Origin of the sequence: Pseudomonas sp. 21615526 (genome assembly GCF_013386245.1) — a bacterium.
Taxonomy (GTDB): Bacteria; Pseudomonadota; Gammaproteobacteria; order Pseudomonadales; family Pseudomonadaceae; genus Aquipseudomonas.
On the sequence record NZ_JACAOM010000005.1, the window covers coordinates 1 to 57,671 of the forward strand.

Genomic DNA, 57,671 nt, shown 5'->3' on the forward strand with positions numbered 1-57,671 from the left:
TGTGGGAGCGGGCTTGCTCGCGAAAGCGGTGTGTCAGCCAGTGCATCTGGCACTGAACCACCGCTTTCGCGAGCAAGCCCGCTCCCACACTCACCGAGTCCTATCCCGGAACGTGCTGTCAGTGCAGTTTCAGGCGCGGCTCGGTCCCTCGCCCGATCTTGCTCCCCAGCATCAGCATCGCCGTGCGGAAGAAGCCATACAGCGCCATCTGGTGCATGCGATACAGCGACACATAGAACATCCGCGCCAGCCAGCCTTCCAGCATCACGCTGCCCGTCAGGTTGCCCATCAAGTTACCCACCGCCGAGAAGCGCGACAGCGAGATCAGCGAGCCGTAGTCGGTGTACTTGTACGACGGCAGGTCCTTGCCCTCGATTCGCAGTTTCAGCGACTTGGCCAGCAACGATGCCTGCTGGTGAGCTGCCTGGGCCCGTGGCGGCACATTGCGATCGGTGCCGGGTTGCGGGCAGGCCGCGCAGTCACCAAAGGCGAAGATGTTCTCGTCGCGGGTGGTTTGCAGGGTCGGCAGCACTTGCAGTTGGTTGATACGGTTGGTTTCCAGGCCGTCGATGTCCTTGAGGAAGCCTGGCGCACGAATCCCGGCAGCCCATACCTTGAGACTGGCCGGGATTACCTGGCCGCTGCTGGTGATCAGGGCGTCGGCCGTCACTTCACTCACGGCGGAGTTGGTCAGGACGGTCACCCCGAGTTTCTCCAGGGTTTTATGCACAGGCCCGCCGATCCGCTCCGGCAGGGCAGGCAGCACCCTTGGGCCGGCTTCGATCAGGGTGATGTGCATGTTTTCCGGCTTGATCTTGTCCAGGCCATAGGCGGCCAGTTCATGTGCGGCGTTATGCAGCTCGGCGGCCAGCTCGACGCCGGTGGCACCGGCGCCGACGATGGCGACGCTGATCTGCTCTACCACGTCCGTCTGCCCGGCATGGGCGCGCAGATAGTGATTGAGCAATTGCTGGTGGAAACGCTCAGCCTGCTTGCGGGTGTCGAGGAACAGGCAGTGTTGCGCCGCGCCTTCGGTGCCGAAGTCATTGGTGGTGCTGCCGACGGCGATCACCAGGCTGTCGTAGCCCAGCACGCGCGCGGGCACCAGTTCCCGGCCTTCCTCGTCGAGGGTGGCGGCCAGCTGGATTTTTTTCTGCTCGCGATCAAGCCCGCTCATGCGCCCCAGCTGGAACTCGAAGTGGTTCCATTTTGCTTGGGCAACATAATTGAGTTCGTCTTCCGAAGAGTTCAGCGAGCCGGCCGCCACCTCGTGGAGCAAGGGTTTCCAGATGTGGGTGAGGTTGGCATCCACCAGGGTGACGCTGGCGATGCCGCGCTTGCCCAGAGTCTTACCCAGGCGGGTAGCCAACTCCAGGCCGCCGGCGCCGCCGCCGACGATAATAATACGATGGGTCATGGGGATATCTCGCAAGGCTAAAGGAAATCGGTGCAGTTACCCGAGCGAGCGCCAGGCAGCTCATAGCGTCAGGTAACTCAAAAGGCGGCTCAGCAAACCCAGGCCGATCACTGCAACCAGCACCACGGCAAGGAGCAGCCAGGGCCGGAAAGGCTTGCGCTCGACTTGGTTCTGGGACAGTTGCAGGTACTCTTCGACATGCTGTTGGTCGTCGGGGTTCAGGCGGCTGGTCATAAAGGCCTCGTCAGGTAGACGTTGCTGAAGGGCGCCACGTTACAGTCGGGTGATTGGCGGCATTGCCTGAAGCATAGTCGCCAACCCGATCACAGGCTGATGCCCACATCAAACACTATGCTGCGCCCCAGATTGTTGCGCAAGAAGTCCGGTGCGTCCGGGTGCGCGAACAGTACGCGGGCGAAGGTCGGCCCCACGAGGGACAGCGAGCGCCAGCCCTGGCGCAGATACTCGGTGGGAGGAGGGAAGTGACTGTTGAGGTCCAGTACTTCGCGCTTGAGGCTGGCGAAGGCGATGAGGTCCAGCTCCCCCAGGTCCATCCCGCGCTCTTTATAGTTGTGGGCTTTCTTGCGCAGGGTGGGCGCCAGGCGCAACAGGAATTCGTGGGCGGGAATGCGCCGGGGCTTGGCTTCTCGCCGAACCAGTTGGCTCAGGGAAAACGCGCTGCGCCGCCGCAGCAGTTCGTCACGCCATTCATCGTTCAGGCGCCGGCCTTCATCGAGTACGAAAAACACTTCGAAACTGGCGTCGCGAAACAGCACGTCCGGCGGCTCTTGCCCGGCGGCGTGGAATTCTTCGGCGCGGTAGGGCACGTTCAAGCCTTGCAACAGGCGCTGGCAGACCCAACGCTCACGCTCCCATTTGCGGGCATTGGACAGGAAAGCATTGGCTTGTTCGGCCGCTACGGTAAGCAGGCGCAAGTAATCTGAGTCATCCATGTCACCAGCTTAGCGTCCAAATGATGACCGCAGGAAGTCCCGCGTCAAAAGGTCGGTGTAGACTGGCCACTCGACAGTGTCCCGTGGCATGAGGAGTATGCAGTGAAGTGTTTTGTGGTGCTGTTCTTGAGTCTTTTGCCCGTGTGGGCCCAAGCCGTCGAAGTGGGTGAGCGTGTTGCACCCTGGACGTTGCTTGATCAGTTCGACCAGGCCTACACCCTGGATGACCAGGCGCAAACCTTGCTCGTAGCGCGCAGCATGGACGCCGCCAAAATCGTCGACGCAGCGTTGCAAGGCCAGCCCAAGGGTTACCTGGAGACTCGGCATGCGGTGTTTCTCGCCGATATCCAGCGCATGCCCCGGCTGATCGCGAAGATGTTCGCGGTGCCGGCGATGCAGGCCTACAACTATCGCGTCATGCTCGACCGCGATGCCCGCGTAAGCCCGCGCTATCCCGCACCTGTGGATAAAGTGCTGTGGCTGCAACTGGATCACGGGACGCTGGTGGCGCAGCACGAATACGACTCCGCCGCTGAACTGCGCCAGGCCCTGGAGCAGGTGCAGCCGTGATCAGTGCAGCGGTGCTGGCGCCGGAAACCCTCAGCATCGGCTGGCTGCTGTATGCGCCGGTGGTGATGTGGGCGCTCCTGCGTTCGCCGTGGGTCGAGCTGTTTGCCGACCGCCGACGCCAGCACTTGCTGTTCGGCACCGTATTCGCACTGTTCATGTTGTGGTTGGTGCGCCGGGATTTCGACACTGGGGTGTCCTACCACTTCATCGGCATGACCGCCGTGACCTTGTTGCTCGATTGGCCCCTGGCGATCGTCGGAGGCTTTGCCGCGCAAATCGGCCTGGTGTTGCTCGGCCGCCAGGACCTGGCCGCCGTGGGGATCAACGGCATGCTGCTGATCCTGTTGCCGGTGCTGGTCACCGAGGGTTGTGCGCTGCTGGTGGAGCGGGCGAAGCCACGCAATCCCTTTGTGTATATCTTCTGTTCGGGCTTTTTCGCCGCCGCACTGTCGGCCTTGTTGTGCCTGCTGGCAGGCCTGGGCTTGCTGTGGTTCGATGGCCGTTTTGCGATGCCGGAATGGATCGAGGATTTTGTCGGCTACTTGTGGCTGATCATTTTCCCCGAGGCCTTTATCAACGGCATGGTGATCAGCGCCCTGGTGGTGTTCTGCCCCGAGTGGCTGGAGACATTCAACCGCACTCGCTACCTCTCGGCGCCCTGGAAGGATGACGATCCGCGGCCTTGATCCAGGTCAAATGCCGCACACGCAAGTGGTCGCATGCTCTGCAAAATTTCCAGGAGCACGGAATCATGAGTGTGTACGAGTGGGCACGGCAGGAGTTACGCAGAAGCCAGGACGCGGCGCAGGAAATCGGCTTTGACCCGGGCTTGACCCTGCGCGCCATGCTCAGTGCGGTGGTGCAGCAGAGCAAGGGCGTGCGCAGTTTTGAAGACCTGGCCGACGAGTTGCAATACCTTGCAGAGAATCTCGACGACCAGCAGGACTATGGCTTTATGCGGCCTTAGTGTTTGGGCTGAAAGTCTTCGGAGAACAGGTCGTCCTCGGCGTCCGGGCTGACCGGGATCTTGTGTTCCTCGGACGCCCAGGCGCCCAGGTCGATCAGTTTGCAACGGTCCGAACAGAAGGGACGGTTGACGTTTTCTGCTTTCCATTCCACAGGTGCGCCGCAGGTTGGGCATTCGACGTTCAAGGGTTGGCTCATGATCGGCCTCCACGCAAAGTAAGGTAAAAGTGGTGCAGTCGCTCGACCTCGGCGTGCAGCCGGGCCAGGTCCTGGTCATTGACCAGCACGTCATCGGCATGGCGCAGGCGGTCTTCACGGGTGGCCTGGGCCTTGAGAATCGCCTGCACCTGCGCTTCGCTGATGCCATCGCGTTGCAGGGTACGCTGTATCTGCAACGATTGCGGCACGTCGATCACCAGCACCCGCTGGGTCATGGTGTACTGGCCGGACTCGATCAGCAGTGGTGACACCAAGATCGCGTAAGGCGATTGTGCACGCGCCAGGTGGCTGCGAATCTCCTCGGCGATCAGCGGGTGCAGCAACGCCTCCAGCCAGCGGCGCTCGTCGGGCACTTCGAAGATCAGCTTGCGCAACGCGCCGCGGTCCAGTTGCCCGTCAGGCTGCAGCACATCCGCACCGAAATGCCCGGCAATCTGCGCCAGGGCAGGGCGCCCGGGTTCGACTACCCAGCGCGCGGCGTGGTCGGCGTCAATCAAGTCCACGCCAAGCCGGACGAAGTGTTCGGCGGCCGCGCTTTTGCCACTGCCGATGCCGCCAGTGAGGCCAAGAATCCAGGGTGTTGCGACAGAAGTGGTCATCTGAAACCGACAGACTGCAAATAGAAGTCGGTTATTTGACCACCCCAGAGCAATGCAATCCAGCCGGCAATTGCCAGATACGGACCAAAAGGCATTGGAGTGGATGCCTGGGCTTTGCGCAGGCGCAATAGAATCAGGCCTCCCATCACACCCACCAGGGAAGACAGCAACAGCGTCATCGGCAGGATCTGCCAGCCGCCCCAGGCACCGAGCATGGCCAGCAGCTTGAAATCCCCGTGCCCCATCCCGTCCTTGCCGGTAATCAGCTTGAACACCCAGAACACCGACCACAGGCTCATGTAACCGGCTACCGCGCCCCACAGCGCATCGTGCAAGGACACAAAAACGCCAAAGCTGTTGAGGATCAGGCCCAGCCACAGCAACGGCAGCACCAGCACATCCGGCAGCAGTTGGTGGTCTGCATCGATCAGGCTCATCGCCAGCAAGCCCCAACTCAACAACAACACCGCTCCGGCTGCCCAGCCAAAACCGAAATGCCAGGCGACAACCGCCGAGATCAGCCCGCATGCCAGTTCTGTGATGGGATAACGCGCGCCAATAGGTTGATGGCAACTTGAGCAACGTCCCTTGAGCAGTACATAACTGAGCAGCGGAATATTCTCCCAGGGGCGAATCGGGTGGTTGCAACGCGGGCAGCAGGAGTTTGGGTGCATCAGGTTATAGGGCGCGGCGACAGGCTCGGCGGGAAGGCCCAGTACTTCATGGGCCTGGGCTCGCCATTCACGTTCCAGCATCTTCGGCAGGCGCCATACCAGCACGTTGATAAAACTGCCGACAATCAAGCCCAGCAGCAACGCGCCTGACACAAACACCCACGGCTGATAAACGAGGATCTCAGTCAGTGGCGTGCTCAAAAGGCTGTACCGAGTTGAAAGATCGGCAGGTACATGGCCAGCACCAATGCCCCGACGATGCCACCGAGTACCACCATGATCAGCGGCTCCATGAGGCTGGTAAGGTTGTCCACCAGGTTGTCGACGTCAGCCTCGTAGTGGCAGGCGACTTTTTCCAGCATGTTATCGAGGGTGCCCGACTCCTCGCCGATAGCCGTCATCTGGATCGCCATGCCTGGAAACAGGCCGCTTATGGCCATGGATTCATTCAGCTGGATTCCGGTTGCAACGTCGTGCCGCATACGATTGATTGCCTGTTTGAACTGCCCGTTACCCGTGGCGCCGGCCACGGAATCCAATGCCTGCACCAATGGAACGCCCGCCGCAAAGGTGGTCGAGAGCGTGCGAGCGTAGCGGGCGACCGCCGATTTTTTCAGCAGTGTGCCTGCCACGGGAGCTTTCAACAAACTGGCATCGAGCCAGTGGCGAAAGCCTGTGGACGAGCGATAGGCTTTGCGCAGTCCTGCGAAACCGGCACCCGCGGCCAGGATCAGCATCCACCAGCTTTGCTGCATGAACTCCGACAGGCTGATGACGCCCAGGGTAAAGCCCGGCAGTTGTGCATCGACGCCGGCAAACAACCCCTGAAACTGCGGCACCACGTGAATCAGCAGGATTGCGCTGACAGCGGTGGCGACTGCCAGTACCGTCACGGGATAGGTCATGGCCTTCTTGATTCTGGCTTTCAGCTGTTCGCTTTTTTCCAGGTGAATGGCCACCCTTTCCAGCAGCGCTTCGAGTGCGCCCGCCTGTTCACCCGCCGCAACCAGGTTGCAGTACAGATCATCGAAGTAGCGTGGGTATTTCTGCAAGGCGACAGCCAGGCTGCTGCCGGCGGCGATCTCCTGCTTCAAGCCTTGTACCAGCGCCCCCATATGCCGGTTGTCGAAGCCCTCGGCGATGATATCCAGCGCCTGTAAAAGTGCGATACCAGCCTTCAGCAGCGTCGCCAATTGGCGGCTGAAGAGGGCGATCTCTGCCGGTTTGACCGGCAGGGAGAGGCTCGGCCAACCGGCGAATTTCTTGCGTACGCGACCAGGATTGATACCTTGCTGGCGCAGCAGTGCCTTGATCAGGGCGGGATTGTGACCGCGGGTTTCTCCGGATACCTTGCGCCCTTTGCGGTTGACGCCTTCCCAGGCATAGATCGCTGAAACATCATTCATTTCACGGTTCCGCACACAGACAGTGGAAGATTTATAGCTTAGTCAGGTGACGGATTCGGGCAGGCTTGTCGTGAGCGAAAAAATGTCAGTTTGTGCGTCTTGTTCAGCATTGGTTGCGCGGGGGTGAGTACACTGGCGCGGTTGCCGAGACGGGGTGCAGGATGCGCCTCGCGAAAGGTTTTATTCTGGAGAGTGAATGTGATGCGTCAGAAAGGTTTTACCTTGATCGAATTGTTGATCGTCGTGGCAATCATCGGCATTTTGGCCACCATCGGCCTGCCCATGTACACCAAGCACCAGGCCAAGGCCAAGTTCACCGCAGGGCTGGCCGAAGTCTCCGCGTTGAAGGCGGGCTTTGAAGACACGCTGAACCAGGGGACGCCACCGACCCTGGCGTTGATTGGCGGGACCAGCCCAACGGCCAACTGCAAGATTGACGTGACCGGCGACATCGCCACCGGTGCTGGCACGATTGCCTGTGAAATCCTCGACGCACCCGCGCCGGTCCTGGGCAAGATCATTACCTTGACCCGTAGCGCCACAACCGGCTGGAAGTGCACCACCACGGCAGAAGACCAATACGCCGCTAAAGGTTGTGCTTCCGGCGGCGCGTGATCATCAGGTCGTCTACTGTTTACGCAGCAAGGAAGAGCGTGTGTGTAAACCGCTCTACGCCCATCACAAGGAAGTAGAGGTTGCCGATGACGTCGTCTGTCCAGCAGCGGGGGAACATATTCCTCGTCGTGGTTATGTGTCTGCTGATGCTGGCTATCTGCGCGCCGTTCAGTAGCCATGACTGGCAACGTGCGGTGCAGATATCCGTGGGGCTGTGTGCGGTGGTGTATGGGCTGTGCTTGCCACGGGCAGAGCGATGCGTAGACAGGTCGACAGCGCTCGGGGTGTCGCTGATCGGGGGCGCGGGGCTGGTTTCGGCCCTGTTGGCCCACCAGCCACTCTGGGCGTTGACCGAGCTGGCGCTGCTCATCAGTTGTTGCGCCACTGCTGTGGCTTTCAGCCGGGCCAGGCGCAATGGGGATGAGTCCCTGGATCGTGTATTGGTCCTGTTCGTATTGCTGCTGTGCATGGTGAAAAGCATTCAATATCTGCACGCCGGGGTCCTCGCCTTCACCAGCGGCGAAGCAATCGTGAATACCGATTTGCTGTTGTCCGGGTTCTCCAATAAACGTTTCTACGGTCAGTTCCAGACCTTCACCCTGCCGCTGCTGGCGCTTCCCTTGCTGGTTTCAAACGTCGCTCGTCCAGCGCGGGGCGCAGTGTTCGCCCTGCTGTGTGTCTGGTGGCTGATCGCGATCGGTGGCGGTACCCGCGGCACCTGGCTCGGTATGGGCGCTGCCGGCTGCGTGCTGATGTTCCTGGGGCCGCAGGGGCGCCGTTGGCTGGGCTGGCAGTTGGCGGCACTGGCCTGTGGGTTAGTGTTGTATTGGTTGGTCTTCACGGTACTGGCAGGGTACTTGGGGATTGTAATTTCCAATGGTGCCGTAGATCGACTGACCACCAGCCTCTCGGGGCGTGGGCCAATATGGTGGCAGGCCTGGAGCATGATTATCGAGCGGCCCTGGCTGGGTTTCGGGCCGATGCATTTTGCCGACATCGCCAATGACATTGCCGCTCACCCTCACCAGGCGATTCTGCAGTGGGCCAGCGAATGGGGCGTACCGTCGACGCTGTGCGTGATCGCGTTGGTTGCGTGGGCGGGTTGGTCAACCTTGGGCGTGTTGCGTGAGCGTGCGTTGTCATTGGCGCCCGTGGACCTGCTGCGCCTGTGCCTGTTTGCCTCGCTGATCGGTGCACTGGCCCAGGCACAGGTGGATGGGGTGATCGTGATGCCGGTGTCGCAACTCTGGCTGGCGCTGGTGGTTGGCTGGCTGATGGGATTGCATGTGTGGCGCGCTCCATCGGTCGCCCCGGTGCCGGCGTTGTACAGGGTGTGGATGGCCGCGAGCGTCGTGGCCGTCGGCTTGCTGGTGTTCGTCGCGATTCGTGATGTGCCCCGACTCACGGAGCGCAGCGAGCACTACATGGGCCTGAGTAACGGTCACCTGCAGCCACGCTTTTGGGTGCAAGGCGTGATTGCCCTCGAAATGCAGTGAGTTGCCGGACGTCCAAGGCAGTGCTAGCTTTAGCCCACCGCCCGTGTAGCTCAGCCGGTAGAGCAGCGCACTCGTAACGCGAAGGTCGCAGGTTCGATTCCTGTCTCGGGCACAAAGGCAACACAGTTTTCAGATGATCCCAGAATGGTTCTGAAGGCCAGACGAACCGGTATTCATGCCTGTTCTTTTGTATCTGCGCGACCTTGATGACCCAGATGCATCCCCATTCCTCGATCTAAGAGAACGACATGACCACACAAGAAATGACCCAGGAAGCGCGGCACGAAGCAGCCCTCAAAAAGTACGTCGCGGAGTCGCCGGAACTGCTGGATGAGATCAAGGACCTGAGCGCCGATGATCAAAGGGACCAGATCCAATGGGCGTTTGAGGATGAGGCCGAGGCCCAGGGCCTGCAGCCATGGGAACTGACCCTGAAGTACACCTCCACCCCCGAAGCGTTCGAGGCGGCGCGCCTGGCTTTGCACAAGGAAGCGGCCGAGGTGTTGGGTGTCGACTGGAACGAGTATTGCGGGATGAACAATCTCGCGATCTGACACAAGTTTGATGTGGCGAGGGAGCTTGCTCCCGCTGGGTTGCCAAGCGGCCCCGAAAACCTTGGGAGCGCTGCGCACTCCAGCGGGAACAAGCTCCCTCGCCACAAAAGCAGGCGCTTACATTCAAGGGCGTTTCAGAGACTAAGCCGCATCGACAAATCCACCGCCTTCACATCCTTGGTCATCGCCCCGATGGAGATGTAGTCCACGCCGGTTTCAGCGATGGGCAGCAGGGTGCTTTCGTTGATCCCGCCACTGGCCTCCAGCTTGGCTTTGCCGTTGTTCAGGCGCACCGCTTCGCGCATGTCATCCAGGCTCAGCTCATCCAGCATGATGATGTCGGCGCCCGCCGCCAGTGCCTCACGCAGTTCCTCCAGGCTTTCCACTTCGATTTCCACCGGCTTGCCCGGGGCGATCTTGTGGGCGGCGCTGATCGCCTGGGCAATGCCGCCGCAGGCCGCGATATGGTTTTCCTTGATCAGGAACGCGTCATACAGGCCGATGCGGTGGTTGTGGCAACCGCCGCAGGTCACTGCATATTTTTGCGCCAGGCGCAGGCCGGGCAGGGTCTTGCGGGTATCCAGCAGCTTGACCTGGGTGGACGCGACAAAGTCCGCCAGGTATTGGGCGCGGGTGGCAACGCCTGACAACAGTTGCAGGAAATTCAGCGCGCAACGCTCGCCACTGAGCAGCGAGCGGGCCGGGCCTTCAAGGTGAAACAGCGCCTGGTTGGGGCTGACACGTTCGCCGTCGCGCACCTGCCAATGCACCGCGACGCGTGGGTCCAATTGGCGAAACACCGCTTCCACCCAGGCCGTGCCGCTGATGACGGCGGCGTCGCGCGTGATGATCGTGGCCTTGGCCAGGCGTTCGGCGGGGATCAGTTGTGCGGTGATATCCCCGCTGCCGATGTCTTCCAGCAGTGCGCGACGCACGTTGGCTTCGATTTCGGCGGTCAGGTCGGCTAGACGAAGATTGGGCATAACAGGCTCCACAAACAAAGTGCCTGGATTATAGGGGCAGGGCGGGCCTGAACCCAAGGCAACTGGCACCACGGGTGCGGTGCGCGATGTTCATTTACACGGCAATCACAGAGTTCGCTGGCGCAACAACCCTCATTTGCAAGATAATCTCGCGCCTTGCAATTGGCGTCATAGCTTTGACGTCACGGTGATAGCCCGATTTTCGCAGTGCCCCGGCGTGCTTCGCGCCGTTGCTGCACCGATCCTTCACACAATCGAATACCGCCGTTTCAGGAGGCCAGGATGCACAATGACGGGAAGGTGGTGCCGATCAATAAGGCACGGGCGACGCCATCGCCGCTCGCCCGCCTGCCGGTGGTGTTGCTCCAGGTCCGTGACAAGGCGGCGCAGCAACTCAGGCAGGGACTGCAGGAGCTGTTTGATAACGCCGACGACACCCTGTTCGAAATGGCCGACAAGACCCGCAGTAACGTCGACCACGGTATTTTCTTTGAGGCCATGCGCGACCTGCGCCTCAAGCGCAAGAATTTCGAGCGTGGCTTCATGGAGCAACTCTACGAAGCGTTTGCCAATCTTGGCAACGTGGAGCGCGGTGAGCTGCAACTGATTCCGGTGGTGTCCTACACCGCGGCGCCCGGGGTCTCGGGCGATGAGCTGGAAAAAGCCGTCGCGCTTGAGGCCATGCTGGGCAAGGTGCTGCGCCGTGACGGGCTCGCCCTTGGGCAATTGACAGCCCGGCTCAATGCCTTGCTCGACAAACGCCTGGATGATCGGGACAACCCCCTGGGCCCGGCAATGCTGTGCGCGTTTTTTCTGCAAGCAGGACGCAGCCTTGGCGTGGAAATCCGGGTCAAGCTGATCATTCTCAAGCTGTTTGAGAAATACGTGCTCAGTGACGCTGATCTGTTGTACGGCGAAGCCAATCAGTTGCTGATCGCCACCGGCGTATTGCCCGAACTCAAGGCCGTGCCATCGCGGCGCGCCGTCGCCACGGCCGAGTTGCCTGAAGACACCCCGCCGATTGCCGGCCACCCGGCAGACGACAGCGGCCAGGAAGTTTTCGCGGCGTTGCAGGAATTGCTGTCGGCAGTGCGCGGCAGCGTGGCACCCACGCTGGAAGCCAGCGCCGAGACCCAGCCCATCTCCACCCGTGACCTGCTGCGCCTGCTCTCCCATTTGCAGCAATATGTGCCTGAGCCTGAGGTCGAGGATGATTTCGACCTGCGCAACCAGCTTGAACAATTGCTGACCCGGGTCAGCGTCAAGAGCGGCAAGTCTCGGGTGGTGGAGGATGCGGACGAGGATGTGATCAACCTGATCGCCATGCTGTTCGAGTTCATCCTCAATGACGGTACGGTGCCCGAATCCCTCAAGGCGCTGATCGCGCGCCTGCAGATCCCGATGCTGAAAGTGGCGGTGCTGGACAAGAGTTTTTTCAGCCGCACCAATCACCCGGCGCGACGCTTGCTCAATGAAATCGCTTCGGCGGCCATGGGCTGGAGCCAGCGCGACGATTATCAGCGCGACAGCCTGTACCTGCACATCGAGCAGGTGGTGCAGCGGTTGCTGAACGATTTTGTGGATGATCCGGCAATCTTTTCCCAGTTACTGACCGAGTTCACCGCGTTTACCCATGACGAGCGACGCCGCAGCGAATTGCTGGAGCAACGTACCCGCGATGCGGAAGAAGGGCGCGCCCGTACCGAAATCGCTCGTCAGCGTGTAGCCGAAGCCCTCAATCTGCGGTTGCTGGGCAAAGTACTGCCCGAGGTCGTGGTGCAGTTCCTGCAACAGGCCTGGAGCCAGGTGCTGTTGCTGGCGTGCCTGAAGCATGGCGAGCACTCGCCACAATGGCTGGCCGGGTTGCGCACCATGGACGAGTTGATCTGGAGTGTCGGCCTCAGCGAAGACACCGAAGCCGGCCGGCACCTGCTGGAGCAGTTGCCAGGCTTGCTGAAAGCCTTACGCGATGGGTTGAGCGGCGCGGCATTCGATCCCTTCATTACCCGGGAATTTTTCACCCGCTTGCAAACCCTGCATGTCCAATCGTTCCGGGGCAGTGCCGAGGAACAACCGTCGCTGTCGCAAGTCGAGGTGCGCGAGGCATTCGTCCTCAGTCCCGCGGCACCGGCCATCGAGGCGAGCCTGCCGGAAGATGATCCCGACCTGCTCAAGGTTCGCCAACTGCGGATCGGTTGCTGGGTGGAATTTCAGGAAGACGCCGAAAACACCCTGCGTTGCAAGCTGACGGCGATTATTGCGCCGGGCAATACCTGTATTTTCGTCAATCGAACCGGCCTCAAGGTATTGGAAAAAAATCCGCTTGAACTGGCCCTGGAGTTCAAGCGCGGCGCGGTGCGAACCCTGGATGATGCGCTGTTGTTCGACCGCGCCCTGGCTTCGGTGATTGGCAACCTGCGCCAACTTCATCGCGCCAAGTGATCGCAACCAGACAGCGGAACGCGGCATACTGAGTCACCCCAGCCTCGTTCAAGGAACCAGTATGCAGTTGGACCCCGCCAGCGGTTGGTGCCAGGGCATTCGCCATTGCCCCTCGCCCAACTTCAACGAGCGCCCCGGTGGCGAGATTTCCCTGTTGGTGGTGCACAACATCAGCCTGCCACCGGCGCAATTCGCCACCGGCAAGGTGCACGAGTTTTTCCAGAATCGCCTGGATGTCACGGAACATCCCTACTTTGAAGGTATTGCCGACCTACGGGTTTCTGCGCATTTTCTGATTGAGCGTGATGGCGCGGTGACGCAGTTTGTCTCGTGCCGGGACCGGGCCTGGCATGCCGGGGTATCGAGCTTCGAGGGGCGTGAGACGTGTAACGACTTTTCCCTGGGGATCGAGTTGGAGGGCACTGATGACCTGCCCTTCACCGATGCCCAGTATCAATCCCTGATCGCCCTGACGCGCCAGTTACTGGCCGCGTACACGGGCATTACCCGCCAGCGCATTTGTGGCCATAGCGATATCGCCCCGGGACGCAAGACCGACCCCGGACCCGAATTTGATTGGGCGCGCTTTCGCAGCGCCTTGCAGGATGGAGGACACGCACAATGAGTTTTCTGGTGTTGGTGCTGGCGGTATGGATCGAGAAGTTCTCGGCCCTGCGTCATCGTATACAACGTGATGGCGGTTGGTTGCGGGAACTGGCCAAGCTGGAGTCGAGCGCCAGCCTGGGCAAGCAGCCGTGGCTGATCCTCACATTGCTGGTGCTGCTGCCGGTGGCCTTGCTTGCGTTGTTGTTGCTGGTGCTGGAGCCAGTGGCCTATGGCCTGTTGGCGCTGCCGGTGCACCTGCTGGTGGTGATCTACAGCCTGGGCCGTGGCGATCTCCTGGCCGGATTGGGCCCGTTCCGTGATGCCTGGCGCCGGGGTGACCTGCAAGCGGCCGAACATGTGGCCGAACGTGACTTGAGCATCAGTGCCGACAGTGGTGAGCAGTTGCTGGAGCGGGTCCAGGGCCATCTGTTGTGGCAGGCCTACCAAAGCTTCTTCGCGGTGATTTTCTGGTACTTCCTCCTCGGGCCGGTGGCCGCCCTGGCCTACCGTCTGCTGGCGCTGGCGACCGAGAACAGCAAGAACCCACTGGTGGCCGAGCGTGCCGGGCAATTGCGCCATGCCTTCGACTGGTTGCCGGTACGTTTGCTGGCGGCGAGTTTCGCCCTGGTCGGCAACTTTGTGGCGGTCGGCCGGGTGATGCTGCATGAGCTGCTGAGCTGGGACATCAGTGCTGCGCAACTGGTGGAGAAGGTGGGCCTGGTGGCCGCGGAGATCCCGCCACCGGTGGTAGGCGCCGAGGGCATCAACAGCCTTGATCGTATCTGGGAGTTGCTGCTGCGTGCCGCCGTGCTGTGGTACGCCGGCTTTGCCATCTGGACCGTGCTGCCCTGATTTGCCCCCCCTGTAGGAGCGGGCAAGCTCGCTCCTACCTCGTTAACCTTAAGTTACAAACCTCCTTTTCGAATTGAGCTATACAGACAGAGCGCCAAATAGTGGCTATCTGCCGCCGCCCTGCGCCCTCAATAAAAATAAAAGAAAAGGGAGTTCACCTGTGAAGAGCTTGCTCTATCCCGCCGTCGCGTTCATGAACCGCCTGACCTTCGGCATGAAGTTCAGCCTTATCAGCGTGCTGTTCCTGTTGCCGATGCTGGCCACCAACTACTACCTGGTGCGCGATTCCTGGCGTGAATTCCAGGGCACTCGCATCGAGCTGCAAAGCCTCGACCTGCTGGGCAGCAGCCTGGCCCTGCGCCGCGACCTGGAAACCCTGAACAACCAGGTACAGATCAACGCAACCCTCGGCCAATCAGGCAAGGCCGGTGATATCGAAAACAAAATCACCGCCCTCGAAGACAGCCTGCTGCAGCGCCTGCAAAGCTTCCACGCCCTGTCCGCCGACCCTGAGCAGGCCGCCGCCTTCGAGGCCAAGCGCGATGAAATGATCGCCGCCTTCAAGGCCCAGCAACAGGAAACTTCACTGCTCAGCAAAAGCGCGCTGATCGGCAAACTCCTTAACAAGGCGCAGATGCTCAGCCAGATCATCGCCAGCCAGTCGGGATTGAGCCGTGACCCTCAGGGCGACCTGCGCCAACTCAGTGAACTGATCACCAGCGTCACCCCGCAAGTCACCCAGACCCTGGGCGAAGGCCGGGCCATGGGGGCTTATTCGTTGGGCCAGGGTTTTCTCAATTCGTCGTCCAGCACTCGTTTTGACGAGTTGCTGCAGCAACTGGAAAAGCTCCAGGCGGAATACGGCCTGAAACTGCAGGATGCCCTCGGCTCCAGCAAGCCCGCCCACGCAGCATTGGCGAGCCTGGCGGACGCGAGCAAGGCCAGCCTCAAGCAAGGCAGTGAGTTGTTCGAAGAGCAGGTCGTCATGGCCGAAACCCTCGACGCCCCATGGCAAGACTTCTACGACGACGTCAGCACGTTGATGGCCAAGACCTATCAGCTCGACGAAGCCACCCTGACCTTTCTCGAGCAGCAACTGGAGCAACGCCTGTCGGAAAACCGCACGCACATGATCGGATTGGTGGCGGCACTGGCGTCGGTGTTTTTGCTGATCTTCTATTTGTATGCCGGTTTCTACGCCTCCACCCGCACCACCTTGCGCCGCCTGGGGGCGACGATGGACAAGGTGGCGGCCGGTGACATGACCGTCACCTTCATCGCCCACAGCCGCGACGAACTGGGGGATTTGGGCCAGGTGTTCAACGCTACCGTGGCAAAGATCCATGACCTGATCGAGCGGGTAGGGCACACCGTCAACCAGGTCGAACACCAGGCCGGGCAAGTGGAGTCGGTCTCGGCCAGCAGCAACCAGGCCGTGTCCGGCCAACGCAGCCAGATCGAGCAGGTGGCGACCGCCATGAACCAGATGTCCTCCACTGCCCTGGAAGTGGCGCGCAGTGCAGCGGCGGCGGTCAGCAGCGCCCACAGCGTCAACGATGAAACCGTCAGCGGACGCGGCCTGGTGCAGTCCCAGCAAGGCAGTATCGCGGCGTTGGCTTCGGAGATCGATCAATCGGTACGGGTCATCAACCAGTTGGCCATCGACAGCCAATCCATCAGTCGCGTGCTGGAAGTGATCAAGAGCATTGCCGAACAGACCAATCTGCTGGCGTTGAATGCCGCCATCGAGGCCGCGCGCGCGGGTGAGCAAGGACGCGGTTTCGCCGTGGTGGCCGATGAAGTGCGCACTTTGGCCCGGCGCACCCAGCACTCCACCGAAGAGATCGAGCAGATGATTGCCAAGCTCCACAGCGGTGTCGGCGCTGCGGTGAAGGCCATGGGCACCAGCCACGAGATGGCCAATGGCACGGTGGGGCAGTCGGAAAAAGTCCAGCAGGCCCTCGAAAACATCCTCGGCGCGGTAGGCATGATCGTCGACCAGAACCAGCAGATTGCCGCCGCCGTCGAACAGCAGACTGCCGTGGCCCATGACATCGATCAGAACATCGTCGAGATCAATCGCGCCGGTGAACATGCAGCGCAGGGCGCGCACCAGACTGAAGAGGCCAGCCGGCAGTTGTCCTTGCAAGTGATCGAGCTGAAGCAGTTGATCGGGGCCTTTCGAGTGTGAGGCATGGCCAGGCATGCATCGGGGATGGGCCCCTACCAGTTGAACAGCTCGCAGGCATTGCGGGTGCTCGCCTCGGCCAGCGCTGAGGAGCTGATGCCCATGCGCTCCGCCAGGGCGGCGCAGATGTCTGGCAGGTGTTCGGGGCTGTTGCGCTGGCCGGGGTACATCACGGGGGCCATGTCCGGTGAGTCGGTTTCCAGTACCACGCTTTCCAGCGGCAGCCGGGCGATCACCTTGTGCATGCGCAGGGCTTGCGGCCACGTGGCCGCGCCGCCCAGGCCCAGTTTGAAGCCGAGCTTGATGTACTCGCGGGCCTCTTCCTGGCTGCCGGCAAATGCGTGGATGATTCCGCCCCGTGGCAGCCGAATGCGCTTGAGAGTGGCGATCACGGCAGCGTGGCTGCGGCGCACATGCAGCAGCGCCGGCAGTTGGAAATCCACCGCCAGCTTCAGTTGCGCTTCAAACAGGCTTTGCTGGCGTTCGCGGTCCAGCTGTTCGAGGAAATAATCCAGGCCGATTTCGCCCACCGCGCACAGTTGCCGGTGGCCGTTCAGGCGGGTCAGCCAGTCGCCCAGTTCCGTCAGGTCGGCGGGGCGATGGTCGTCGAGATACACCGGGTGCAGGCCGAAGGCGGCGAATAAATCCGCGTCGGTTTGCACCAGGTCCCACAACCGTTGCCAATTCTGCTGATAGACCCCGAGCACCACCATCCTGCGCACGCCCAGGCGGCGACTGCGGCTCAGGACTTCGCGGCGGTCCGTATCGAAGTCCGGAAAATCCAGATGGGTGTGGCTGTCGATCAGCTCCACACCGCTTACTCCGAGTGAATCCGCTGCTTGAACGTACGGCCGATGGCATGCACGCCGGGTTCGTAGTGCTGTTCTTCAATGGCCGCCAGCGCCAGGCGCAGCGCGGTGTCGGCAATCAACTGATGCTGCTGGGCCATGGCATTCACCGGCAGCGGCAGGAAATCCAGCAGTTGGGTGTCGCCAAACGTCCCCAGTCGCAGTGGCCGGGATTTGAGCGGGAAGTCATGCAGCGCGTCAAACACCCCTTGCAGCAGGACGTAGGACGTAGTCACCAGTGCGTCAGGCAAATGCCCCAGGCTTTGCAGCAACTGCTCCATCAGCTGTCGGCCACAGTCGCGGCTGAACGACTCGCCTTGTTCGATCAGCACTTCGCCGCTGAAGTCTTTCAGCGCTTGCTTGAAACCGGCGGTACGTTCCTGGCTGATGCTCAGCTCTGGCCGCGCGCCGATCAACACGATCTGCCTGGGCAGCGGGTGCAGCAGGCTGCTGGTCAATTGCTGGCAGGCCTGGCGATCATCGCTGACCACCGAGCAAAACTGCGTAGACTCCATCACCCGGTCGATGGCGATCACCGGCAAACCCTTGGCTTGCAGTTCGCGGTAGCTGTCGTCGGTGGCCGGCAGGCAGCTGGCGACAAACAGCGCATCGCAACGGCGGGCGCGGAACAATTGCAGCAGTTGCCGCTCACTGTTGGCGTCGTCGTCGGAGCTGGCGATCAGCAATTGATAGCCGCGGGCACGGGCGCCTTGTTCGAGCAACTTGGCGATGCGTGCGTAACTGGGGTTTTCCAGGTCCGGCAGGATAAAACCCAGGGTACGGGTGTGCCGGCTGCGCAGCCCGGCGGCCTGGGGGTTGGGCGTAAAGCCATGTTCTTCAACCACGGCGCGCACCCGTTCGACGGTTGCGCTGCTGATCCGTTGCTGTTCGGCCTTGCCATTGATGACGTAGCTGGCGGTGGTCACAGACACACCGGCAATGCGCGCGATATCACTGAGTTTCAAACCGGGATTTCCTTGTTTTTTAGAGCTTGCCCCGACATTTTGTCCAATCGTAACCGATTACTGCAGGCGACCATTGTCGCAACTCAACAGCCGAGTGGCTCTTCAATCATGGGAAATTAACGCGTAATCTGCCATAAATTCTAGATTAAACGTTTCAGCAAGCGTATTTTTACGATTATCGCGACGAGTGTGGTCCTGCCAACTGACCACTCAGTCAATTTTATTCGAACGCTTTTGCACTGATTTATTCAAAATAATACCTAGTGCGCCCGCCGCACTAACTAGGAGAACGGCATGCTTGAGCTCACCCACGAGCAGATATCCATGGGCCAGACGGCTGTGGATAAGTCTGCTGCCTTGCAACTGCTCGCTGAAAAACTGGTGGCCGATGGCCTGGTCGCCGAGGGTTACCTCAGTGGCTTGCAAGCGCGTGAAGCCCAAGGCTCGACCTTTCTCGGCCAGGGTATCGCCATCCCCCACGGCACCCCCGAAACACGCGACCAGGTGTTCGCCACCGGCGTGCGCCTGCTGCAATTTCCCGACGGCGTGGATTGGGGCGATGGCCAGATCGTCTACCTGGCGATCGGCATTGCCGCCAAATCCGACGAACACCTGCGCCTGCTGCAACTACTGACCCGTGCCCTCGGCGAGACCGACCTGGGCCAGGCCCTGCGTCGCGCCAGTTCTGCCGAGGCCTTGCTGAAACTGCTGCAAGGTGCGCCGCAGGAGCTGGCGCTGGACGCACAGATGATTGGCCTGGGCGTGTCGGCTGATGATTTCGAAGAACTGGTGTGGAGAGGCGCACGCCTGTTGCGCCAGGCCGATTGTGTGAGCAATGGCTTTGCCGCCGTGCTGCAACAAGTCGACGCGCTGCCCCTGGGCGATGGCCTGTGGTGGCTGCACAGCGAGCAGACAGTGAAGCGTCCCGGCCTGGCCTTCGTCACTCCGGACAAACCCATGCGTTACCTGGGCCAGCCCTTGAGCGGCCTGTTCTGCCTGGCCAGCCTCGGCGAGGCCCACCAGACCTTGCTCGAACGCCTGTGTGCCTTGCTGATCGAAGGCCGTGGCCAGGAACTCGGCCGCGCCACCAGCAGCCGGGCCGTACTGGAAGTGCTCGGCGGTGAACTGCCCGCCGACTGGCCAAGCGTGCGCATTGCCCTGGCCAACGCCCACGGGCTGCATGCGCGCCCGGCGAAGATCCTCGCGCAATTGGCGAAAAGTTTTGCCGGTGAAATCCGTGTGCGCATCGTCGATGGAGACGTCGGCGCGGTATCGGTAAAAAGCCTGAGCAAGTTGCTCAGCCTCGGTGCGCGTCGCGGCCAGGTACTGGAGTTTGTCGCCGAGCCAACCATTGCCGGTGACGCCTTGCCCGCCTTGCTGGCGGCAGTGGAAGACGGCCTCGGCGAAGAAGTCGAGCCGCTGCCGGCAGTCAGCGCCCAACGAGCCGTGGTCGAGATCGAACCGGTCATCAGCGCGCCAGTGTCCGGCAGCCTGATCCAGGCCATTGCCGCCGCCCCCGGCATTGCGATTGGCCCGGCGCATATCCAGGTGCTGCAACCTTTCGAATACCCGCTGCGCGGCGAGTCGCCGGTGATCGAGCGCCAGCGCCTGCACGCGGCGTTGACCGACGTGCGCCGGGACATCCAGGGCCTGATCGAGCGCAGCAAGTCCAAGGCCATCCGCGAGATCTTCATCACCCACCAGGAGATGCTCGACGACCCGGAACTGACCGACGAAGTCGAGACGCGCCTCAAGCAGGGCGAAAGCGCCGAAGCCGCGTGGATGAGCGTGATCGAAGCCGCCGCCAAACAGCAGGAATCGTTGCAGGACGCCTTGCTTGCCGAGCGCGCCGCCGATCTGCGTGACATTGGCCGCCGCGTGCTGGCGCAACTGTGCGGCGTCGAAACCGCCCAGGAGCCGGACGAACCCTACATCCTGGTGATGGACGAAGTGGGTCCCTCGGACGTGGCGCGCCTGGACCCGGTGCGTGTCGCCGGCATCCTCACTGCCCGTGGCGGCGCCACCGCCCACAGCGCCATCGTCGCCCGTGCTTTGGGCATTCCCGCGCTGGTGGGTGCAGGCCCTGCTGTATTGCTGTTGGCTTCGGGCACGCCGTTGTTGCTGGATGGCCAGCGCGGTCGCCTGCATGTGGACGCCGACGCCGCCACCTTGCAGCGCGCCACCGTCGAACGCGACACCCGCGAACAACGCTTGAAAGCCGCCGCAGCGCAACGCCATGAACCGGCCCTGACCCGCGATGGCCATGCCGTCGAAGTATTCGCCAATATCGGCGAAAGCGCCGGGGTTGCCGGCGCGGTGGAGCAGGGCGCCGAAGGCATCGGCCTGCTGCGCACCGAACTGATTTTCATGGCCCACAAACAAGCGCCCGACGAGGCCACCCAGGAAGCCGAATACCGCCGCGTGCTCGACGGCCTGGGCGGTCGGCCGCTGGTGGTGCGCACCCTTGATGTGGGCGGTGACAAACCGCTGCCTTACTGGCCGATCGCCAAGGAAGAAAACCCCTTCCTCGGCGTGCGCGGCATCCGCCTGACCCTGCAACGCCCGCAGATCATGGAAGCGCAATTGCGCGCGCTGTTGCGTTCGGCAGACAACCGTCCACTGCGCATCATGTTCCCCATGGTTGGCAGTGTTGACGAGTGGCGCCAGGCCCGGGACATGACCGAGCGCCTGCGCCTGGAAATCCCGGTGGCCGACCTGCAACTGGGGATCATGATCGAAGTGCCGTCGGCCGCGTTGCTGGCGCCGGTACTGGCCAAGGAAGTGGACTTCTTCAGCGTCGGCACCAACGACCTGACCCAATACACCCTGGCCATCGACCGTGGCCATCCGACGCTGTCGGCCCAGGCTGACGGCCTGCATCCGGCGGTGTTGCAACTGATCGACATCACCGTGCGCGCCGCCCATGCCCATGGCAAATGGGTCGGCGTGTGCGGCGAGCTGGCAGCCGACCCTTTGGCAGTTCCGGTGCTGATCGGCCTGGGAGTGGATGAGCTGAGTGTGTCTGCGCGCAGCATCCCCGAGGTCAAGGCACGGGTGCGTGAATTCAGTCTGAGCGAGGCCCAGGGCCTGGCACAAAAAGCCCTGGCGGTGGGTTCTCCCGCCGAAGTGCGTGCGCTTGTGGAGGCCGTGTAAATGGCAAGGATTTTAAGCCTGACGCTGAACCCGGCGTTGGACCTGACGGTGCGCCTGGCGCGCCTGGAACCTGGCGAGGTCAACCGCAGCGAAGCGATGATCACCCACGCTGCCGGCAAGGGCGTGAACGTCGCGCAGGTGCTGGCGGACCTTGGTCATCAGGTGACCGTGGGCGGCTTTCTTGGAGAGGACAATCCCCAGGCATTCGAGATGCTGATTGCCCGTCGCGGTTTTACCGATGCCTTTATTCGAGTGCCGGGCGAAACCCGCAGCAATATCAAGATCGCCGAGCAGGACGGGCGGGTCACGGATGTCAATGCGCCGGGCCCGTTGGTCAGCGAGCAGGCGCAACACGCACTGCTTGAGCAACTGGCGCGGATTGCTCCGGGATACGACGCCGTCGTCGTGGCCGGCAGCCTGCCACGCGGCATCACCCCTCAGTGGTTCCAGGGCCTGCTGCAGCAACTGAAAAACCTCGGCTTGAAAGTCGCCCTGGACACCAGCGGCGAAGCGCTGCGCGCTGGATTGAACGCCGGCCCGTGGTTGGTCAAACCCAATACCGAAGAACTGGCCGATGCCCTCGGTCACTCCACAGATGCCATCCGCCAACTGCATCGGCAAGGTGTGGAGCATGTGGTGGTCTCCGACGGTGCCGCGGGTGTGAGCTGGTACAGCCCGGAAACGGCGCTGCACGCCACGCCGCCCAAGGTAATCGTGGCCAGTACCGTAGGCGCCGGCGACTCGCTGCTGGCCGGGATGCTTCACGGTTTGCTCAGTGGCGATACGCCGGAGCAGACCCTGGGCCGCGCCACCGCCATTGCCGCGATGGCGGTCACGCAGATCGGCTTTGGCATCACCGACGAAGCGCAGCTTGAGACTTTGCAGAGCGGCGTCCACGTGCGCCCGCTGACAGAACAATAAGAGGGTTGGTCATGAAGTTAGCCATTGTTACTGCCTGCCCGAACGGCATGGTCACCAGTGTGCTGTGCGCCCGCTTGCTGGATGCCGCCGCGCAACGCCAGGGCTGGAGCACCAGCGTCGAAGTGGTCGACGTGCAGCATCCGGAACGCCAATTGTCGGCGGCCACCCTTGAAGCCGCCGAGTGGGTATTGCTGGTCAGCAGCACGCCGGTGGACATGCAGCGTTTTGTCGGCAAACGTGTATTCCGCAGCACGCCGGCCCAGGCGTTGCAGGATGTGGATGCGGTGTTGCGTCGCGGAGCCGAGGAGGCCCAGGTGCAGGTAGCTGACGCGGCACCGGCGAAAAGCACGCCGCGTATCGTCGCGATCACCGCGTGCCCGACCGGCGTCGCCCACACCTTCATGGCTGCCGAAGCGTTGCAGCAAACCGCCAAGCGCCTCGGGTATGACTTGCAGGTGGAAACCCAGGGCTCCGTGGGCGCCCGCACGCCGCTGAGTCCCGAGGCGATTCGTGACGCCGACGTTGTGCTGCTCGCCGCCGACATCGAAGTCGCCACCGAGCGCTTTGCCGGCAAGAAAATCTATCGCTGCGGCACCGGGATCGCGCTCAAGCAATCCGAGGCGACCCTCAACAAGGCGCTGGCCGAAGGCAAGCAGGAATCCGCTGCCAGTGGTGCCGCTGCCAAACCGGAGAAGACCGGTGTCTACAAACACTTGCTCACCGGCGTGTCGTTCATGCTGCCGATGGTGGTGGCGGGCGGTCTGCTGATCGCCCTGTCATTCGTGTTCGGCATTCATGCCTTTGAAGAAAAAGGCACCCTGGCCGCCGCGCTGAAAACCGTCGGCGACCAGGCGTTCATGCTGATGGTGCCGCTGCTGGCGGGTTACATCGCCTACTCGATTGCCGACCGTCCTGGATTGGCCCCCGGCATGATCGGTGGCCTGCTGGCCAGCACCTTGGGCGCGGGGTTTATCGGCGGGATCTTCGCCGGCTTTCTCGCCGGCTACTGCGTCAAATTCATCAGCCGCGCGATCCGTTTGCCCCAGAGCCTGGAAGCCCTCAAGCCGATCCTGATCATCCCGTTGCTGGCGAGCCTGTTCACCGGCCTGGCGATGATTTACCTGGTAGGGCCGCCGGTGGCGAAGATGCTCACCGGCCTCACGGATTTTCTCAGCACCATGGGCACCACCAACGCCGTGCTGCTGGGCATCTTGCTAGGCGGCATGATGTGCGTCGACCTCGGTGGCCCGATCAACAAGGCAGCCTACGCGTTTTCCGTCGGCCTGCTGGCAGCGCAAAGCGGTGCCCCCATGGCCGCGACCATGGCCGCCGGCATGGTGCCGCCGATTGGCATGGGCATCGCCACCTTCCTGGCGCGGCGCAAGTTCGCCCAGACCGAGCGTGAAGCCGGCAAGGCCGCGCTGATCCTCGGCATGTGCTTTATCTCTGAAGGCGCAATTCCGTTTGCTGCCAAGGACCCGCTGCGGGTAATCCCGGCAAGCATCGCCGGCGGTGCGCTGACCGGTGCGCTGTCGATGTATTTCGGCTGCAAGCTGATGGCGCCCCATGGTGGATTGTTTGTGATGCTGATCCCGAATGCGATCAACCATGCGCTGCTGTACCTGCTGGCGATCGTGGCGGGCAGTTTGTTGACGGCCGTGGTGTATGCATTCCTCAAGCGCCCTGAGACCGTAGAGCTTTCTGTCGCACCCGCCCAGGCATGACGCGGTTCATGTAGGAGCTGGCTTGCCTGCGATGCAGGCACCTCGGTGTATCAACGCAACCGAGTTGAGGCTATCGCAGGCAAGCCAGCTCCCACATTTGACCTCCGTGAGCAATAAGGCCGGTGTCATAACTCGTTCATCCCGTCATGCTTAAGTTTCCCTTTTGCTGCTCGAGAGGGAACCCGCATGAGCCACTTCAATCTCGGCCGCCGCCGCGTGATGCAAGCCGTCGGCGCAGGCCTGTTGCTGCCGGGCCTCGCGCCTGCGGTGATCGCCTCGGTCAAGGATCGCCCGCAACTCACCGACGGCGTGCAGTCCGGCGACCTGCTGGGCGACCGCGCGATGATCTGGAGCCGCAGCGACCGCCCGGCCCGGATGGTGGTGGAGTGGGACACCCGTAGCGTATTCAGCAACCCGCGCAAATTCGTCTCGCCCCTGGCCGACAGCCGCACCGATTTCACCGCCCGTGTCGAACTCACCGGCCTGCCCGTCGACCAGGCGATTTTCTACCGTGTGCACTTTGAGGATGCCCAGACCGGCGTGGCCAGCGAGCCCTGGTTCGGTCACCTGCGCAGCGTGCCGCAGCAGCGCCGGGATATCCGCTTTGTGTGGAGCGGCGACACCGTCGGCCAGGGCTTCGGCATCAACCCGGACATCGGCGGCATGCGCATCTACGAAGCCATGCGCCTGCGCCTGCCGGACTTCTTCATTCACAGCGGCGACACCATCTACGCCGACGGCCCGGTGCCCGCGCAACTGACCACCGAGGACGGACGCATCTGGCGCAACATCACCACCGAAGCCAAAAGCAAAGTCGCTGAAACCCTGAATGAATACCGGGGCAACTACCGCTACAACCTGATGGACGAGAACGTACGTCGCTTCAACGCCGAAGTGCCGCAGATCTGGCAGTGGGACGACCACGAGGTGATCAACAACTGGTCGCCGAGCAAGCAACTGGATGAACGCTACAAGACTCGCGACATCAATACCCTGGTAGGCCGTGCGCGCCAGGCCTGGCTGGAATATTCACCGATGCGCCGGCAAAGCGCCGACCAGGGCGGGCGGATTTATCGCAAGCTCAGCTACGGCCCGTTGCTGGATGTGTTTGTGCTGGACATGCGCAGCTATCGCGGGCCGAACGATGACAACCTTGGCGGTGAAAAACCGTTCCTTGGGCGTGAGCAACTGGACTGGCTCAAGCGCGAATTGAAGGCCTCCCAGGCGCAGTGGAAAGTCATCGCCGCCGACATGCCCATTGGCCTGGGCGTGCCCGACGGTGAGGTCAGCCCCGGCGTGCCGCGTTGGGAAGCGATCGCCAACGGCGACCCGGGCCCGGCCCAGGGGCGCGAGTTGGAAATTGCCGAATTGCTCGCGTTTCTGCGGGCGCAGCAGGTGCGTAATCACGTGTGGCTGACGGCGGATGTGCATTACTGCGCGGCCCATCATTACCATCCGGATCGGGCGGCGTTTCAGGATTTTGAGCCGTTCTGGGAGTTTGTCGCCGGGCCGTTGAATGCCGGGAGTTTCGGGCCTAATCCGCTGGATAAAACCTTTGGCCCGGAAGTGGTGTTCGAGAAGGCGCCGACGGTGCAGAACAGCTCGCCGTTTGCCGGGTTCCAGTTTTTTGGCGAGGTGCAGATTGACGGGCAGACGGCGGAGCTGACGGTGATTTTGCGGGACCTGGATGGGGTTTCGGTGTTTGAACAGAAGCTGGCGCCAGTGTGATTGCAATGCAATCTACCTACTGAAGAAGAGCCAATGTGGGAGCGGGCTTGCTCGCGAAGGCGGTGTGTCAGTCAACAGATGTATGGACTGATCCACTGCCTTCGCGAGCAAGCCCGCTCCCACATTTTGATCGGTGTATCTTCAGGGGGTCAGTAAACATCCCGGCGGTAGCGGCCCTGCTCGATCAAGCGTTCGACGGCTTCGCTGCCCAGCACATCGTGCAGCACCTGATCCACACCCGCCGCCATCCCCTGCAAACTGCCGCAGACGTAAATCGCGGCGCCATCGGCCACCCATTTACGCAGCACATCCGCTGATTCGCGCAGGCGATCCTGCACGTAGATTTTCTCTGCCTGGTCCCGGGAAAAGGCCAGGTCCAGTAGCGCCAGGTCACCGCTGGCCAGCCAGCCTTGCAGCTCGTCCTGGCAGTGGTAGTCATGGGCGATATTGCGTTCGCCAAACAGCAGCCAGTTGCGCTGCTGGCCGTCGGCAACCCGCGCCTTGAGCAGGCTGCGCAACCCGGCAAGGCCGGTGCCGTTGCCCAGCAGGATCATCGGGAGCGGCTCGGTCGGCAGATGGAAACCACTGTTGCGCCGCACTCGCAGGCTGATGGTCGAACCCAGCGGTGCATGTTCGGTCAACCAGCCGGAACCCACGCCCACGCTGCCATCGGGGTGACGCTCCTGGCGCACGATCAGCTCCAGCACACCGTCGCTGGCAATCGAGGCGATGGAGTATTCGCGCATGCCCAGCGGCACCAGTGCATTGACCAGCGCCTGGGCATGCAGGCCCACCAGGTGTGCGCGATTGTCCGGCAGTTGGCGGCCGGCCAGGGCCTGGTCGAGGGTGTGTGCAAGGCCGTCGACTACCACACCTTCGCTGCCGGCCAGTCCCAGGCCTTCCAGGAAGTGTTCGATGGCCCATGGGCAATTGCGTGGCAGCACTTCCACCAGGTCGCCGGCCAGCCAGTCCCGGGGGGCTGGCGGGGTGAGCCCGAGCAAATAGACGCCGGAGCCACTGCTGTGCGGGTTGAGCAGGGTGCGTTGCTTCAGGGTCCAGTTTTCATAGGTCGCGCTGGCCCATGCCGCAGCGGGTGCATGGCCGGTCAGTTGGCCCAGTTGTTGTTGCCAGTGCAGCAACGCATCGGTGTCGCCGCTGTCGACTTCCACCGGGGCGAACAGCGGGTTGCCGCCCTGGTTGGTCAGCCAGAAATGCAGGCGCCGGGCGAAGCCGCAGAAGTGTTGGTACTGGCGATCACCCAGGGCCAACACCGAGTAGTTCAGGCCCTTGAGGGACAGGTCCTGGCCGAGCACGCTGCGCTCGAAACCGCGGGCGCTGTCCGGTGCCTCGCCGTCGCCGAAGGTGCTGACCACGAACAGCGCATGGCTCGATTGGCGCAAATCCTCTTCGCTGACGCTGCCCAGCGACTGCACGTTCACTGGCACGCCGGCGGCCTGCAACTGCCCGGCGGTCTGCCAGGCCAGTTGCTCGGCAAAGCCGCTCTGGCTGGCAAAGCCGATCAGCCAGGCCGGCGCGTCGCTGTGGTTGCCGGTCAGGCCTTTGCGGGCATCGCGCACCTGGCGTTTCTTGCGGCGGCGGTCCAGGTACAGCAGCCAGCCGGTGATGAAGAACAGCGGCATCAGCAGCGCGCTGAACGTCAGGATGATCCGGCCGGGCAGGCCGAAGTAGCTGCCGGTGTGCAGCGCATAGATACTGGTCAGGATCTGCGCCTTGAAGCTTTTGCCGGCGTAGGTGTCATGGGATTTGACTTCGCCGGTGGCCGGGTCGAGGTTGATCTGGTTCAGCGCGCGATCGTGGGGCGAGGTCTTCAGCAGGTAGTAGACGGTGGCGGGTTGGCCGGCGACCGCGGGCATGCGGATGTTGTAGCCGCTCAAGCCGGGGCCGGCGTTGCTGTAGATGCTGCTCCAGATCGCGGCGTAATTGGCCACCGGCGCGGGCCCTTCGGGGGCCGGGCCGCGCTTGCGTACGCGTTCGTTCTGCGGCGCGTCGGACAGCAGTCTGGTCATGCCGTTGCTGTACCACTCGTAGGACCAGAACAGTCCGGTCAGTGCCGCCAGAAGATAGAACAGCAGGCACCAAGTGCCGAATACCGAGTGCAGGTCCCAGTTGAAACTGCGGCCTTTCTTGCGCCAGTCCACCGCCAGCCATGCACGCCAGCTTGCCACCTGGCGCGGCCAGCGCAGGTACAGGCCCGAAAGGCAGAAGAACACCAGGATCAGCGTGCAGGCGCCGGTGATTTGCCGGCCGGTGTCGCCGATGGCGAGGAAACGGTGCAGTTGCAGCACGAAGCCGAAGAAGTCCTGGCCGACGGCATCGCCCAGGTAATCGCCGGTGTACGGGTCGAAGTAGCGCATCTGCCCGCGGCGTTCACCGGGCGGTGGGGTGAACCAGACCTTGGCTGCGTTGGTGCTGTCGGGCTGCACCGTGAGCATCGACACGACTTTGCCTTCACGGGCTTCCAGCAGGTGCACCAGTTCAGCGGGCGGCAGTACCCCGGCCGGACGCTTTTCCACCGTCAACACCGTCGGGTTCAGCAACTCGATGATTTCATCCTGGAACGACACCGTTGCGCCGGTGATCCCCATCAAGGCCAACACCAGCCCGGCGGTAATGCCGAAGAACCAATGCAACTGGAACAGGGTTTTCTTCAACACGTCGTACGGCCTCGTCATCAGGTTAGGTGTTCACGGCGCGCATTATGCCGCGAGTTGTCGAGAAAGATTCTTTTTTACACGCAAAAACCCCACGCATCCGATGCGTGGGGTTTCGTGCAGTCATTTGTATCGGTTTAGAAATGGAAACTGGTGGTCAGCAGGGCCGTACGACCGGCTGCCTGGTTGGCAAAATGCGAGGCATAGGCCTTGTCGTAGTAGGTCTTGTCGGTGAGGTTCTGCACGTTCAACTGCAGGTCGACGTTCTTGGTCAGCTTGTAGCTGGCCATGGCGTCGTAGCGGGTGTAGGACGGCACGTAGACGGTGTTGCCCGCATCGCCGTAGACCTCGTCGACATAGAACGCGCCGCCGCCGATGGTGAGCTTCGGTGTCACGTCATACGTCGTCCACAGGCTGAAGGTGTTCTTCGGCGTGTTGGGCATCTGGTTGCCTTTGTTCGAGCCGGCACTGACGACACCGTTACGACCGTTCAGGCCCGGGTCCACCAGTTCGCTTTTCAGGTAGCTGTAGCCGGCGAACACTTGCCATTGATCGGTCAGCTTGCCGCTGGCGGAAAGCTCCAGGCCGTCGACGCGGGATTCGCCACCGTTTTCATAGGTCAGCGCGTCCACCAGGATCCGCGTGTTTTTCTTCTCGGTGCGGAACACCGCGGCGGTCAGGGACAGGCGGTCGTGGAACATGTCCCACTTGGTGCCCAGCTCGTAGTTGACGGTCTCTTCCGGTTTCAGGTCGCTGGTGGCGGCGCCGGCAGACAGCGGGTTGCCGTCGGCGCCTTCACCTACCAGGCCGCCGGCCGGTGAGGCTGAGGTGGCGTAAGAGGCATAGATGCTGCCGTTTTCAACCGGCTTCCAGACCAGGCCCGCCTGCCAGTTGAAGAACTGGCTGTCGTTCTTGATCTTGCTGCGGGCCTTGACGGTGGCGGTCGGCACCGCATTGGTGTTGGCCACGGTGTCGAAGGTGTCGTAGCGCAGGCCGACGTTCAGCAGCCATTTCGGGTCCAGCTCGATGGTGTCGAACACATAGGCGGCGCGGCTGGTGGCCTTGGTGTTGGTGCCGTTGTAGTTGCGCGCAATGCTGCCGGTCCAGGCATCGTCCGGGTTCGGGTTGCCCAGCGAGGTGCACTGGCCGCCTTTGCCGGGCGCCGGGCAACCGGGGTTGCTGTTCGGGCTGACGGTGTAGCCGCTGTAGCGGGTTTCTTCGCCGGTGAACTCAAGCCCGGTGGAGTAGGTGTTCTTGAAGCCCAGCGCCTGGAAGCTGCCAAACAGATCGGTCTGGTTGGTGGTGGTCTCGGTGGTGGACACGCGGGTGTTCGCGCGGCGCCACACGGTGCCGAACTGGTTGACGTTGTGCTGGCTGTCGTCGGGTTGGGTGACGATATAGTCCTGGCCGGTGTTGCCGTGGCGCAGGGTGTTTTTCAGCGTCATGTTGTCGTTCAGGTCGTGCTCGATGGAGAACGTGCTGATGTCGGCGCGGGTCTTGCGGAAGTCGCGATCCTTGAGGCCGTAGAAGTTGTTGCTGTCGCCGCCGTCGGTTGGCTTGTCATGCACGTGGGCGGCTTTTGCGCCGCTGTTGCTGTAGCCATACGGAATGCCCGAATCCGGCAGGTCGTTGCTTTCCATGTGGTAGTAGCTGAGGTTGACGCGAGTCGGAGTGCCCAGGCCGAAGGTCAGCGACGGGGCCACGCCCCAGCGGTCGTAGTTGACGGCATCACGCCCGGCGACGTTCTGTTCGTGGCTCATCAGGTTCAGGCGGAAGGCCGCGCTGTCGAGGAACTGACGGTTGACGTCGAGCACATAGCGGCGGGTCTGGTCGGAGCCGTAGGTGAAGCCACCGTTGGTGAAGTCCCGCGCCTGTGGCGTCTTGCTCACCAGGTTGAGGCTGCCGCCGGCCGAGCCGCGGCCGCCGAATGACGAGTTGGGGCCTTTGCTGACTTCGATGGATTCGATGTCGAAGATCTCGCGGCTCTGGCCGCCGGTGTCGCGCACGCCGTCGAGGTAGGTATCGCCCTGGGCGTCGAAGCCGCGAATGAACGGACGGTCGCCCTGCGGGTTGCCGCCTTCACCGGCGCCGAAGGTAATCCCTGGCACGGTGCGCAAGGCGTCCTGCAACGAGGTGGCGGCGGTGTCCTTGAGCACTTGCTGCGGCACCACGGTGACCGAGCGCGGAGTATCTACCAGCGGCGCGGTGTACTTCTGCGAGGACGCTTTTTCGACCTGGTAGGACGTGCTGTCCTGTTCCTGGCCGGTGATGCTGGTGGCTCCCAGGGAAATGCTGTTGCGCTCGCCTTTCTGCTCGGTGTCTTCAGCAGCTTGCGCCATTTGGGCGGCAGAGCTGGCGCTGATGGCAACGCCGATGGCCGAGGCCAGCAAACGTGGTGAACTGGCAGGTGTTTTTATCGAAGTGCGCGGCATGAGTGTGTCCTTTCCCCAAGGAGGTGAGGCCGCGGAATATAGGGAGAACAAGACTTCATATCAATTGCGATACATTACTATTCGCACTGAATTTACGTTCTTTACACTTTTTGCTTACGGTTTTGACGATCTCGTTCGTCCTTTGGGCGGGAGTAGGGTTGTACACAGTCAATAAGAATCACTACCATTGGCGTCTCACTGTTTTCAGGTAATGCCTCCATGTTGCTGCACATTCCCGGCCTGTTCTCTCGCGAGGAAGTGCTGCGCATCCGCGAAGCCCTGGCGCACACCGAGTGGGCCGACGGCAAAATCACTGCCGGGCACCAATCGGCCAAGGCCAAACACAACCTGCAACTGCCGGAAGGCCACCCGCTGGCAAAGGAAATCGGCGCGGCGATCCTCGATCGACTGTGGAAAAATCCGCTGTTCATGTCAGCGGCGTTACCGCACAAGGTCTTCCCGCCATTGGTCAACTGTTACACCGCCGGCGGCAGTTTCGACTTCCATATCGACAACGCCGTGCGCCAGTCCAAGGGCAGCCACGAGCGGGTGCGCACTGACCTTTCCTCCACCGTATTTTTCAGCGACCCCGACGACTACGACGGCGGCGAGCTGGAAATCCAGGACACCTTCGGCCTGCAGCGGGTCAAGTTGCCGGCGGGCGACATGGTGCTGTACCCCGGCTCCAGCCTGCACAAGGTCAACGCCGTGACCCGCGGCGCGCGCTACGCCTCGTTTTTCTGGACCCAAAGCCTGGTGCGCGAGGACAGCCAGCGCACCTTGCTGTTCGAGATGGACGGGGCGATCCAGCAACTGAGCCGCGACGTGCCCGACCACCCCGCGCTGATCCAGCTCACCGGCACCTATCACAACCTGCTGCGCCGCTGGGTTGAGGTCTGACCGTGGGCTTTTTATTGCGCCGTGAAGAAGTACTCAACGTTGAGCAATTGCAGAGCATGCTCGACGACTCCCCGGTGCGCGCCGCCCAGGCGATTTTGATCGCCGCGAAAGAGGGTGTGGTGGATGCCCAGGCGCTGCTCGGGCAAATCCTGCTGGAAGGGCGCGGCATCGAGCGCGATGAAGCACTGGCAATGCGCTGGTTCCGCATCGCCGCCAAGGGCGGGCATTTGATGGCGCGCAATATGCTCGGGCGTTGCCTGGAGCATGGCTGGGGTTGCGAGGCGGATGCCGTGGCGGCGGCCCGGGAATATCGTCGGGCGGCCGAGGCCGGGCTGGATTGGGGTTTGTACAACTACGCCAACCTGCTGGCGACCGGGCGCGGGGTTGCCGAGGATCAAACCCAGGCGCTGGCGTGTTATCGACAGGCGGCGGAACTGGGCCATGCCAAGTCGATGAACCTGCTGGGGCGTTATCTGGAAGAAGGGCAGTACTGCCCGAGGGATCTGGAGGCGGCGGTGGCGTGGTATCGCCAGTCAGCAGAAGGCGGGGATTTTCGCGGGCAGTTCAGTTATGCGGCGGTGTTGGCGGACCGGGGCGAGATAGAAACGGCACTGGAATGGTTGCGCAAGGCACTGGCGGGCGGGAATTTGAAGTTTTTGCGGGTGGCGCACAAGGCGTTGTGTGCCGCCAATGAGCCGCAGATACGGGCAATGGCCGAGATCTATCAAGAGCATGCGATTGAACTTGATCGTTCCCACGCGCTGCGTGGAAATGCCGCCCTGGACGCTCTGCGTCCGCTCTAACGGCGTGACGCAGAGCGTCACCGGATGCGTTCCCACGCAGAGCGTGGGAACGATCAGGGCGTGCGTTTACAGGTAGAACGATTTCAATGGCGGGAAGCCATTGAATTCAACGGCGCTGTAGCTGGTGGTGTACGCGCCGGTGGACAACCAGTACATCCGGTCACCAATCGCCAGGTTCAGCGGCAGGCCGTACTTGTAGTTCTCGTACATGATGTCGGCGCTGTCGCAGGTCGGGCCGGCGATGACCACTTCTTCCATCTCGCCTTTCTTCTCGGTCCAGATCGGGAACTTGATGGCTTCGTCCATGGTTTCGATCAGGCCGGAGAATTTGCCCACGTCGGTGTATACCCAACGCTCGACGGCGGTGCGGGATTTACGCGCAACCAGTACCACTTCGCTGACCAGGATCCCGGCGTTGGCGATCAACGAACGGCCCGGCTCCAGGATGATTTCCGGCAGATCGTCACCGAAGTCTTCCTTGAGGAAGCGGATGATTTCCTCGGCGTAGGTTTCCAGGCTGTTGGTGCGGGTGATGTAGTTGGCCGGGAAGCCGCCGCCCATGTTGATCAGCTTCAGGTGGATGCCGTCTTCTTCCTTCAGGCGCTCGAAGATCACTTTGACCTTGGCAATCGCCGCGTCCCACACGCTGATGTCACGCTGCTGCGAGCCGACGTGGAAGGAGATGCCGTAAGGCACCAGGCCCAGGTCGCGAGCGAGGATCAGCAGGTCCATGGCCATGTCGGTCTGGCAGCCGAATTTGCGCGACAGCGGCCAGTCGGCCGTGGTCGAGCCTTCGGTGAGGATGCGCACATACACTTTCGAACCCGGGGCGGCCTTGGCGATGTTGCGCAGGTCGGCTTCGGAGTCGGTGGAGAACAGGCGCACGCCCTTCTCGTAGAAGTAACGGATGTCCTTGGATTTCTTGATGGTGTTGCCGTAGCTGATACGGTCGGGGCTGACGCCGCGGTCCATGACCTTGTCCAGCTCGTAGATCGACGCGATGTCGAAGCTCGAACCCTTGTCCTTGAGCAGGTCGATGATCTCGACGGCCGGGTTGGCCTTGACGGCGTAATACACCTTGGCGAATTCGAAACCGGCGCGCAGGTCATCGTAGGCCTGGCTGATCATCGCGGTGTCGATCACCACGAACGGGGTTTCCTGGGTGTCGGCGAACGCCTTCATTTTGTCAAAAGTGGCGCGCGCGAAATAGTCTTCGACCTGGATCGACATGCTGGGAACTCCTACTGGCAAACTAGATTGATCAATGGGTGCAAATGAACGTCCTCCGTATCCCCACTTTGGTTCGCCTACTTCCCAAGGCATGTCGCCGAAAGCAAAAAGGCCATGGGATCAACCGCTTCCCTTGGCCTTGCTGTCTCGTCGTCAGTACTTGAGCCGGATGGATCGTTTCCAGCATGGACGTTCGGCGCGAACTTTAGGACGTGAGGGGCTATAGATCAACTAAAAATGTCGCGTTTTTGCACGCGTTCGTCGTGCGGTCGCGTGCAGCTACTTATGTAACCGACCGGTATGACGGATTGATGTTCCCCGGTAGGGGCAATTTGAGGTGTTGCGGGTACAGTGAAGATCCAATGTGGGAGCGGGCTTGCTCGCGAATGCGGTGTATCAGCCAATGCATCCGGTGACTGACACTCCGCCTTCGCGAGCAAGCCCGCTCCCACATTTTGACCGCTGTGTGTCAGGTCAGGCCAGTGCTGTCTCGGCAGGCGACACAATGCTGGTCTTGCCCCCACGGGACTTACCGGAACTCAGATACTCGGCAATCGACTCCTGGGTGACTTCCCCCAGGAACACCCGCTCCGCATCCATCACCGGCAACCACGAGCGGTTGAACTCGTACATGCGCGACAACAGGATGCGCAAATGCTCGTCGTACGCCGCCGTGGCGTTGAATTCCCGCAGGTACTGGCCGCAGGTACCGGTCTGACGATGCAGGTCGCGACGTCGCACATAACCCAGGGCCTTGTTCTCGGCATCGGTGACCACCACGTAGCGACGGTCCAACTCATCCATCTGCTCCAGGGCCTCCGCCACCGGGGTTTCCGGGCTGACCGACGGCGCGTTGTCCGCCGCATCTTCAGCCTTCACCAGCAGCAGGCGCTTGAGGGTGCTGTCCTGGCCAACGAAGTTGCTGACGAATTCGTCGGCAGGGTGGGCCAGCAGGGTGTCCGGGTGGTCGATCTGCAGCAGCTTGCCGGCGCGGAAGATCGCGATCTTGTCACCCAGCTTGATGGCTTCGTCGATGTCGTGGCTGACCATGATCACGGTCTTGTTCAGCGCGCGCTGCATCTCGAAAAACTCGTTCTGGATCATCTCGCGGTTGATCGGGTCGACCGCGCCGAACGGCTCATCCATCAGCAGCAACGGTGCATCCGCCGCCAGGGCGCGGATCACGCCGATCCGCTGCTGCTGGCCGCCGGACAGTTCACGCGGGTAGCGATGCAGGTACTGCTTGGGTTCGAGCTTGATCATGCTCATCAACTCGCGGGCGCGGTCGTGGCATTTCTGCTTGTCCCAGCCCAGCAGCTTGGGCACCACCACGATGTTCTCTTCGATGGTCATGTTCGGGAACAGACCGATCTGCTGGATCACGTAGCCGATGTTGCGACGCAGGGTCACTTCGTCGAGGTCGGTGGTGTCTTCGCCGTTGATCAGGATCTTGCCGGAGGTCGGCTTGATCAGGCGGTTGATCATCTTCAGCGTGGTGCTCTTGCCGCAGCCCGAGGGGCCGAGGAATACGCAAATTTCGCCTTCGTTGACGGTCAGGCTTACGGAATCAACGGCGGTGATGGTCTTGCCGTTGCTTTGGAAGGTCTTGGTCAGGTTTTGAAGTTCGATCATTTGAGCAGTCCTTTTGGAGTCAGCGTGCGTTGCAGCCATTGCAGAAGCAGGTCGGCGAAGATGGCCAGGAGACTGACCAGCACGGCGCCAACGATCAGCATCGACATGTCGCTGCGGCTGATGGAAGCCAGAATAAGTACACCCAGGCCACCGGCGCCGATGGTGGCGGCGATGGTCATCACACCAATGTTCATGACGACGGCGGTGCGCACACCGGCGAGGATCACCGGTACGGCAATCGGCAGCTCGACCATGCGCAAGCGCTGGCCGAAGGTCATGCCGATGCCTTTGGCGGCCTCGCGAATGCCTGGCTCAACGCCGGTGAGGGCGAGGTAGGTGTTACGCATGATGGGCAGCAGGGAATAGAGGAACACGGCGGTGATCGCCGGCATCGGCCCCAGGCCCTGGCCGAATTTGGAGTAGAACGGCAGCAGCAGGCCGAACAAGGCAATCGACGGCACGGTCAGCAACACCGTGGCACTGGCTTGCAATGGGCCGGCGAGCGTCGGGAAGCGGGTCATCAGCACGCCCAGGGGCACGCCGACGACGATTGCGAGGATCACTGCAATGCCGACCAGGGTGATGTGCTGCCAGGTCAGGTGCAGGACTTGGGCCCAATCAAGATGGGAAAAGGCGTTCAGGAATTCCATGTCTTCTCCTCTTAGTTGATCGGATGCTGGCGCAGGAAATCTGCGGCCACGGCGGACGGGCTTTCGTGGTCGACGTCGACCCGCGCGTTCAGCTGGCGCATGGTTTCGTCGTCGAACAGCGCAGCCAGTGGCTTGAGATCAGCGGCCAGTTGCGGATGGGCATCGAGGTAAACCTGACGCACCACCGGCGCGGCGGTGTAGTCCGGGAAGTAGTGCTTGTCGTCTTCCAGCAGCTTCAATTTGAAGGCGTTCAGGCGACCGTCGGTGGTGTAGACCAAGCCGGCAAACACCTGGCCATTACGCAGCGCGGTGTACACCAGGCCGGCGTCCATCTGCCGGGTGTTCTTGCGGGTCAGGTTCATGTCGTACAGCTTGACCATGCCGGCCATGCCGTCGGAACGGTTGGCGAACTCGGTGTCCAGGGCCACCAGGCGGTTTTCCTTGGTTTTCTCGGCCAGTGCCGCGGTCAGGTCGCTGATGCTGTTGATCTGCGGGAATTCCTTGGCCACGTTCTCTGGCAGGGCCAGGGCGTAGGTGTTGCTGAATTTCGACGGGGAGAGCCAGACCAGGCCTTTTTTCGCGTCGAGTTCTTTCACTCGGGCGTAGGACTGTTCGCTGTCGAGCTTCTCGTCGACGTGGTTGTAGGCCACCAGCGACACGCCGGTGTATTCCCAGATCAGGTCCAGTTGCCCGCTTTCCTGGGCACTGCGTGCCAGGTTGCTGCCCAGGCCGCCGGTCACACGGGTGTCGTAACCCTTGGTGCGCAGGTACTGGGAGGTGATTTCGGCGAGCAGGGTCTGTTCAGTGAACACCCGGGCACCGATGCGGATGACCGGTTTTTCAGCGGCTTGCGCAAACCCTGCGAACAGCAGGACGCAGCTCAATATCAATGTCAGTTTTTTCATGTGAATTCCTGTTTCAGGCCCAAGACGGGGCCAAAGCCTTAAGACGGACGCAACCCGCGTTCCAGCCAAAGGCGGCTGGCCATGGTCACCAGACCGTCGAGCAGCAAGGCCAGCAGCGCGGTGCATGCGGCGCCGAGCAGCAGTTGCGGCTGATTGTTCAGGGCGATGCCGGGGAAGATCAGGCTGCCCAGGCTGTTGGCGCCAATCAGGAACGCCAGGGGCGCGGTACCGACGTTGATCGCCAGGGCCACGCGCACACCGCCGATGATGATCGGCACGGCGTTGGGCAATTCCACGCGAAACAGCACCTGGCGCGGCGTCATGCCGATGCCGACGGCGGCTTCTTTCAGGGAACCTTGAACGTTTTTCAGGCCTTCATAGGTGTTGCGCACGATGGGCAGCAACGAGGCGAGGAACAGCGCGAAGATCGCGGGGCCGCTGCCGATGCCAAGGACACCGAGGGCGATGGCCAGTACGGCCAGGGGAGGGACGGTATTGCCGATGTTGAAGATCTGCATGAAGCGTTCTGCGCGCCCGACCATGTTGGGTCGGCTCAGCAGGATACCGGCGGGAATCCCTACGATCAGGGCGGCCAGCATCGAAACAAGGACGAGGATCAAATGAGCTTGCAGGTAAAACAACAAATCGTCGCGGTACAGTTCGATCGTGTTGATGCCGATCCAGTGGACCAGCAGGGCCAGGAGAGCGACGACAACCGCTCCTCCTATCAGCCCTTTGCCATAGCGAATAGCCACAGGCGGACTCCTTTTTTCTTTTGTCGGCGAACACATTTCCGAGCGGCAATGCCATTCCTGGCTGTCGGCGAATGTGGTCGCGAATAGCAGCTCGCCCCTACCGGCAACGCGGTATGCGGTCGAGCCATGAGCGCAGCCTCGTCAGGCTAACTTGCTGATTTTTCAGCCCCTGTTACGAGTGCGATAGCAGGGGAGTGGACGTCTCTACCTTTTAAAAGGTTCCATACTTGGCAGCAATTAGCCACCCCCAATGGGGTGAACGGTGGTCCGTCACCCCGGGTTTGCGCTATACTCGCCGCCCTTTTTTGACTCACCTGCCAGGCGATTTCCCATGACCCACCAGGCCGCCGAAGTCGCGAAACGCCGCACTTTCGCCATTATTTCCCACCCCGATGCCGGTAAAACCACCATCACCGAAAAGCTGTTGCTGATGGGCAAGGCGATCGCGGTGGCCGGCACGGTGAAATCCCGTAAATCCGACCGCCATGCCACCTCCGACTGGATGGAAATGGAAAAGCAGCGTGGTATTTCCATTACCACGTCGGTCATGCAGTTCCCGTATCGCGACCACATGATCAACCTGCTCGATACCCCGGGCCACGAAGACTTCTCCGAAGACACCTACCGCACCCTGACGGCGGTGGACTCGGCGCTGATGGTCCTCGACGGCGGTAAAGGCGTCGAGCCCCGCACCATCGCGCTGATGGACGTGTGCCGCCTGCGGGATACGCCGATTGTCAGCTTTATCAACAAACTCGACCGTGACATCCGCGACCCGATCGAACTGCTGGACGAAATCGAAGCCGTCCTGAAGATCAAGGCTGCGCCGATCACCTGGCCGATTGGTTGCTACCGCGACTTCAAGGGCGTGTACCACCTGGCCGACGACTACATCATTGTGTACACCGCCGGCCACGGCCACGAACGTACCGATGTGAAAATCATCGAGAAGCTCGACTCCGACGAAGCCCGCGCCCACCTGGGTGACGAGTACGACCGGTTTGTCGACCAGCTGGAACTGGTGCAGGGCGCCTGCCACGAGTTCAACCAGCAGGAGTTCCTCGACGGCCAGCTGACGCCGGTGTTCTTCGGTACCGCCCTGGGCAACTTCGGTGTCGATCACGTGCTGGATGCCGTGGTCAATTGGGCCCCCAAGCCGCTGGCCCGGGTTGCCAACGAGCGTACCGTGGAGCCTGTGGAAGAGAAATTCGCCGGCTTCGTGTTCAAGATCCAGGCGAACATGGACCCCAAGCACCGCGACCGTATCGCCTTCATGCGTATCTGCTCCGGCAAATACGAAAAAGGCATGAAGATGCGCCACGTGCGTACCGGCAAGGACGTGCGCATCGGCGACGCCCTGACCTTTTTCTCCTCCGAGCGTGAGCAACTGGAAGAAGCGTATGCCGGCGACATCATCGGCTTGCACAACCACGGCACCATCCAGATCGGTGACACCTTCACCGAAGGCGAAGTGCTGGGCTTCACCGGTATCCCGCACTTCGCCCCGGAACTGTTCCGCCGCGTACGCCTGCGTGACCCGCTGAAATCCAAGCAGCTGCGCCAGGGTTTGCAGCAGTTGGCGGAAGAGGGCGCCACCCAGGTGTTCTTCCCGGAACGCAGCAACGACATCATCCTCGGCGCCGTCGGTGTGCTGCAGTTCGATGTAGTGGCCAGTCGCCTGAAAGAGGAATACAAGGTGGAATGCTCCTACGAGCCGATCACCGTGTACTCCGCGCGCTGGATCGACTGCAGCGATAAGAAGAAGCTGGAAGAGTTCAAGATCAAGGCCGTGGAAAACCTCGCGATCGACGGCGGTGGTCACCTGACCTACCTGGCCCCGACCCGGGTCAACTTGGCGCTGATGGAAGAGCGCTGGCCGGATGTGAAATTCCGCGCGACCCGTGAGCATCATTAAGATCTGAGCGGTACACCAAAAGGCGAAGCTGTCATGGCTTCGCCTTTTTTCATGCCCGAGAAAAGTGAATGGGCGGGTGTTGCATGCTTGCTGAATCGTTTCTCTGTGAGACTTGACAGTATTTCCCTGCCTTGCCTTCGGTCTATAAAGGCGATGCAGCGAGTCCCTTTAAAAGATGAGGTGATGACATGACTGATCCTAAAGCAAACGGTTCTTCAGGTGATATGCACGTTGTTTTAGTGCCTGAGCAAAATATGATGCTGACCCATGATGTCTTGCTTACTGCACTGTCCCGTCTAGTTGCAGTCGCTGGATACCATGGCGGGGTTAATGGGGTATCCATTCACTTTCTTCGAACAGGTCTTTCAGGCATTCAAAAAGGTGATGTTTTCAAAGTCGGTGTTCATGATGGCCTGGAAGTGGCGGCGATTGATTACACGTTCGAAGGTGATAACAGCATCCATGAGGCGGTAGACGGAAAAATTACTGTAGAGGATATCGATCATTCGCTGCCCTCTCTTCGTCTTAGCTTTGAGTTTCACGGCGAATTCAACCACGAAGTTGAAAACTTCCATGGGGCGTGCCGAGTCGAGGGGCTGGACAATTCCGGCTATGAAAAGATCAAGAGCCGATTTTCGAAAGACAGGCGAGAAGCGTAGAAAACCGTTCGCAGGGGATTGAAGCGATTGTGCCGCCCATCCAGGCCAGGTGTTGCGAGAACGCCGCATTGGGTCTAGCGTCTATCGTGGCGACGGTAAAAGGCTGTCGTGCGCAATTCATCTTCTGACTGGGCGGAATTCGACCATGAGTATCTTTCAACGTGTGGTGCTGTTGCTCAAAGTGCTGGTGATGATGTCATTGGGCATGTCTGCCGCGTGGGCCAATACGGCTGTGCAAAGCCATGGCACGGGGTTTGTGGCGGCGAAGACGGTGCAGGCGGGTGGCTTGCAGTTGGCCAAGAGTGAATCCGAGCCCGGTGACGAAAACCAGGGCGGTTCCAAGGACGATGACGATGCCGAGAACCCGGACAATGATGGCGAAGACAGCGACACTTACAACGATGGCGACAGCGATACGTAAGTAACGCAGGCAAAAGAAAGCCCCGCTTGCCGAACAGATGCGCTATCCGACAAGCAGGGCTGTAGAACACTGGAATGCTCTGGACTGACCCTCCAGAGCATTTTTTTTGCACGTCAGACCACAAATTGCTCCGCGTAGTGGCAAGCCACCTGGCGGTTGTCCAGAGGTCGCAGCACCGGTTCATCGGTGCTGCACAGCTGGGTCGCGTACGGGCAGCGCTTGTGGAAGGCGCAGCCAGACGGCGGGTTCAACGGGTTGGGCAACTCGCCGACGATTTTGATCTTCGGTTTGTTCGGGTCCGGATGAATGGTCGGGGTCGCCGACAGCAACGCCTGGGTGTACGGGTGCAGCGGGCGCGCATAGATGTCTTCCTTTGGACCGACTTCAACCGGGCGGCCGAGGTACATCACCATTACGTCGTCGGCGACGTGCTGCACCACCGCGAGGTTGTGGGAGATGAACACGTAGGCGGTGTTGAATTCCTGCTGCAAATCCATGAACAGGTTCAGCACCTGGGCCTGGATCGATACGTCCAGCGCCGAGGTCGGTTCATCCGCCACCAGCACCTTGGGTTGCAGCATCATCGCCCGCGCCAGTGCGATTCGCTGGCGCTGGCCGCCGGAGAACATGTGCGGGTAGCGCTGATAATGCTCAGGGCGCAGGCCCACTTGCTTCATCATCGCCTGGACCTTTTCCCGGCGCTCGGCGGCAGACAGGTTGGTGTTGATCAGCAGCGGCTCGCCCAGTTGGTCGCCGACCTTCTGGCGCGGGTTCAGCGAGGCGTAAGGGCTCTGGAACACCATCTGCACGTCTTTGCGCAGTTGCTTGCGCTGGGCCTTGTCGGCACCGGCGACTTCTTGCCCGGCGATTTTCAGCGAGCCGGAAGACGGCTCTTCAATCAAGGTCAGGGCGCGGGCCAGGGTGGATTTGCCGCAACCGGACTCGCCCACGACCGCGAGGGTCTTGCCGGCTTCGAGCTCGAACGACACACCGTTGAGTGCGCGCACCAGGGCATGGCCCTTGAACAGGCCACGGGACACTTCGTAGTGACGGGTCAGGTCGCGGGCGGTAAGTACGACGGCCATTACGCCACCTCCTGATTCAGCGGGTAGAAGCAGCGGGCAAGGCTGTGGCTTTTCGGGTCAAGGCCCGGGCGTTGGGCGCGGCAGGACTCCTGCACATACGGGCACCGCGGCGACAGCAGGCAACCCTGCGGGCGGTCATAACGGCCGGGAACGATACCCGGCAGCGTGGCCAGGCGCGTGGCGCCGAGGCTGTGCTCGGGGATCGCCTTGAGCAACGCTTCGCTGTACGGGTGCGCCGGGATGTCGAACAACTGCGGCACCTGGCCGACTTCCACGGCCTGGCCGGCATACATCACGCACACGCGCTGGGCGGTTTCGGCCACTACCGCGAGGTCATGCGTGATCAGCACCAGGCCCATGTTCTGCTCTTTCTGCAAGGCCAGCAGCAGGTCCATGATCTGGGCCTGGATGGTCACGTCGAGCGCAGTAGTCGGTTCATCGGCGATCAGCAGTTTCGGCTCGCCGGCAATCGCCATGGCGATGGCCACACGTTGGCTCATACCACCGGACAGCTGGTGCGGGTAGGCATCCATACGGCTGGCTGCGCCCGGGATTTCCACCTTTTCGAGCAGTTCGATGGCACGCTTGCGCGCTTGCTTGCCGGACATTTTCAAATGCAGGCGCAGCACTTCTTCGATCTGGAAACCCACGGTGTAGCTGGGGTTCAGGGCGGTCATCGGGTCCTGGAAGACCATCGCCAGGTCTTTACCGACGATCTGCCGACGCTGGCGGTTGCTCAGCTTGAGCATGTCCTTGCCGTCGAAGTTCAGGGCGTCGGCAGTGACGATGCCGGGGTGCTCGATCAGGCCCATCAGCGCCATCATGGTCACGGATTTACCCGAACCCGACTCGCCAACGATCGCCAGTACTTCGCCTTTGTCGACGGAGATGTCGAGGCCATCGACCACCGGTACGGCGGTCTTGTCGCCGAAGCGGACATTGAGATTCTTGATTTCTAGCAGTGACATGGGAATCTCCTCAGGCGGCATTCTTGAGTTTCGGGTCCAGCGCATCGCGCAGGCCGTCGCCCATCAGGTTGATTGCCAGCACGCTGAGCAAAATGGTCAAGCCAGGCAGGCTCACGACCCACCAGGCGCGTTCGATGTAGTCGCGGGCCGAGGCCAGCATGGTGCCCCACTCAGGGGTTGGCGGTTGTACGCCAAGGCCCAGGAAGCCCAGGGCTGCAGCATCGAGAATCGCCGAGGAGAAACTCAGGGTGGCCTGAACGATCAGCGGCGCCATGCAGTTCGGCAGCACGGTGACGAACATCAGGCGCGGCAGGCCGGCGCCAGCAAGGCGTGCGGCGGTCACGTAGTCACGGTTCAGTTCGCCCATCACCGCAGCGCGGGTCAGGCGGACATAGGACGGCAGCGACACGATCGCGATGGCGATCACGGTGTTGATCAGGCCAGGGCCGAGGATCGCGACAATCGCCACAGCCAGCAGCAGCGACGGCAGGGCCAGCATGATGTCCATCAGGCGCATGATGGTCGGGCCGAGCAGGCGCGGGAAGAAACCGGCGAACAGGCCCAGCAGGATCCCCGGGATCAGCGACATCACCACCGACGACAAGCCGATCAGCAACGACAGGCGCGAACCCTGGATCAGGCGCGACAGCAGGTCACGCCCGAGTTCATCGGTGCCCAGCAGGAACTGGATCTGCCCACCTTCCAGCCAGGCCGGAGGGGTCAGCAGGAAGTCACGGTATTGCTCGCTCGGGTTATGCGGGGCCACCCAAGGGGCGAAGAGCGCGCAAAACACCACCAGCAACATGAACAGCAGGCCGGCAACGGCGCCCTTGTTCTTGGAAAAGGCTTGCCAGAATTCTTTGTACGGGGACGGGTACAGCAGGCTTTGATCGACTGCTACCGCGGGAGTAGGTGTGGTCATGGTCATGATCTCAGCGCTGGTGACGGATGCGTGGGTTGGCGAAGCCGTAGAGGATATCCACCACGAAGTTCACCAGAATCACCAGGCAGGCGATTAACAGGATGCCGTTTTGCACCACGGGATAATCCCGTGCGCCAATGGCTTCGATCAGCCATTTGCCGATGCCGGGCCACGAGAAGATGGTTTCGGTCAGGACCGCACCCGCCAGCAATGTGCCGACTTGCAGGCCGACCACGGTGAGTACCGGGATCAAGGCGTTACGCAGGCCGTGGACGAACACCACGCGTGCCGGCGACAGGCCCTTGGCCTTGGCGGTGCGGATGTAGTCTTCGCGCAGTACTTCGAGCATCGACGAACGGGTCATCCGCGCGATAACGGCCAGCGGGATGGTGCCGAGCACGATGGCCGGCAGGATCAGGTGGTGCAACGCGTCCCAGAATGCGTCCGGCTCGTCGGCCAGCAGGGTGTCGATCAGCATGAAGCCGGTGCGCGGCTCGATGTCGTAGAGCAGGTCGATCCGTCCGGAGACTGGCGTCCAGCCCAGGCTGACGGAGAAGAACATGATCAGGATCAGGCCCCACCAGAAGATCGGCATCGAATATCCCGCCAGGGAGATGCCCATCACCCCATGGTCGAACAGGGATCCTCGCTTCAAGGCCGCGATCACCCCGGCTAACAGCCCCAGGATGCCGGCGAACAACAGGGCGGCCATGGACAGTTCCAGGGTCGCAGGGAAAAGGGCGGTGAATTCAGTCCACACGCTGGTACGGGTGCGCAGGGATTCGCCGAGGTCGCCGTGGGCGAGCTTGCCGACATAATCCAGGTATTGCGCGTAGAGCGGTTTGTTCAGACCAAGGCGTTCCATTGCCTGAGCGTGCATCTCGGGGTCGACTCGTCGTTCGCCCATCATGACTTCGACGGGGTCGCCAGGGATCATGCGAATCAACGCGAAGGTCAGCAAGGTGATGCCGAAAAACGTGGGGATCAATAACCCCAATCGGCGGGCAATAAAACTAAACATCTTGTTGTGTACCTCAATCAGCCGGTTAGGCAGGTTCGGCACCGTCAATGTCGACGGTGCCGAGCGTCTCTTATCTACTTCACCTGGGTGGTGGCGAAGTTATTTGTGGTCAGAGGGCTTTGGGTATAACCCTCGACGTTTTTACGCATGGCGGTGAACATTTTCGGGTAAGCCATGGGAATCCATGGTTGGTCCTTGTCGAAAACGTCCATTGCTTGTTCATAGAGTGCAGCGCGCTGGGTGGGTTCAGCGATGGCGCGCGCCTTGTCGATCAAGTCTTGAAACTCCTTGTTACACCAGCGGGCGTAGTTTTCGCCGTTTTTGGCTGCATCGCAACTCAAGTTCGGGGTGAGGAAGTTATCCGGGTCCCCGTTATCCCCCGCCCAGCCGGCGGAGACCATGTCATGTTCGCCATTCTTGGCGCGCTTGAGCATTTCGCCCCATTCCATGACCTTGATGTTCACTTTCAGGCCGATCTGCGCCAGATCCGCCTGCATGCGCTGGGCGCCGAGCATTGGGTTGGGGTTGGTCGGGCCGCCGCCGTTGCGGGTAAACAGGGTGAACTCGGTGCCTTCCGGTACGCCGGCTTCCTTGAGCAGGGCGCGGGCCTTGTCGAGGTCGCGGGGCGGGTTTTTCAGCTTGTCGCTGAAACCCAGCAGGGTTGGCGGGTACGGGCCGGTGGCGTCGACCGCGTTGCCTTTGCCGTACAGGGATTCGTTGTAGCCCTTCTTGTCGAACGCGATGTTGATCGCGTGACGCACCCGCGCGTCGCTCATGTACTTGTGGGTGGTGTTCATGGCGGTGTAAGCGGTGGTCATCGCCGCCAGTTCCGCCACCTTCAGGTTCGGGTCGGCCTTCATGCTCGGCACGTCATCCGGTTTCGGATACAGCGCGATCTGGCATTCGTTGGCCTTGAGCTTTTGCAGGCGCACGTTGTTGTCGGTGGTGATGGCCAGGATCAGCGGGTCAGCCGGCGGCTTGCCACGGAAGTAGTCCGGGTTGGCCTTGAAGCGCACTTGGGCGTCTTTGGCGTAGCGGGTGAAGATGAACGGGCCGGTGCCGATGGGCTTGGCGTTCAGGTCATCGGTCTTGCCGGACTTGAGCAGCTGGTCGGCGTATTCGGCGGAGTGAATCGAGGAAAACGCCATGGCCAGGTCGGCCAGGAACGGTGCTTCAGGGCGGGTCAGGGTGAAGACCACGGTGTGGTCATCGGTCTTCTCTACGCTCTTGAGCAGTTCCTTGAAGCCCATGCTTTCAAAGTATGGGTAGCCCACGTTGGACTTGTTGTGCCACGGGTGATTCGGGTCCAGCTGGCGCTGGAAGCTCCAAAGCACGTCGTCGGCGTTCATGTTGCGCGTGGGTTTGAAGTAGTCGGTGGTGTGGAACTTGATGTCGTCACGCAGGTGAAAGGTGTAGGTCAGGCCATCGGCACTGATCTCGGGCAGTTCTTTGGCCAGCGCCGGGATCACTTCGGTGGTGCCGGGCTTGAAGTCCACCAGGCGGTTGAAGATGGTTTCGGCCGCGGCGTCGGCGGTGACAGCCGTGGTATACAGGACCGGATCGAAGCCTTCCGGGCTGGCTTCGGTGCAGACGACCAACGGTTTGGCCGAGATGCCCACAGCAACGCTCAACAGCGCAGCGGCAATGGCGGCTTGTAACGGGAGCATTTTCATCTAAGAGCCCTCTGCAATCGATTGGACCAGACAAGCGTAGGCGGCGGGCTCGTCCTGAGCCCGCCGCCGACCTGGCGCTGATTAAAGAATGTTGAACGGGATGGTGGTCACCAGGCGGAACTCGCGCAGGTTGCCGTCAGCCTGGTTGGCGCTGGCACGGTGAGTCACGTAGGTACCACGAATGGTGGTGGCCTTGAGTGCGCCGCTCTGGATCGCGTAAGCCGCGCCTACACCGTATTCCTGGTGCTTCTCGCCGTCCTGGGCCTGAATGCCGTTGTAGGCAAAGCCAGCGCGGCCGCCGTCGCCGGTGTAGTGAGTACCGTCGATACCCCAGCCACGTGCCGAGTAGACGTTGAACTTCAGGCCCGGCACGCCGTATTCGGCCATGTTGATGCCGTAGGCGATCTGGAAGGACTTCTCGTTCGGACCGTTGAAGTCGGACGTCAGGGAGTTGGCCAGGTAGATGCCGTTGGTTTCGTGCAGGTAGTCGAAGTACTCGTCGCCGTTCACGGCCTGGTAGGAGAAGGTCAGGCTGTGAGCCTGGTGGGTCAGGCCGAACGATAGCGAGTAGGTGTCGTTGTCGATCTTGCCCATCAACTTTTTGCCTTCGTCGACGGTCTTGTAGTAGTTCAGGCCCGTGGTCAGGGACAGGGTCTGGCTGTCACCCAGCTCGTGGGTAGCACCGAAGTAGTACTGGTTCCAGAAGTCTTCCACGTTAGCGGCGAACAGGCTGGTCTTCAGGCTCTTGAACGGCTGGTAGTTGACGCCCAGGGTGTTGACCTTGTCGGTTTCCTGGCGACCATTGCCGTATTCAGTACGGAATTTCGACAGGCTCTGCTCGGTCCGTGGCGAAACGCGGTCGAACACGCCGCCCTGGAAGGACAGGTTGCTGAACTCTTCGCTGTTGAAGCTCACACCTTCGAAGCTCGAAGGCAGCGCACGGTTACCGATGGTGTCGATGATGCCGCTGCTGAAGTTCTGGCGACCGGCGGTCAAGGTGGTGTTCGAGACACGGAACTTGACGTTGGCCAGGCCCAGTTTGCTCCACTGGTCTACAGCGTCGCCGTCGGAGTCGGCCAGGGTACGGTTGGAGCCGCCCTTGATGTCGCGCTTGCTGCGGTCCAGGACCAGAGCGTTGTAGACCGCCACTTCAGTGCTCACGCCAACGGTGCCTTGGGTGAAACCCGAGGTAGCGTTGAGGATGGTGCCTTGCACCCAGTTGGTACGGTAGTTGTCAGTACGGGCTTCGCCGTGCTTCTGGTAAGTGAACTTGCTGCCACGGAAGCGTTGTTCGTTGGAGAACCAGTTACGGGTTGTACCGCCCAGGCTTGCGCCATCGATAAAGCCTTTGGCCTCGCTTTGGGCGCTGGTGCCGGCCAGTGTGGTTGGAACGAAGTCCTGGCTTGCAGGATCAGCGTAGGCGTTAGCCGTGATGCTGCTGATGGCCAGGGCCAGTAGCGCGGTGCTGCTCAGTTTCATGGGTGAAGCTCCTTTGGTTCTCTTTTTAATGCCGGTCTTTTTAGGTGAACCGGCTATTGGGTGTGTAACTCGTTCAAGCCTTTGCAAACGTTTGCCCATGGGTAAAACCCGAAATAAGGCTGCACGTTTGCAGCAAGGCGAATGCTCGCCCTGCGCAATCCGGTTATCTTTTTATGGGTTGATGCTGACGCCCGAGAACACGTTGCGGCCGAAGGGGCTCACTTTGAAACCTTCGACTTTGGCGCTTAACGGCTGGTTGACCGTCGAGTGGGCGACTGGCGTGATCGGCACCTGCTGCTTGAGCAGTTGCTGCGCCTGTTTGTATAGAACAGTCCTTTGTTCGCGGTCGGTGACGACCTTGGCTTGCTTGATCAGCTTGTCGTACGCCGGGTCACACCACATGGAGTAGTTGTTCCCGCCGATGGCGTCGCAGCTGTAGAGGGTGCCCAGCCAGTTGTCCGGGTCACCGTTGTCGCCGGTCCAGCCGATCAGGCTGATGTCATGCTCGCCATTCTTGGTGCGCTTGATGTACTCGCCCCATTCATAGCTGACGATCTTGACCTTGAGGCCAATCTTTGCCCAATCGCTTTGCAGCATTTCGGCCATCAGCTTGGCGTTGGGGTTGTACGGCCGTTGTACCGGCATCGCCCACAGGGTGATCTCGGTACCGTCCTTCACGCCGGCAGCCTTGAGCAGTTCCTTGGCTTTTTCCGGGTTGTAGGCGGCGTCCTTGATGGTGTCGTCGTAAGACCACTGGGTCGGCGGCATGGCGTTGACCGCCAGTTGCCCCGCGCCCTGGTACACGGCGTTGAGGATGCTCTGCTTGTTCACCGCCATGTCCAGGGCCTGGCGCACTTCGAGCTGGTCGAAGGGCTTGTGCCGCACGTTATAGGCGATGTAGCCGAGGTTAAAGCCTGGCTTGGTCAGCAGTTGCAGGTTCGGGTCGGCCTTCAGGGCTTCGACGTCGGCCGGGCGCGGGTGCAGGGTGATCTGGCATTCGCCGGCCTTGAGCTTTTGCACCCGTACCGAGGCGTCGGTGTTGATCGCAAAAATCAGCTGGTCGAGCTTCACGCGGCTCGGGTCCCAGTACTGTTTGTTGCCGGTGTAGCGAATCTGCGAGTCTTTCTGGTAGCGCTGGAACACGAACGGCCCGGTGCCGATCGGCTTCTGGTTGATGTCGCTGGGCTTGCCGACCTTGAGCAAATGGTCGGCGTATTCGGCCGACAGGATCGAGGCGAAGCTCATGGCGATGTTCTGGATAAACGCGGCGTCGACCGTGTTCAGGGTCATCACCACGGTGTGCGGGTCGGTTTTCTCGACCTTGGCGATATTCTTGTTCAGGCTCATCCCGTTGAAGTACGGAAACTCGGTGGGGTAGGCCTTGCGGAACGGGTGTTCGGGGTCAAGCATGCGATTGAAGGTGAACAGCACGTCGTCGGCGTTGAAGTCGCGCGTCGGCTTGAAGTCCTTGTTGCCGTGGAATTTCACCCCTTCACGCAGATGGAAGGTATAGGTCAGGCCGTCTTCGGAAATATCCCAACGGGTTGCCAGGCCCGGTACGACATTGGTCGCGCCTTTTTCAAACTCGGCCAAGCGGTTGTAGATAGGCTCGGCGGCGTCGTTATCGGTGGCCGTCGTGTATTGCGCGGTGTCGAAGCCCGCCGGGCTGCCTTCGGAGCAAAACACCAGGCTCTTTTTCTCGGCAGCCTGGCCCATCGAGGCCACAGCCAGCAGGCTGGTGCCAAATATCGCGGATAGAACGGTGGTATGGCGCATAACAATCCCGATCCTTGTTTGTTGTTTTCGTCAGTGAGCAATCGCAAGGTCATTCACGACCTTGCGACAACACTGATCCCACAACGGCAGTTGCCCTACAGAGACGATGCGTCTGCCGTACCACGACGTTATGGGTCGGGAGCCGGGCAGTAAATGCAACGAATCTGACAGACCTTGTAGGTAACGGAGCCGCGATTCGCAGTTAGCTGCCGTAGGACGGCAGCGTGTGCGGAGGTGGTCTGTTTCCTACGGTCTTGGCGGATGCAATAACGGCGACGTTATGAAACGTCGCCGCCAGAGATCCTTACTTGCCGCTTACGCTCACGCCGTAGAAGGAGTTCAAGCCAAATGGGCTGATCTTGAAGTCCTGCACGTTGTTGCGCATGGGTTGATACACCGTCGAGTGCGCGATAGGTGTCATCGGGACTGCATCTTTGAGGATATGTTGCGCCTGCTTGTACAGCTCGGTGCGTTTGGCTACGTCGGAAGTCGCCTTGGCTTCTTTCACGATGCCGTCGAATTTCTTGTCGCACCACTTGGAGAAGTTGTTGCCGGCCAGGGAATCGCAGCCGAACAGCACGTTCAGCCAGTTGTCCGGGTCACCATTGTCGCCGCTCCAGCCAATGATCATGGCTTGGTTCTCGCCGCCTTTGGAACGCTTGATGTACTCGCCCCACTCATAGCTGACGATGTTCACTTTCAGGCCGATCTGTTTCCAGTCGTTCTGCAGCATCTCGGCCATCAGCTTGGCGTTCGGGTTGTACGGACGCTGGACCGGCATCGCCCACAGGGTGATCTCGGTGCCTTCCTTGACGCCGGCTTCCTTGAGCAAAGCCTTGGCTTTGGTCACATCAAACGGCGCATCCTTGATGGTGGTGTCATAGGACCACTGGGTTGGCGGCATGGCGTTGACAGCCAGTTGGCCTGCGCCCTGGTACACCGAGTCGATGATCTGCTGCTTGTTCACCGACATGTCCAGGGCCTCACGCACGCGCAGGTCGGACAGCGGGTTAGGCGCGGTCTGGCCCTTGAGGACCGGCATTACGTTGTAGGCGATGTAGCCCAGGTTGAAACCGGCCTGGTGCGGCAGTTTCAGGTCCTTGTCTTCACCCAGCGCCTTGAGGTCGGCCGGACGTGGGAACAGGGTCACCTGGCATTCGTTTTTCTTCAGCTTCTGGATACGCACCGACGGGTCGGTAGTGATGGCGAAGATCAGGTTGTCGATCTTCACGTCTTCAGGTTTCCAGTAATCCTTGTTGCCGGTGTAACGGATGTTGGAGTCTTTCTGGTAGCTCTTGAACACGAACGGACCAGTGCCGATTGGCTTCTGGTTGATGTCCTGTGCCTTGCCTTCCTTCAACAGCTGGGCGGCGTATTCAGCCGACTGGATGGAGGCGAAGCTCATTGCCAGGTTCTGGATGAAGGCGGCGTCCACGGTGCCAAGGGTGAACTTGACGGTGTGGTCATCGACTTTCTCGATGTTCTTGATGTTGGTGTCCATACCCATGTCCGTGAAGTACGGGAACTCGGTCGGGTAGGCTTTACGGAACGGATCGTCTTTATTGATCATCCGGTTGAAGGTGAACAGTACGTCGTCAGCCGTGAATTCACGAGTTGGCTTGAAGTACGGGGTGGTGTGGAACTTGACGCCTTCACGCAGGTGGAAGGTGTACGTCAGGCCATCCGGGGAAACGTCCCAGGTCGTGGCGAGCCCAGGAACAACAGCGGTGCCGCCGCGCTCGAACTGGGTCAGACGGTTGAACATGGTTTCGGCCGAAGCATCGAAGTCTGTTCCGGTGGTGTACTGGCCTGGATCAAAACCGGCCGGGCTCCCTTCGGAGCAGAACACCAGGTTGCTCGCCGCTTGGGCGAAAGGTGCAGCAGCCATTAAACCGGCGCTGACTAATAACGGAATGACTGCGTGTTTAAGCATGTTGGCCTCATGATTTGTTGTCATTTTTGGTAGTGAGGGCGACCTCGTGAGTCGACCTGCGGATACTTATGCAGGGCCCATACCCAATGCAAGATGTTGAGAGCCTACAACGGCTAAACAGTGGTACGAACGTACACGAATGTCGCATATGTGTAAGTTCAGACACATTTACGCACTTTTGAGGGTTTTTTTCGGTGCGAGGGCTGCACCAGGAATGCCCAACCGAGGCGTCTGGCGCACTCGGTTGGGGCGCGGCTGTTACTTATTCAGACTGACGCCGTAGAAGGGAGTGAGTCCAAAAGGACTGATCTTGAAGTCCTGCACTTCCTTTCGCAGGGGCTGGAAAACCGTCGAGTTTGCGATAGGCGTTATAGGTACTTGTTCCTTAAGGATTTTTTGTGCCTGTTGATACCACTTGATGCGCTGCTCGCGGTCGCTGCTGACCTTGGCCTGCTGTACCAGTTTGTCGTAGGCCGGGTTACACCATTTTGCATAGTTGCTGCCCTTCACCGCGGCACAACTGTAGAGCACGCCCAGCCAGTTATCCGGGTCGCCGTTGTCGCCGGTCCAGCCGTAGATCATCACGTCGTGCTCGCCGGCTTTGGCGCGTTTGATGTACTCGCCCCACTCATAGCTGACGATATTGGCCTTGATGCCAATCTTTTCCCAATCCTGCTGGATCATCTGCGCCGACATCCGGGCATTGGGATTCGACGCGCGTTGTACGGTCATCGCCCACAGGTTGAGGGTGGTACCTGGTGCAACCCCTGCTTCTTTTAGTAGCGCCCGCGCCTTGGCCGGATCGTAGGGCGCGTCCTTGATTGTCGGGTCATAAGACCACTGGGCCGGAGGCAGGGCGTTCTGCGCCAATTGTCCGGCGCTCTGGTACACCGCCTTGATAATTGCCGGCTTGTCGATGGCCATGTCCAGCGCCTGGCGCACCTTGAGCTGGTCCAGGGGCGGGTGGGTCACGTTGTAGGCGAGAAAGCCCAGGTTGAAGCCGGCTTGCTGAAGAACCCGCAGGTTGGGGTCTTGCTTCATCACTTCGATGTCGGAAGGGCGCGGGTAACCGCTGACCTGGCACTCGCCGGCCTTGAGCTTTTGCAGGCGCACGGCGGCGTCTGGGGTGATCGAGAACACCAGGTTGTCGAGCTTCACATCTTCGGGCTTCCAATACTGTTTATTGGCGCTGTAGCGAATCTGCGAATCCTTCTGGTAACGCTTGAACACAAATGGCCCGGTGCCCACCGGCTTCTGATTGATGTCCGCGGCCTTGCCTTCCTTGAGCAACTGCGCGGCATATTCGGCGGACTGCACCGAGGCGAAGCTCATGGCCAGGTTCTGCACGAAGGAGGCGTCAACGTTGTTCAGGTTGAAGCGCACGGTGTGCTCGTCGAGTTTTTCGACGCTCTTGATCGTGGTGTTCAAGCCCATGTCGGTGAAGTAGGGCGACTCCGATGGATAGGCCTTGCGGAACGGGGTCTCGGGATCCAGCAGGCGCTGGAAGGTGAAGAGCACGTCGTCGGCGTTGAAATCACGGGTCGGGGTGAAATAGTCGGTGGTGTGGAACTTGACGCCATCGCGCAGGTGGAAGGTATACATCAGGCCGTCTTTGGACACGTCCCAATTGGTTGCCAGGCCGGGTTCGACTTCAGTGCCGCCACGCTTGAACTGGGTCAGGCGGTTGAACACGGTTTCGGCGGAGGCATCGAAATCGGTGCCGCTGGTGTACTGGCTGGGGTCGAAGCCGGCGGGGCTGGCTTCGGAGCAGTAGACCAGGGTGCCGGCTGCCTGGGCCATGGGCATGAATGCCAGCAGGCCGGCAGCAAGGAGCAGCGGTTTTAAGGTGATTCTTTCCATGGAGACCCCTGAAGTGGCAGGCAAATAGTGCCCGAACGAAAACGGCAGTCACCGAGGTTACCGCCGTTCTTGTCACTCAGGTAGAGATAAGCATGCGAGGCCCCAGTGTCTCCGGGATTCGGCTATTCCAGGTCGCTACGATTTGGCCGGAAAGTGTTCGGGTTTATAAGTGAACGCCCACCACTTGAACGGATTCCAGTACGGGTTGTTCTTTGACGGCTTGAATTTCTTGATTCGCGCCATTTCTTCGCTGACATACTGTTCAGCCTGAGCTCTTACTGCGGTACGGACGTTGTCGGTGATCGGGATTTTTTGTGCGGATAAGTTCTCCAGGTAGAGGTGTTCTACTTTATCAATGGCTGCTTTTACTTGTTCCGGGGACAGGTTGGCGGTCAAGGTACCGCTATAACCTTTGACAGGGCGGCCAATCAACTTTTGGAATTGAGCGGCAAACGAAGCATCCCCACCGGTTGCGGAGTCACATGACAGCAGGCGCACGTTGTCGAACTCTTCCGGATGGATCCCTTTGCTGTGAAGCGTATCCAGCAATTCTTCCGGACTATTGAGCTTTCCATCATAAGAAACTTTTGCGACCCCGGTAGTCTCATCGACTTTACCGTGTACCAGTATGTTCAATCGCTGGGCCGAACCTTGTTTGTTCACATCCACGAACGTGTAAAGTTTATCGTTGATAGTGTTCAGGCTATCTATTTCTCCACTGAGAATACTGGTTTTTTCAGCAGTAGAAAAAAGGGCTTCGCCGACCGGCAGATTTTTAACCGTTTTCAGGGGCGGCAGTTCGACGCCGTCTACGTTGATAGATGCCGGGGGGGCCTCTGGTCCACTCGACTCAATTTCATTTAAAGACGGGTCCGGATGACTATCGCCGGATACTTTCGAAACGCGTGTCAGCTCAAATTCGCTCTTCTGCGAATTATAGTTCCAGCGGTAGTCTTCAGTAACGGTGGAGTTGAACGTAATCGGAGTTTCACCCAGGCTCGCCTCGACCAAACCGGGTGCAACTTCGTGTGCCAGCATCAGGCTTGAGATGACGGCCGCAGCAGTTCCCCCTGTGCGCTCGCCTGCGGTCTTGCCATAGAGGCTGTCATGCACACCAAACACGATATTGCCTATATTGCCAACAATGGGCAGATTACCAAAGGTTTTGCCCCAGGTGTCTTTCACCGACTTCCAGGCTTGCTGCGAGGCACCAAACACATCCGTCTGGTCGGCCCACACCGCATTGTTGGCGTTCTGCTCCTGATAGTGGGGGGCGATACCTTTGTTCAGATCGCCAAATTGCAGCCCATAACCTGCTTTTCGCGATTCGGTGTAGTTGAATAGCTCTCGTACCGGCACGGATTTATCTTTGTACCAGTGTTCGTACCCCGGATATCGCGACCGATTATCCTGGATGAGGCTGTCGAGCACCGCCCCGGCCGGTGGCCAGTGGGCATTGTGTCCCCCTTGCATATCACCGGTATTGAAACGGCGCATCAATTCATCACGATTGTCTTTGGCCCAGTTCGCAAATTCTTCATCGCCTTTTATCTCGCGGACAGCGCCGTTCTTCAAGTCGATCATGACTCCCTGATTGGGGCGATTGGCGGGATTGCCATCGTAAGGCGTGTAGGGGATGAAGGCATACCCGCTCATGGGGTAGCCATAAATATTGGGGATAATCACTTGCCCATTCTTGTCCAGCGTGCGATTCACCGCTTCCTGGCCGGCAGGGCTTAACCTTGCGAAATTTTCCGTGTCACTACGAAGGCTCAGCAACGTGCCCCGTGTTACATAGGCGTCTGCTTTTCCCGATCGCTCTGCTATTGTTCCGGAGCCCTCGCGCATCGGCGCGGCTATGTCTTTCTCCCAGCGAGCTTGAAGTTGTCGGCCGAACGCTTCCAGATCATTGATTTTTGTCCGGTCTTTTTTTTCTATTTCCATTTCAGGAAAATTTAAACCCCCACCACGTGCGGGTCTGTCGTGCGCTAGAGCACCCGCTGCAATTTCCCATGCGAAATAAGTGTGTGTCTGGGTATCAGAGAGATTTTGTGCTGTGCCCATACCGACATAGGTATTGAACGTTACCGTGAACTTTTCATGCGGGTCGAACCCGGCTGCCAATAAACCCCCACTGAAGTATCCTGCGGGGTCCATGAACAGGCGCACGTTCTGGAACTTGACGTTTCGTTCGCCTTCAGTGCCACTTTCTATATTTTCGATCTGCGTCTTTACACGATTGGCATAGGCATCGATATGAGCCTCTCGCTCATTGTAGATATACCCATCGCCTGGCGCGTGAACAAAGTCGGGTCCGTAAATGGTTGCCTTGTAGATATCAGACTCGTTCCTGGCGGCTGTGCCAACGTTGTCCGTTTCATAAATATCGGTACTCTTCAATGGCGTTGGCGGTATCCGTTCCAGCGCCTCGGTACGTTGTTCTTGAGTCGTACCGGGTAGCGGTGTTTGTGGGTAATGGACAATGTTAAGTTGAGCTGAGCTTGTCATTTCAGATTACCTGGCTGGATGTTGATTGCACGCATCTGCACCGCCATAAACTGTGGATGAGGAGTACGGTGATCTACGCCATGAGTGGTGCAGCGTCCAGGCGTGTTCCGCTCGTTGAGGGTGAGGATGTAGTTGTCCATTGCACGGGTTATAAGTTGAAAAGATTTATCACCAACGCACTTCAATGTGTCCGGACCAGCAGACGCCCGGCGATTAAGCATTTTCTGAAGCTGGTAACCGGTTATTACCGCTGAAACTTCTTGAATTAAGTGCCAGGCAAAGAAAATGCTGCCCGAAGGCAGCGGCATTGCAGTCCTGCTCCCTGAAATGGCAGGTAAACGCTACGCGAACGAGAACGGCGGTCACCACGGTTGCCGCCGTTCGGGTTACCCAGGTTGAGATAAGCGCCTGCGTCGCGGCGATCGCCTTAAAACACCTGTGCGCCGCCATAAACGGTGGACTGTATCCACCGCGGGTCCATAGGATCGCTCCAGACGTGCCGAGGCGGCGTACCACCATCTCCGATCAGGATTTGCCGGCCCTCGTCGCTCCATTCCTGCATGCGTTGTGCGAATTGGCCGTGGTACTCGTTGGCCGGACAAGTGATACCGGCCCATGGGTCCACTATCCACGCATCAGCCCATTCGGGCTCGGCAAATCCAGCGGTCAAGAGGTTAGGCTGACTTGCGGGGCCGCCGACCACGCTGAAGGTGTGTCCCTGCACTTGTGCAATGCGGGCAAAGCCGCCACTGGCGTTAACGGTATCGGTGGCGACCCTGGCCATCTGGTCGCAATTGCCGGCCCCCGTTTTCAGGATGACCTCCGAGTAGTTGGGCGCGCCGGTTCGAGTGTATAGCCAGGTCACTATTTCATTGGCCACGTCGCTGCGCAGACTGTTACCGGCATCGGCCAGGGTTTTCTGGTTGGCCGACCGTATACCGGTTGTCTGGAACTGTTCCTCCACCGTTCTCTTGCCCCAACGGGCGTAGGCCTTGTTTTGCTCGTTGACCGTGAGCTGGCCGAAATAGTGAGGCTTTTGAAGGGGCTCAAGTTGTATGGTCTTGGCGGCCACCTCTACCTTCTTGTCCCAGGCATAGACTGCCAGTAGAACTTCACGTTTCTTTTCATCGGACAGTCCGGCCAGGACTCGGTCCAGTTGGGTGGCTTGATCGGGTGTGAAGTTGTATTCAAGGCTCAGTTTTTTTGCCAGTGAGTCCAGGGAGGGCAGTATCACCAGATCGTTATTGTGGGTTTTTCCGGAAATGTCACGATAGAGGTCCTTGTACTCGTCATGCAGCCTGATGATGTCCCGGCTGGCCGGATCGGTGTTTGCGGCGATGCGTTGAAAGTTGAGCGCAGGGTTCGAACCGTCGTATTCGGCCACGTAGTAAATGCCGGTATCGCCCTCGACCACCACATAATCTATTCCTGCGTAGGGTATTTTTATGCCCCTCAGGACGCGCTGGTCATCACTGAGATCACTGATCTGGTCCAGCTTTACAACCACGGTTTCCTGGTTGAGCGCCCGTGGTTGACCGATATCTTCATAGCCGAAGTCCGGCTCATTGAGCACCACCCCGCTGGTTTGGTTGC

48 protein-coding genes and 1 tRNA gene (1 of these 49 running past the window's edge) are annotated in these 57,671 nt (G+C 60.6%); 20 read left to right on the forward strand and 29 right to left on the reverse strand.

Annotated elements, in window-relative coordinates; all coding sequences use genetic code 11:
* Positions 1-118: 118 nt before the first annotated feature.
* The 3 genes from HX786_RS01615 to HX786_RS01625 all read right to left on the reverse strand — a co-directional run bounded on the left by HX786_RS01615 (position 119) and on the right by HX786_RS01625 (position 2,370).
* On the reverse strand, positions 119-1,417 hold the full coding sequence (locus HX786_RS01615; RefSeq protein ID WP_003215906.1) for an NAD(P)/FAD-dependent oxidoreductase: 1,299 nt from the start codon (positions 1,415-1,417) through the stop codon (positions 119-121).
* A 60-nt stretch (positions 1,418-1,477) separates the two neighbouring features.
* Entirely contained in the window at positions 1,478-1,651 is a 174-nt protein-coding gene (locus tag HX786_RS01620) for a DUF3094 family protein (RefSeq protein ID WP_010174986.1), read from the reverse strand.
* An 89-nt stretch (positions 1,652-1,740) separates the two neighbouring features.
* Positions 1,741-2,370: a DUF1780 domain-containing protein gene (locus HX786_RS01625; protein WP_008437312.1), complete on the reverse strand. Its 630-nt coding sequence runs from the start codon at positions 2,368-2,370 to the stop codon at positions 1,741-1,743.
* 102 nt (positions 2,371-2,472) lie between these two features.
* On the opposite strand from HX786_RS01625, the gene HX786_RS01630 reads away from it, so the two are divergent.
* From HX786_RS01630 to HX786_RS01640, 3 genes are all read left to right on the forward strand, one after another.
* Entirely contained in the window at positions 2,473-2,940 is a 468-nt protein-coding gene (locus HX786_RS01630) for an FAD/FMN-containing dehydrogenase (protein ID WP_178911652.1), read from the forward strand.
* Positions 2,937-3,626, forward strand: coding sequence for an energy-coupling factor ABC transporter permease (locus tag HX786_RS01635; RefSeq protein WP_003215915.1), 690 nt, complete (start codon positions 2,937-2,939; stop codon positions 3,624-3,626). Before HX786_RS01630 ends, HX786_RS01635 begins: the two co-directional genes overlap by 4 nt.
* A gap of 65 nt (positions 3,627-3,691) precedes the next feature.
* Positions 3,692-3,907 carry a hypothetical protein gene (locus HX786_RS01640; protein ID WP_003215917.1) on the forward strand — a complete coding sequence of 72 codons (216 nt, stop codon included), beginning with the start codon at positions 3,692-3,694 and terminating at the stop codon, positions 3,905-3,907.
* Here the strand turns inward: HX786_RS01640 and yacG are convergent.
* From yacG to HX786_RS01660, 4 genes are read right to left on the reverse strand one after another with little or no spacing between them, the layout of a single operon-like run.
* Positions 3,904-4,104 carry a DNA gyrase inhibitor YacG gene (yacG, locus tag HX786_RS01645; protein WP_003215918.1) on the reverse strand — a complete coding sequence of 67 codons (201 nt, stop codon included), beginning with the start codon at positions 4,102-4,104 and terminating at the stop codon, positions 3,904-3,906. The two genes, HX786_RS01640 and yacG, sit on opposite strands and share 4 nt — an antisense overlap.
* Positions 4,101-4,724: a dephospho-CoA kinase gene (coaE, locus tag HX786_RS01650; RefSeq protein WP_003215920.1), complete on the reverse strand. Its 624-nt coding sequence runs from the start codon at positions 4,722-4,724 to the stop codon at positions 4,101-4,103. The genes yacG and coaE overlap by 4 nt, the downstream gene beginning before the upstream one ends.
* Positions 4,721-5,599 carry an A24 family peptidase gene (locus HX786_RS01655; protein WP_372846146.1) on the reverse strand — a complete coding sequence of 293 codons (879 nt, stop codon included), beginning with the start codon at positions 5,597-5,599 and terminating at the stop codon, positions 4,721-4,723. The genes coaE and HX786_RS01655 overlap by 4 nt, the downstream gene beginning before the upstream one ends.
* On the reverse strand, positions 5,596-6,804 hold the full coding sequence (locus tag HX786_RS01660) for a type II secretion system F family protein (protein WP_178911653.1): 1,209 nt from the start codon (positions 6,802-6,804) through the stop codon (positions 5,596-5,598). The genes HX786_RS01655 and HX786_RS01660 overlap by 4 nt, the downstream gene beginning before the upstream one ends.
* 201 nt (positions 6,805-7,005) lie before the next feature.
* Here HX786_RS01660 and HX786_RS01665 point away from each other — a divergent pair, with 201 nt between their 5' ends.
* The 4 genes from HX786_RS01665 to HX786_RS01680 all read left to right on the forward strand — a co-directional run bounded on the left by HX786_RS01665 (position 7,006) and on the right by HX786_RS01680 (position 9,469).
* Positions 7,006-7,419, forward strand: a complete 414-nt coding sequence (locus HX786_RS01665; protein ID WP_087694624.1) for a pilin — start codon at positions 7,006-7,008, stop codon at positions 7,417-7,419.
* 86 nt (positions 7,420-7,505) lie between these two features.
* The gene (locus HX786_RS01670; protein ID WP_178911654.1) at positions 7,506-8,915 is read left to right on the forward strand and encodes an O-antigen ligase; all 1,410 of its coding nucleotides are present in this window, start codon (positions 7,506-7,508) and stop codon (positions 8,913-8,915) included.
* Positions 8,916-8,954: 39 nt separating this feature from the next.
* Positions 8,955-9,027, forward strand: a tRNA-Thr gene (locus HX786_RS01675).
* A 136-nt stretch (positions 9,028-9,163) separates the two neighbouring features.
* Positions 9,164-9,469, forward strand: coding sequence for a DUF6388 family protein (locus HX786_RS01680; RefSeq protein ID WP_008437299.1), 306 nt, complete (start codon positions 9,164-9,166; stop codon positions 9,467-9,469).
* A 134-nt stretch (positions 9,470-9,603) separates the two neighbouring features.
* Here HX786_RS01680 and nadC read toward each other — a convergent pair whose 3' ends face one another.
* Complete coding sequence (gene nadC / locus HX786_RS01685; protein WP_008437288.1) at positions 9,604-10,452, reverse strand: carboxylating nicotinate-nucleotide diphosphorylase; 849 nt, start codon at positions 10,450-10,452, stop codon at positions 9,604-9,606.
* Between the two features lie 282 nt (positions 10,453-10,734).
* On the opposite strand from nadC, the gene HX786_RS01690 reads away from it, so the two are divergent.
* From HX786_RS01690 to HX786_RS32245, 4 genes are all read left to right on the forward strand, one after another.
* Entirely contained in the window at positions 10,735-12,894 is a 2,160-nt protein-coding gene (locus HX786_RS01690) for a DUF1631 domain-containing protein (RefSeq protein WP_087694621.1), read from the forward strand.
* 61 nt (positions 12,895-12,955) lie between these two features.
* Entirely contained in the window at positions 12,956-13,519 is a 564-nt protein-coding gene (gene ampD / locus HX786_RS01695; RefSeq protein WP_003215934.1) for a 1,6-anhydro-N-acetylmuramyl-L-alanine amidase AmpD, read from the forward strand.
* Positions 13,516-14,352 (forward strand): regulatory signaling modulator protein AmpE, encoded by an 837-nt coding sequence (ampE, locus tag HX786_RS01700; protein WP_003215936.1) that lies wholly within the window; start codon positions 13,516-13,518, stop codon positions 14,350-14,352. The genes ampD and ampE overlap by 4 nt, the downstream gene beginning before the upstream one ends.
* Before the next feature lie 1,486 nt (positions 14,353-15,838).
* Entirely contained in the window at positions 15,839-16,543 is a 705-nt protein-coding gene (locus HX786_RS32245; RefSeq protein WP_372846169.1) for a methyl-accepting chemotaxis protein, read from the forward strand.
* Between the two features lie 32 nt (positions 16,544-16,575).
* On the opposite strand, the gene HX786_RS01710 is transcribed toward HX786_RS32245, so the two are convergent.
* Both HX786_RS01710 and cra read right to left on the reverse strand, forming a co-directional pair.
* Entirely contained in the window at positions 16,576-17,352 is a 777-nt protein-coding gene (locus tag HX786_RS01710) for a TatD family hydrolase (RefSeq protein ID WP_134327328.1), read from the reverse strand.
* A 5-nt stretch (positions 17,353-17,357) separates the two neighbouring features.
* Positions 17,358-18,353, reverse strand: coding sequence for a catabolite repressor/activator (gene cra, locus HX786_RS01715; protein WP_177044338.1), 996 nt, complete (start codon positions 18,351-18,353; stop codon positions 17,358-17,360).
* Positions 18,354-18,647: 294 nt separating this feature from the next.
* Between cra and ptsP the strand changes: the two genes are divergently transcribed.
* From ptsP to HX786_RS01735, 4 genes are all read left to right on the forward strand, one after another.
* Entirely contained in the window at positions 18,648-21,506 is a 2,859-nt protein-coding gene (gene ptsP / locus HX786_RS01720) for a phosphoenolpyruvate--protein phosphotransferase (RefSeq protein ID WP_178911656.1), read from the forward strand.
* Positions 21,507-22,427: a 1-phosphofructokinase gene (pfkB, locus tag HX786_RS01725; protein WP_177040239.1), complete on the forward strand. Its 921-nt coding sequence runs from the start codon at positions 21,507-21,509 to the stop codon at positions 22,425-22,427.
* A gap of 11 nt (positions 22,428-22,438) precedes the next feature.
* The gene (locus HX786_RS01730) at positions 22,439-24,151 is read left to right on the forward strand and encodes a PTS fructose-like transporter subunit IIB (RefSeq protein WP_003215951.1); all 1,713 of its coding nucleotides are present in this window, start codon (positions 22,439-22,441) and stop codon (positions 24,149-24,151) included.
* A 186-nt stretch (positions 24,152-24,337) separates the two neighbouring features.
* A complete protein-coding gene (locus tag HX786_RS01735; RefSeq protein ID WP_087694616.1) occupies positions 24,338-25,879 on the forward strand; it encodes an alkaline phosphatase in 1,542 nt (513 codons plus the stop codon).
* Between the two features lie 149 nt (positions 25,880-26,028).
* Here HX786_RS01735 and HX786_RS01740 read toward each other — a convergent pair whose 3' ends face one another.
* A complete protein-coding gene (locus tag HX786_RS01740; protein WP_043225863.1) occupies positions 26,029-28,554 on the reverse strand; it encodes a sulfite reductase flavoprotein subunit alpha in 2,526 nt (841 codons plus the stop codon).
* A 134-nt stretch (positions 28,555-28,688) separates the two neighbouring features.
* Positions 28,689-30,983, reverse strand: a complete 2,295-nt coding sequence (locus tag HX786_RS01745; RefSeq protein ID WP_177116873.1) for a TonB-dependent siderophore receptor — start codon at positions 30,981-30,983, stop codon at positions 28,689-28,691.
* Between the two features lie 219 nt (positions 30,984-31,202).
* Between HX786_RS01745 and HX786_RS01750 the strand changes: the two genes are divergently transcribed.
* Positions 31,203-31,883 (forward strand): Fe2+-dependent dioxygenase, encoded by a 681-nt coding sequence (locus tag HX786_RS01750; RefSeq protein WP_003215964.1) that lies wholly within the window; start codon positions 31,203-31,205, stop codon positions 31,881-31,883.
* A 2-nt stretch (positions 31,884-31,885) separates the two neighbouring features.
* A complete protein-coding gene (locus HX786_RS01755) occupies positions 31,886-32,686 on the forward strand; it encodes a tetratricopeptide repeat protein (protein ID WP_102604567.1) in 801 nt (266 codons plus the stop codon).
* A gap of 66 nt (positions 32,687-32,752) precedes the next feature.
* On the opposite strand, the gene HX786_RS01760 is transcribed toward HX786_RS01755, so the two are convergent.
* From HX786_RS01760 to HX786_RS01780, 5 genes are all read right to left on the reverse strand, one after another.
* Positions 32,753-33,916: a type III PLP-dependent enzyme gene (locus HX786_RS01760; protein ID WP_003215969.1), complete on the reverse strand. Its 1,164-nt coding sequence runs from the start codon at positions 33,914-33,916 to the stop codon at positions 32,753-32,755.
* A gap of 474 nt (positions 33,917-34,390) precedes the next feature.
* Positions 34,391-35,548, reverse strand: a complete 1,158-nt coding sequence (locus tag HX786_RS01765; protein WP_003215971.1) for a betaine/proline/choline family ABC transporter ATP-binding protein — start codon at positions 35,546-35,548, stop codon at positions 34,391-34,393.
* Complete coding sequence (locus HX786_RS01770) at positions 35,545-36,198, reverse strand: ABC transporter permease (protein WP_003215973.1); 654 nt, start codon at positions 36,196-36,198, stop codon at positions 35,545-35,547. The genes HX786_RS01765 and HX786_RS01770 overlap by 4 nt, the downstream gene beginning before the upstream one ends.
* Before the next feature lie 11 nt (positions 36,199-36,209).
* A complete protein-coding gene (locus HX786_RS01775) occupies positions 36,210-37,103 on the reverse strand; it encodes a glycine betaine ABC transporter substrate-binding protein (RefSeq protein WP_003215975.1) in 894 nt (297 codons plus the stop codon).
* A 38-nt stretch (positions 37,104-37,141) separates the two neighbouring features.
* Positions 37,142-37,858 (reverse strand): ABC transporter permease, encoded by a 717-nt coding sequence (locus HX786_RS01780; RefSeq protein ID WP_003215977.1) that lies wholly within the window; start codon positions 37,856-37,858, stop codon positions 37,142-37,144.
* Between the two features lie 331 nt (positions 37,859-38,189).
* On the opposite strand from HX786_RS01780, the gene HX786_RS01785 reads away from it, so the two are divergent.
* The 3 genes from HX786_RS01785 (at position 38,190) to HX786_RS01795 (ending at position 40,853) form a co-directional block, all read left to right on the forward strand.
* On the forward strand, positions 38,190-39,773 hold the full coding sequence (locus HX786_RS01785) for a peptide chain release factor 3 (protein ID WP_003215978.1): 1,584 nt from the start codon (positions 38,190-38,192) through the stop codon (positions 39,771-39,773).
* 188 nt (positions 39,774-39,961) lie between these two features.
* Positions 39,962-40,432, forward strand: coding sequence for a hypothetical protein (locus tag HX786_RS01790; protein ID WP_178911657.1), 471 nt, complete (start codon positions 39,962-39,964; stop codon positions 40,430-40,432).
* A gap of 145 nt (positions 40,433-40,577) precedes the next feature.
* Positions 40,578-40,853 carry a hypothetical protein gene (locus HX786_RS01795; protein ID WP_003215984.1) on the forward strand — a complete coding sequence of 92 codons (276 nt, stop codon included), beginning with the start codon at positions 40,578-40,580 and terminating at the stop codon, positions 40,851-40,853.
* Between the two features lie 113 nt (positions 40,854-40,966).
* Here the strand turns inward: HX786_RS01795 and HX786_RS01800 are convergent, their stop codons facing one another.
* The 12 genes from HX786_RS01800 to HX786_RS01855 all read right to left on the reverse strand — a co-directional run.
* Entirely contained in the window at positions 40,967-41,938 is a 972-nt protein-coding gene (locus HX786_RS01800; protein ID WP_003215987.1) for a peptide ABC transporter ATP-binding protein, read from the reverse strand.
* A complete protein-coding gene (locus tag HX786_RS01805; RefSeq protein ID WP_003215989.1) occupies positions 41,938-42,906 on the reverse strand; it encodes an ABC transporter ATP-binding protein in 969 nt (322 codons plus the stop codon). Before HX786_RS01805 ends, HX786_RS01800 begins: the two co-directional genes overlap by 1 nt.
* Before the next feature lie 10 nt (positions 42,907-42,916).
* The gene (locus tag HX786_RS01810) at positions 42,917-43,828 is read right to left on the reverse strand and encodes an ABC transporter permease subunit (RefSeq protein WP_003215991.1); all 912 of its coding nucleotides are present in this window, start codon (positions 43,826-43,828) and stop codon (positions 42,917-42,919) included.
* A gap of 10 nt (positions 43,829-43,838) precedes the next feature.
* On the reverse strand, positions 43,839-44,849 hold the full coding sequence (locus HX786_RS01815; RefSeq protein ID WP_003215992.1) for an ABC transporter permease subunit: 1,011 nt from the start codon (positions 44,847-44,849) through the stop codon (positions 43,839-43,841).
* Positions 44,850-44,923: 74 nt separating this feature from the next.
* The gene (locus HX786_RS01820; protein ID WP_178911658.1) at positions 44,924-46,522 is read right to left on the reverse strand and encodes an ABC transporter substrate-binding protein; all 1,599 of its coding nucleotides are present in this window, start codon (positions 46,520-46,522) and stop codon (positions 44,924-44,926) included.
* A gap of 81 nt (positions 46,523-46,603) precedes the next feature.
* Positions 46,604-48,001 carry an OprD family porin gene (locus HX786_RS01825; protein WP_003215995.1) on the reverse strand — a complete coding sequence of 466 codons (1,398 nt, stop codon included), beginning with the start codon at positions 47,999-48,001 and terminating at the stop codon, positions 46,604-46,606.
* Positions 48,002-48,172: 171 nt separating this feature from the next.
* Positions 48,173-49,717 carry an ABC transporter substrate-binding protein gene (locus HX786_RS01830; RefSeq protein ID WP_372846171.1) on the reverse strand — a complete coding sequence of 515 codons (1,545 nt, stop codon included), beginning with the start codon at positions 49,715-49,717 and terminating at the stop codon, positions 48,173-48,175.
* Between the two features lie 364 nt (positions 49,718-50,081).
* Entirely contained in the window at positions 50,082-51,710 is a 1,629-nt protein-coding gene (locus HX786_RS01835; protein WP_003216000.1) for an ABC transporter substrate-binding protein, read from the reverse strand.
* A gap of 258 nt (positions 51,711-51,968) precedes the next feature.
* Positions 51,969-53,570: an ABC transporter substrate-binding protein gene (locus HX786_RS01840; protein ID WP_008437261.1), complete on the reverse strand. Its 1,602-nt coding sequence runs from the start codon at positions 53,568-53,570 to the stop codon at positions 51,969-51,971.
* Between the two features lie 135 nt (positions 53,571-53,705).
* Entirely contained in the window at positions 53,706-56,078 is a 2,373-nt protein-coding gene (locus HX786_RS01845) for a hypothetical protein (protein WP_218647699.1), read from the reverse strand.
* Positions 56,075-56,386, reverse strand: coding sequence for a hypothetical protein (locus tag HX786_RS01850; protein ID WP_177080088.1), 312 nt, complete (start codon positions 56,384-56,386; stop codon positions 56,075-56,077). Before HX786_RS01850 ends, HX786_RS01845 begins: the two co-directional genes overlap by 4 nt.
* Before the next feature lie 119 nt (positions 56,387-56,505).
* A protein-coding gene (locus tag HX786_RS01855) for a dermonecrotic toxin domain-containing protein (RefSeq protein WP_023659189.1) crosses the window boundary here: on the reverse strand, positions 56,506-57,671 show its 3' end. It continues 2,182 nt past the right edge of the window; the window shows 1,166 of its 3,348 coding nt (coding positions 2,183-3,348); its start codon lies beyond the right edge, outside the window; it ends in the stop codon at positions 56,506-56,508.

Bases quoted from the DNA above. Each gene is read 5' to 3' on its own strand.
- HX786_RS01615 (WP_003215906.1), bottom strand. From the start codon at position 1,417: ATGACCCATCGTATTATTATCGTCGGCGGCGGCGCCGGCGGCCTGGAG.
- HX786_RS01620 (WP_010174986.1), bottom strand. From the start codon at position 1,651: ATGACCAGCCGCCTGAACCCCGACGACCAACAGCATGTCGAAGAGTAC.
- HX786_RS01625 (WP_008437312.1), bottom strand. From the start codon at position 2,370: ATGGATGACTCAGATTACTTGCGCCTGCTTACCGTAGCGGCCGAACAA.
- HX786_RS01640 (WP_003215917.1), top strand. From the start codon at position 3,692: ATGAGTGTGTACGAGTGGGCACGGCAGGAGTTACGCAGAAGCCAGGAC.
- yacG (WP_003215918.1), bottom strand. From the start codon at position 4,104: ATGAGCCAACCCTTGAACGTCGAATGCCCAACCTGCGGCGCACCTGTG.
- coaE (WP_003215920.1), bottom strand. From the start codon at position 4,724: ATGACCACTTCTGTCGCAACACCCTGGATTCTTGGCCTCACTGGCGGC.
- HX786_RS01660 (WP_178911653.1), bottom strand. From the start codon at position 6,804: ATGAATGATGTTTCAGCGATCTATGCCTGGGAAGGCGTCAACCGCAAA.
- HX786_RS01665 (WP_087694624.1), top strand. From the start codon at position 7,006: ATGCGTCAGAAAGGTTTTACCTTGATCGAATTGTTGATCGTCGTGGCA.
- HX786_RS01670 (WP_178911654.1), top strand. From the start codon at position 7,506: ATGACGTCGTCTGTCCAGCAGCGGGGGAACATATTCCTCGTCGTGGTT.
- HX786_RS01680 (WP_008437299.1), top strand. From the start codon at position 9,164: ATGACCACACAAGAAATGACCCAGGAAGCGCGGCACGAAGCAGCCCTC.
- nadC (WP_008437288.1), bottom strand. From the start codon at position 10,452: ATGCCCAATCTTCGTCTAGCCGACCTGACCGCCGAAATCGAAGCCAAC.
- HX786_RS01690 (WP_087694621.1), top strand. From the start codon at position 10,735: ATGCACAATGACGGGAAGGTGGTGCCGATCAATAAGGCACGGGCGACG.
- ampD (WP_003215934.1), top strand. From the start codon at position 12,956: ATGCAGTTGGACCCCGCCAGCGGTTGGTGCCAGGGCATTCGCCATTGC.
- ampE (WP_003215936.1), top strand. From the start codon at position 13,516: ATGAGTTTTCTGGTGTTGGTGCTGGCGGTATGGATCGAGAAGTTCTCG.
- HX786_RS32245 (WP_372846169.1), top strand. From the start codon at position 15,839: ATGTCCTCCACTGCCCTGGAAGTGGCGCGCAGTGCAGCGGCGGCGGTC.
- ptsP (WP_178911656.1), top strand. From the start codon at position 18,648: ATGCTTGAGCTCACCCACGAGCAGATATCCATGGGCCAGACGGCTGTG.
- pfkB (WP_177040239.1), top strand. From the start codon at position 21,507: ATGGCAAGGATTTTAAGCCTGACGCTGAACCCGGCGTTGGACCTGACG.
- HX786_RS01730 (WP_003215951.1), top strand. From the start codon at position 22,439: ATGAAGTTAGCCATTGTTACTGCCTGCCCGAACGGCATGGTCACCAGT.
- HX786_RS01735 (WP_087694616.1), top strand. From the start codon at position 24,338: ATGAGCCACTTCAATCTCGGCCGCCGCCGCGTGATGCAAGCCGTCGGC.
- HX786_RS01745 (WP_177116873.1), bottom strand. From the start codon at position 30,983: ATGCCGCGCACTTCGATAAAAACACCTGCCAGTTCACCACGTTTGCTG.
- HX786_RS01750 (WP_003215964.1), top strand. From the start codon at position 31,203: ATGTTGCTGCACATTCCCGGCCTGTTCTCTCGCGAGGAAGTGCTGCGC.
- HX786_RS01760 (WP_003215969.1), bottom strand. From the start codon at position 33,916: ATGTCGATCCAGGTCGAAGACTATTTCGCGCGCGCCACTTTTGACAAA.
- HX786_RS01765 (WP_003215971.1), bottom strand. From the start codon at position 35,548: ATGATCGAACTTCAAAACCTGACCAAGACCTTCCAAAGCAACGGCAAG.
- HX786_RS01770 (WP_003215973.1), bottom strand. From the start codon at position 36,198: ATGGAATTCCTGAACGCCTTTTCCCATCTTGATTGGGCCCAAGTCCTG.
- HX786_RS01775 (WP_003215975.1), bottom strand. From the start codon at position 37,103: ATGAAAAAACTGACATTGATATTGAGCTGCGTCCTGCTGTTCGCAGGG.
- HX786_RS01785 (WP_003215978.1), top strand. From the start codon at position 38,190: ATGACCCACCAGGCCGCCGAAGTCGCGAAACGCCGCACTTTCGCCATT.
- HX786_RS01790 (WP_178911657.1), top strand. From the start codon at position 39,962: ATGACTGATCCTAAAGCAAACGGTTCTTCAGGTGATATGCACGTTGTT.
- HX786_RS01795 (WP_003215984.1), top strand. From the start codon at position 40,578: ATGAGTATCTTTCAACGTGTGGTGCTGTTGCTCAAAGTGCTGGTGATG.
- HX786_RS01800 (WP_003215987.1), bottom strand. From the start codon at position 41,938: ATGGCCGTCGTACTTACCGCCCGCGACCTGACCCGTCACTACGAAGTG.
- HX786_RS01805 (WP_003215989.1), bottom strand. From the start codon at position 42,906: ATGTCACTGCTAGAAATCAAGAATCTCAATGTCCGCTTCGGCGACAAG.
- HX786_RS01810 (WP_003215991.1), bottom strand. From the start codon at position 43,828: ATGACCACACCTACTCCCGCGGTAGCAGTCGATCAAAGCCTGCTGTAC.
- HX786_RS01815 (WP_003215992.1), bottom strand. From the start codon at position 44,849: ATGTTTAGTTTTATTGCCCGCCGATTGGGGTTATTGATCCCCACGTTT.
- HX786_RS01820 (WP_178911658.1), bottom strand. From the start codon at position 46,522: ATGAAAATGCTCCCGTTACAAGCCGCCATTGCCGCTGCGCTGTTGAGC.
- HX786_RS01825 (WP_003215995.1), bottom strand. From the start codon at position 48,001: ATGAAACTGAGCAGCACCGCGCTACTGGCCCTGGCCATCAGCAGCATC.
- HX786_RS01830 (WP_372846171.1), bottom strand. From the start codon at position 49,717: ATGGGCCAGGCTGCCGAGAAAAAGAGCCTGGTGTTTTGCTCCGAAGGC.
- HX786_RS01835 (WP_003216000.1), bottom strand. From the start codon at position 51,710: ATGCTTAAACACGCAGTCATTCCGTTATTAGTCAGCGCCGGTTTAATG.
- HX786_RS01840 (WP_008437261.1), bottom strand. From the start codon at position 53,570: ATGGAAAGAATCACCTTAAAACCGCTGCTCCTTGCTGCCGGCCTGCTG.
- HX786_RS01845 (WP_218647699.1), bottom strand. From the start codon at position 56,078: ATGACAAGCTCAGCTCAACTTAACATTGTCCATTACCCACAAACACCG.
- HX786_RS01850 (WP_177080088.1), bottom strand. From the start codon at position 56,386: ATGCCGCTGCCTTCGGGCAGCATTTTCTTTGCCTGGCACTTAATTCAA.